Below are 55,223 nucleotides of genomic sequence, written 5' to 3'. Positions count from 1 at the left end.
TTCCCACCCCGCACCGGCGTCGCCTCGACCGACAGCGTGAAACTGCGCTCCTCGCCGTCGAGCATGGCGCCGACGCCGACCAGTTGGCGCTTGATTTCCTCGCCGCGGCCGTTGCGGATGCTCACCAACACGGTGTACTCCCAGGCGCTGCCGTCGGCCGGGTGGCGGATGCTCCCTTCCACCCGCAGTGGCACCAGCGCCGATGGCGCCGACTGCTGCAGCACCGCCGAATCGAAGCGCAGGTGGTGCTTGCACGCCGGGCAGACGCTGGCGCTCTCGAGAATGGTGGCCTTGCAGTGCGGGCAGGTCCGGGTCGCCCCCGGACTGCCGGGACGCGGGCTGCTCATGCGCCGGCGTCGGACTCCGCGGGCTTGCCGCCCTTGCGGGCATGTTTGTCGTCGTCCCAGCCGAAGTCGGCCTGGCCGCGCATGCGCGAGCCGGCGGCCACGGTCAGCGAGCCGGCCTTGACGTCGCCGATCAGCGCGCCGGACGCAAGCAGCTCCACCCGCGAGGCCGATTCGATGTTGCCTTCCAGCTCGCCGGCGATCACCACCTTGTCGGCGCGCACGCCGCCGCTGAGCTTGGCGCCGGTCTCGATGGTGAGGTCGCCCTGCACGTTGACGTCGCCCTTGAACTTGCCGGCGATGCGGATGTGGCCGGTGCCCTCGATCTTGCCCTCGATACTGATGTCGGCGGCGATCAGCGATTCCTTCGCGGCGGGTGCCGGCGCAGGGGCGCGGGCGGCAGGGGCGGCGGCGGCGACCGCGGCGAGCGGTTCGCCCGGGGCGGCATCGCCCGGCGGGCGCGGCTCCGGCGGTAACGCGCCATTGCCGGGAACGGGCGGCAGGCCATCCTTGCGCGCAGGACCCTGGTCTTTCCAGATGGACATGGGCTGTCGTCTCCAGTCGGGGGAAGCGCGACTATCGCCGCTCTATCGCGTCGGTTTTGTGACGCTTTCTTCAAAACGGCGGCCCGACTGCGACCGCCGCCGGTTCAGCCCATGCCGTCCAGCGTCGGGTCGTAGGCCTGCACCTGGTTGCGGCCGCAGCGCTTGGCCCGGTACAGCGCCGCATCGGCCTTGCGCAGCAGGGTGGTGGCGACCACGCCGTCGCGCGCATAGCTGGCCACGCCGATCGACATGGTCACCGCCGGCAGCGCCTTGCCTCCCACGGTCGCGCTCAATTGCTGGGCAGCGCTGCGGATCTGCTCGGCGATGGCCTGCGCCTGTTCCGGCCCTGTCTCCGGCAGGATCACCGTGAACTCCTCGCCGCCGTAGCGGCAGGCGATGTCCTCGCCGCGCAGCCGCGTCGACAGCATCTGCCCGACCGCGGCCAGCAGGGCGTCGCCGCCGCCATGGCCGTGCAGGTCGTTGAACTGCTTGAAGTGGTCCACGTCCAGCATCAGCAGCGACAGCGGCATCTGCCGGCGTCCGCAGCGGGCCAGTTCGTGGTTGAGCGATTCTTCCAGGTAGCGCCGGTTGAACAGGCCGGTGAGCGGGTCGCGGATCGACTGCAGACGCAGCGACTCGCGCAGGCGCAGGTTGCTCAACGCCAGCGACAGCTGCTCGGCGGCGGCCTCGGCGATGGCGATGCGCGGCAGCGGACCGGTGCCGCGCCCGGCCAGGAACACGAAGCCCAATTGCGTGCCCTGCGCGGACAGCGGGATGCAGGCGGTGCTGGCACCGGCGGCGTAGGGATCCTCGCGCAGATGCGCGCAGGCCGAGTCGTGGCCCTGCGCATGCACGAAATGGCTCTTGTCGCGGCGCAAGGCCCAGCAGTCCTGCGGCGCCACCGCCGGCTCGCTGCCGACCGGCGGCTGGCCCCAACTGACGATTTCCTCGGCGCGGTCGCGCGAGGCGCGCAGCAGGTAGACGCTGCCGCCGGTGTCGGGCATCAGCGCGGCGAGCAGGCGTGCGGTCACGGTCAGTGCCTCGGCCGGCTCCACGCAACTCTGCAGCAGTCCGGTATAGCGGCTGAGCGCGTTGAGGTCGGCACTGGTGCGCTCCAGCTCGGTGATGCTGGCTTCCATCTTCTCGTTGGCGACCGAGGCGGCCTGCTCGGCGTTGCTGCGGTTGCGCAGTTCGCGCAGCAGCAGCGCGTACACCACGCCGACGCTGCCCAGGCCGAACGGAATGCCGGCCAGGGCCAGCGCCAGCAACATGTCGGCGCTGCGCTGGTTGGAGGTGTCGCGGCTCTGCAGCAGCTGCAGTTCCACGTCGGTCATCTGCTGTACCTGATCGCGGACCGCGCTGGAACTCTGGTACACGCTGGGCGCCATCGCCCGCTGCAGCGCTTCCAGACCGTCGCGCTGGTACACCGCCAGCATCTGCCGCATCTGCACCAGTCGCGTGTTCACCAGTTGCTGCAGCATCTGCACATTGGCGATCTGCACGGGATTGTCGGCGACCAGCTTGCGCAGCTGCGCCAGTTGCCGCGGCACGCGTTCGGCGCTGTCGTAGTAGAGGCTCAGATAGGCCTGGTTGTCGGTCAACTCGTAGCCGCGCAACGAGGATTCGGTCATCAGCAAGGTGGATTGCACCTCGTCGATGTTGCGCAGCACTTCGTGGGTATGCGCGACGCGTGCGGCGTCGGAGATCGCGCGTTGCGCGCCGTAGAACACGCCGGCGCCGATCAGCACGAAGACCGCGGCGGAGAACAGCAGGGCTAGACGGGTCCTGGCCCGCACACGTTGGAGAATCGGCATCGCAAAAGTCTACTGTGACGCCGCGAACGCCTTGGACCGGCGTCACAAAAGACGCCTTGCCGGCACAGCGCGCGGCACGCGCTGCGCGGCAGAGGCCGCCCCCGCATGCACGGGGACGGCCAATGACTCAATGCTGCTCGCGGTCGCCGTTGTGCGGATCTTCGTTGGCGTTCTCGCGTGCCTTGTCGGCGACTTTCTGCGCCGCATTCGCCGTGGCCTCGCTGGCATCGGCCGCCATCTCCTTGGCTGCGGCCGAGGCATCCTTGACGGCATCGGAGTTGGCCGCACGGTGCGCGGCATCGCGCGCGTCGGCGGCGACCTCGCGCCCGGCCTGCGCGACCTGGCCGGCGGCTTCCTTGGCCGCTTCGCCGGTCTGTTCGGCAGCGACCTTGGCGTCGCGTTGTGCCTGCTGCGATTCGGGACCCTGGCAGCCGGCCAGTGCGAGGGCGCCCAGCAGCGCCACGATCGGGGTCTTGTTCATGCGGCTTCTCCGTCCACGGGTGGGTGACGCGGCGCAGCCTAGGCGGACGCGCATGCAGCCTGCGTCAAGGCGAAGCGGTGGCGCGGGGCAGTGTTCAGGAAGGCGCTGTCGCTGGTGGGGGAGGCGCCGTGGGGTGGGAGCCAGGCACTGCGATGCGCGCGGCTGCCGTCGCATGCGGGCCATGCGGATGTGCGGCGTCGGCGCGTACGCGACGCACGTGCATGGCGCGTGGCAGCGGTGCGCATCGACCGCATTGCTCGCCGCGGTCGGCGGTGCGGCGTGTCGTGCGGGTCATGCGTCGCGCTTGCAGGTGCGCAATGCGGTGACGATGCGATGGCGCGGAAAAATCCTGCGTGCGGGGACGCACGCTTGCGAGGTGATGTCAGCGGCAAACGACGATGCGGCAGTCGCGCGAGGCGAACATGCATGCGTTGCCACGCCGCCCTCCGGGAACACGCTGTGCCGGCACGCTGGTGGCGCCGTTGCCGTGCTGCCCGGCAAACGCCAGGCAAAGAAAAAGCCGCTGGCGGACCAGCGGCTCTTTCAGGACTGCAAAAAGCAAGAAGTGATTACTTCTTGGCTTCCTGAGCAGCGTCCTTCGCCTTGTCGGCGGTGTCTTCCGCAGCCTTGGCGGTGTCGGCAGCCTTGTCGGCAGCGGCATCGGTCGGGGCAGCGGCGGCAGCGGCCGAAGCGTCGGCAGCGGTGTTAGCGGCGGTCGCGGCGGTGTCGGCAGCGGCCTGAGCGGCGTCGGCGGTCGGGGCGCCGGCGGCAGCCGACTGGTCGGCAGCAGCCTGCGCGTCGGTGGCGGCTTCGTTAGCCGAAGCGGCGGCGTCCTGGGCCTGCTCCTGCTTCGAGCACGCGGCCAGGGCCAGGCCCAGGGCCATTGCGATCAGCAGCTTGTTGATGCTCATTGTGTCTATCCTCGTCGTTTAGTTAGGCAACGCGCGAATGCGCGCCCTCAACATGATGACAAGCCAAAGTCGGCTGTCAAGCGCACGCGCATTCATTTTTGTGTTTCAGGGGTTAATCCCAATCAAATCAATTCGATGGCGACCGCTGTCGCTTCGCCACCGCCGATGCACAGCGTCGCGATTCCGCGGCGGCCGCCACGGCTGCGCAACGCATTTAGCAATGTCACCAGCAGCCGCGCACCGGAGGCGCCGATCGGATGGCCGAGCGCGCAGGCGCCGCCATGGACGTTGACCTTGGCGTGTTCCAGGCCCAGTTCCTTGATCGGCACCATCGCCACCACGGCGAAGGCTTCGTTGATCTCGAACAGGTCGACGTCGTCCAGGCTCCAGCCGACCTGGTCAAGCAGCTTGCGGATCGCGCCCACCGGCGCGGTGGTGAACCATTCCGGCGCCTGCGAGAAGGTCGCATGGCCGACGATTCGCGCCAGCGGCGCGACGCCGCGGCGGGCGGCCTCGTCGGCGCCCAGCAGCACCAGCGCGGCGGCGCCGTCGGAGATGCTCGAGGAGCTGGCCGCGGTGACCGTGCCGTCCTTCTTGAACGCCGGCTTCAGCGCCGGGATCTTGGTCACGTCGGACTTGCCCGGCTGCTCGTCGCTGTCGACCCGTACCTCGCCCTTGCGGGTGGCCACGGCGACCGGGACGATCTCGTCGGAGAAGGCGCCATCGCGCTGCGCGGCCTGCGCGCGGTTCACCGATTCGATCGCGAACGCGTCCTGGTCCTGGCGGCTGAAGCCGAACTTCTCCGCGGTGGCCTCGCCGAACACGCCCATCGCCTGACCGTCGTCGGGATTGGTCAGGCCGTCCCAGGCCATGTGGTCGACCGCCTGGAAGTTGCCGTAGCGGTTGCCGGTACGCGAGTTCGGCAGCAGGTGCGGCGCGTTGCTCATCGACTCCATGCCGCCGGCGACGACGATGCTGGCCGAACCGGCCTTGATCAGGTCGTGTCCGAGCATCACCGCCTTCATGCCCGAGCCGCAGACCTTGTTGATGGTGGTGGCGCCGGTGGCGTCGGGCACGCCGGCCGCGCGCGCGGCCTGGCGCGCCGGGGCCTGGCCGAGGTTGGCCGGCAGCACGCAGCCCATGATGACTTCGGAAACGTCGGCGGCGGGGATGCCGGACTGCTCCAGCGCGGCGCGGATGGCCGCGGCGCCCAGCGTCGGCGTGGGCACGCCGTTGAACTGGCCCAGGAACGCGCCGATGGCGGTGCGCTTGGCCGCGGCGATGACGATCTCGGTCATGGCAAACCCTTACGAAAGTGGTGTGCCGATTATCGGCCGCGGCGCGGGTTCTGCCAATTGCGTCCACTGCCGGGCCAGTCCTATGGTTTGCATTCCCGTGTAGATTTGACGTAGTTCAGCGCCGTCGTAGGCGGCCGCTAACGTGGGCAACACCGGCCGTATGGCCGGCAGACGACATTTGAGGGGAAGAACATGCGGGCATTGATGGCACGGTCGCTGCTGGCGGCCGCGGTAGCGGTTGCGCTCACCTCGTGCGGTGGCGGCGGTGGCGGTGGCGGCAATCTGACCCATGGCAGCCCGCCACCGACCTCGCCGCCTCCGCCCCCACCACCGCCGCCTCCGCCGCCGCCGCCGACGTCGCCACCTCCGACCTCGCCGCCGCCGCCCCAGCCGGCGTTCGACGCGCACCTGACCCTGACCAATACGCTGGCCGCGCACAACGCCGGCTACGACGGCAGCGGTTACCGCATCGGCGTGGTCGACACCGGCGTCAACCGCAACCATCCGGCCCTGGCCGGGCGGGTGGTGTCGAACCTGATCTACGTCGATCCGAGCCAGAACAACACCAAGGTCGACGACGTCGACGGCCACGGCACCACCGTGGCGCAGCTGGCGGCAGGCAAGTCGGTCGGGCAGTGGCCGGGCGGCATCGCGCCGGGCGCGCAGATCGTGTCCGCGCGCATCATTTCCGATACGCCGCCCAAGGACGACGGCAGCGGCAGCGGCAACCAGGTCAGCGGCGGACTGGGCCTGACCCAGGTGCACCAGGACCTGATCAATGCCGGCGTCAAGGTGATGAACAACTCGTGGGGCGGCATCTACTGGACCGACCTGAACTCGACCAATGCCATCGCCGCCGAGTACCGCCCGTTCGTGCTCGGCAACGGTGGCCTGGTGGTGTTCGCCGCCGGCAACGAATCCAAGTCCACGCCCTCGGACATCGCTTCGCTGCCCAGCAAGGCCGGCCCCAACGGCACCCTGCCGGCGGCGGACCTGGAGCGCGGCTGGCTGGTGGTGGCGGCAACCGATTCGAGCACCGGCACGCAACTGGCCTCGTACTCCAACGCCTGCGGCGCGGCGATGCGCTACTGCCTGGTCGCGCCCGGCACCGAGGTGTTCGTCGATCCCAAGGCGACCACCTCCACCAGCAACCCCGACTACTACTACGGCAGCGGCACCTCGTTCGCGGCGCCGCTGGTGTCCGGTGCGGCGGCGCTGGTCTGGCAGGCCTTCCCGTACTTCACCAACGACCTGGTCCGGCAGACCCTGCTCGGCACCGCCACCGACCTGGGCACGCCCGGCGTGGACGCGACCTTCGGCTACGGCCTGCTCAACGTCGGCAAGGCGGTGCAGGGACCGGGCCGCTTCGACTGGGGTGACGTGACGGTGGGATTCACCGGCAATTCGACCTGGGCCAACAACATCGCCGGCAGCGGCGGGCTGATCAAGCAGGGCAGCGGCACGCTGAATCTCAGCGGCACCCAGAACACCTACAGCGGCGACACCCAGGTGCAGGGCGGCACGCTCAGCGCGGCCAGCCTGGGCAGCTCGAACGTGGCGATCAGCAATGGCGCCACCTTCGTCGGCGCCGGCGCGCTCGGCGGCAGCGTCGCCAATGCCGGCACCTTTCAGGTCGGTGCGGCCACGCTGAGCCTGAGCGGCAACTACGTGCAGAGCAGCAACGGCCGCCTGGCGCTGCTGGTCGGCGACAAGCTCTCGGTCGGCGGCAGCGCCACCCTGCAGGGCGGTTCGCTGTACGTGCTCGGCAAGCGCGACTACGTGGTCAACAACACCGCGTACACGGTGCTGCAGGCCAACGGCGGGCTCACCGGCACCTTCGCCTCGGTGACCACGCCGTCGAACGTGTTCCTGACCTCGTCGCTGTCCTACGACGCCACCAGCGCCTCGATCACCGTGCAGTCGCTGAGCGTCACCGCGGCCGCGGCCAGCTTCGGCAACATCACCGCCGCTACGCTGGCCTCGGCGACGCGCGTGGACGCGGCGTTCGCGCAGCTCAACACGCAGCTGAGCCACGACCCGGCCACGGTCGATGGCGCCCTGCTCAAGGCGGCCGGCGCGGTGCAGCAGTCGCCGAGCGTGGCGGCGGCGTCGGCAACGCTGCGCAGCCTGTCCGGCGAGGCGCATGCCGCGGCCACCGCGATGACCTTCGACACGATGGATCTGCAGCGGCGCGCGCTGTCCAGCCGCTTCGATACGCTGCTCGACCAGCCGCGCGCGGTCGGCGCCTGGAGTCAGCGCCTGGGCGAGACCGGGCAGGGCAGCTTCGCCGGCAGCCAGTTCCAGCTCGATGGCTGGCTGATGGGCCAGGACCTGCGTCTGGGCGAGCACGCGGTGGCCGGCTTCGCCTTCGGCGAGAGCCGCGCCAGCGACGCCGGCAGCCTGGACCGCAGCCGCAACCGCCAGGTGCAGGGCCAGGCCTATCTCGGCGCGATGGCGGGCAATGCGTACGCGCTGGCGCAACTGGGCAGCGGCCAGTACCAGCGCCAGCTCGACCGCAGCCTGCTGCTCGGCGACACCGTCGCCGACGCCTCCAGCCGTTATGCCGGTCGCTTCCTGTCCTCCAGCGTGGAGGTCGGCTATCGGCTCGGGCGCGGCCCGGCGTGGCTGACCCCGTATGCCGGCGCCGACTACAGCCGCATCGACAGCGATGGCTTCCGCGAACAGGGCGGCGATGGCTTCGGGCTGATGGCCGGTGCCGCCAGTTCCTCGCGCAGCCAGGCGTTGGCCGGCCTGCGCGGCGGATTCGGCGGGCGCGGCTGGTCGCTGCAGGGCTATGCCGAGTGGCAGCAGACGCTGGCCGCGCAGGGGCTGGACCGGCAGGCCAGCTTCGTCGGCGTGAACGCGTGGGCGCCGCTGGTGGACCTGCAGCCGGCGCGCTCCGGCGGCCTGTTCGGCGCCAGCCTGCAGACGCGCTGGAATGGGGCGTTGCTGGGGCTGGGTTACGACCAGCGCTTCGGCCCGCGCGGCGACGACCGCGCGGTGTCGCTGCGCTATCGCCTGGGCTTCTGAGTTCCGGTGCCCGAACCGGCGCGTGCTGCGCCGGTGCGGGGTCGATCAGTCAGTCAAGCAGGGCCGGGACGTCCCGGCCCTGCGATCTGCGGCCTCCCGCCTGCGGCGCAGGCGGCGGCGCGAGGCATCACTCGCCGCGCAGGTGGCCCATCGAGCGCGGTGCGGTACGGCCCAGCGGCAGCTTGAGCTTGCCGATCGCCTGCATGCGCGCCTCGGCGATGCGGTCGGCGGCCTGTTGCGGCGGAATGTTCTCGCGCTCGGAGAGGTCGAAGATCTTGCCGAGGTTGTGGTACATGCTGCGGATCAGCCGCATCGCGCGTTCGCGGTTGTAGCCGTCGATCTCCAGCGACACGTTCATGACGCCGCCGGCGTTGACCGCGTAGTCGGGCGCGTAGAGGATGCCGCGGCGGTGCAGTTCCTCGCCGACCGCGGCATTGGCCAACTGGTTGTTGGCGGTGCCGCAGACGATCTTGACCTTGAGCCGCGGCAGCTTGGCCTCGTCGAGCGCGCTCTCCATGGCGCACGGCGCCAGCACGTCGGCGGCGACGTCGTAGATGTCGTCCGGGTCCACCGCTTCGGCGCCGTATTCGGCCACCGCGCGCGCGACCAGCGCCGGGTCCAGGTCGGTCACGTACAGCTTGGCGCCGCGTTCCTTGAGCAGCTTCACCAGCTCCATGCCGATGTGGCCCAGGCCCTGCACGGCGATGCTGGTCTTGCCGATCTCCTCGTGGCCGAACTTGCGCTGCAGCGACGCCATCAGCGCCTGCAGCGCGCCGTAGGCGGTGAACGGGGCCGGGTCGCCGGAGCCGCCGTGCACCTGGTGCACGCCGGTGACGTACTCGGTCTCCAGGTAGATCTGCTCCATGTCGTTGACGTCGGTGCCGACGTCCTCGGCGGTGATGTAGCGGCCGCCCAGCGAATCGACGTAGCGGCCGAAGGCACGAAACAGCGCTTCGGACTTGTCGCTCTTCGGGTCGCCGATGATCACCGCCTTGCCGCCGCCGATGTTGAGCCCGGCCAGCGCGTTCTTGTAGGTCATGGTGCGGCTGAGCCGCAGCGCGTCCTGCAGGGCGGACTCGGTGTTGGCGTAGGGGCGCATGCGCACGCCGCCCAGCGCCGGGCCGAGCACGGTGTTGTGGATGGCGATGATCGCCTGCAGTCCCACGTCGCGGTTGTGGCAGAAGACGACCTGTTCGTGGCCGGTATTGGCTAGCGTTTCGAAAAGCATGGGGGCTCCGCTGGCGTTGCAGGTGTCGGACACCATGGTCCAGGAACGTGCCTGGTGGGTGGCGCAAAACAAAAACGCGACGGTTCCGGAACAGGCCCTGAGCGTCGCGATGCCGACATTTTAAAGCAATTGCCGGCCGCCGGTGCGACGGCGCCGCGGCCACGCGCGGGAATCTCGCGGCTCTGTGCGACGCCAGTCGGGCAGGTGGCGCGCCGGTTCGCCGGGCGGCTTGCGTGGTGGCGGGACGCGAGCTTCTGCGGCAATGGCGCTGGGCACCCGGGTGCGGGCGGTGCGATGGCGGATCTGGTCGGTCGAGTGCTGACGGTGGCCGAGCCGGTGCAGTGGCACGGGACGAGCGCCGGCGCCGTGGGGCGGCAGCGGTCGGTAGCCGTGATTGGCAGCGGTGGGCCCGTACCGCCGCGGCCCCGCATGCCGCCGCGGTGTGGGCCGCGATCGCCGCCGGCACGGCGATCGCGGGCCCGGTTCGGTGAGCTGGGATTAGTGACGTACCCAATAGCCGGCGTGGAAGCGATAGGCGGGGCCGTAGTGCTCCCAGCGCGGACCGACATAGACGTAGCCCGGCCGTTCCACCACGTAGCGGCCGGCGACCCAGACGTGGTGGCGTCCGTTCCATTGCCAGTAGCCGGGCATCCAGACATAGCCGGGCCGCACCACCACCCGTTCCACCCGAGGCGGCGGCGGAGCGGTGCGGACCGACAGTTCCACCACTTCGCGCGCCTGCGCGGGCGCGGCGGCCATGGCGCCGGCGAGCGCGCCGCCGAGCAGGGTGGCCAGCAACAAGGGACGAGCGAACATGCGATGTCTCCGAAGGCATCGGCGGGCTGCCGACGCGGGAGGAAACGCCGCGACCGGCACGGTTGTTGACGCGTTTCCGAGGGCGTATTCATGCAGCGGATAGCCAGGTGCAGCGGCGTGCTAGCCGCCAGTGGACGCAGGTCTGCATGCTGCAGCGCAACCTGCCCGTGTCGCGCTGCGCGCCTAGAATCGCGGCATTCTCTTTTCGATGTCCGCACGATGAGCCTTCCCGCGTCCCGCGTTCCGTTGCTGCAGACCGACGCCAGTCCCCTGCGTTTCGTCACCGCCGCCAGCCTGTTCGACGGCCACGATGCGGCGATCAACATCATGCGCCGCCTGATCCAGGCGCAGGGCGCCGAGGTGATCCATCTCGGCCACAACCGCAGCGTCGAGGATGTGGTGCGCGCGGCGCTGCACGAGGATGCCGACGCGATCGCGCTGTCGTCCTACCAGGGCGGGCACGTGGAGTACTTCAAGTACATGGTCGACATGCTGCGCGAGCGCGGCGCCGGCCATGTACGCGTGTTCGGTGGCGGTGGCGGCACCATCACGCCCGAGGAGATCGCCGAACTGCAGGCCTATGGCGTGGAGCGCATCTACCACCCCAACGACGGCATGAAGATGGGCCTGGTGGAGATGATCGAGGACGTGGTGGCGCGTGCCGGGCAAGGGCGCGAGACCGCGGCGGAGGCGCGTGGCGCGACGCCGGCCGGCTCCCCGCTGCCGGACATCGACGACGAGATCGGCATCGGCCGGATGCTGTCGGCGATCGAGGACGGCGCGTTCTCGGAGGCGGAACTGGCGCTGTTGCGCAAGCAGTGGCAGTCCGGCACGGCGTCCGCGGCGGAGTCGCGCAGTCGGCGCGCCGCGCCCGTGCTCGGCCTCACCGGCACCGGCGGTGCCGGCAAGTCCTCGGTCACCGACGAACTGCTCAACCGCTTCCTGGCCAGCTTCCCGCAGATGCGCATCGCGGTGGTCTCGGTCGACCCGAGCCGGCGCCGCACCGGCGGCGCGCTGCTCGGCGACCGCATCCGCATGAACGCGCTGCGCAGCCCGCGCGTGTACATGCGTTCGATGGCCACGCGGCGCCAGCACGCCGCCACCAACCGGGTGCTGAAGGACTGCATCGCGTTGTTGAAGGCGGTCGGCTACGACCTAGTGATCGTGGAGACCGCCGGCATCGGCCAGAGCGATTCGGAGATCGTCGACCTGGTGGATTTCCCGGTGTACGTGATGACCAGCGACTACGGTGCGCCGAGCCAGCTGGAGAAGATCGACATGCTCGACTTCGCCGAACTGGTGGTGCTGAACAAGTACGACCGGCGCGGCGCCGAGGACGCGCTGCGCGACGTGCGCAAGCAGTGGCGGCGCAACCGCGCGGCGTTCCAGTTGGAGGACGAGGCGGTGCCGGTGTATCCGACCATCGCCAGCCAGTTCAACGACCCGGGCGTGAGCTGGATGTTCGTCAATCTGTGCCGCCTGCTGCGCGACAAGCTGACGGCGCAGGCCGATGCCGCCGCTGGCCCGCCGGCGCACTGCGATTTCCGCCCGCAGCTCGACACCACGCTGAAGGAGCCGCGCGCCACCGTGCTGATCCCCGGCGCGCGCGTGCGCTACCTGGCCGAGATCGCCGAGCAGGGGCGCGCCCTCAATGCCGGCGTGCTGCGCCAGGCCGAGGCCGCCGACCGTGCCCAGGCGTTCTGGCAATCGCTGCACGAACTGCAGGATCCGCAGTTGCCGGCGCAACTGGAACTGTATGCGGCGCAGGATCTGCTGCCGGCGTCGCGTGCATCCGCCGATGCGTCCGCTGATGCCGTCGACGCCAGCCTGCTGCTCCTGCGCCAGCGCTACAACGATGCGCTGCAGTCGCTGTCCAGCGAGTCGCTGAAGCTGCTGCGCGAGTGGCCGCAGCGGCTGAAGTCGATCACCGACCCGGTCACCGAGTATGCAGTGCGCGGCAAGCCGATCCGGGTGGAGAACTACCGGGAGTCGCTGAGCCACCAGTCCATTCCGAAGATCGCCGCGCCGCGCTACAAGAGCTGGGGCGAACTGCTGACCTTCCTCGGCAAGGAGAACCTGCCCGGCAGCTATCCGTACACCGGCGGCGTGTATCCGTACCGGCGCACCGGCGAGGATCCGATCCGCATGTTCGCCGGCGAGGGCACGCCCGAGCGCACCAACCGGCGCTTCCACTACCTGAGCGTCGGCCAGCCGGCCGCACGCCTGTCCACGGCCTTCGACAGCGTCACCCTGTACGGCGAGGACCCGGCGCCGCGCCCGGACATCTACGGCAAGATCGGCAACTCCGGAGTCAACATCCCGACCCTGGACGACATGAAGAAGCTGTACTCCGGCTTCGACCTGTGCGCACCGACCACCAGCGTGTCGATGACCATCAACGGTCCGGCGCCGATGATCCTGGCGATGTTCATGAACACCGCCATCGACCAGCAGGTGGAGAAACATCTCAAGGCCGATGCGCAGCGCTGGACCCAGGCCGAGCAGACGCTGGCCCGCTTGTTCGAAGGCCGCGAACGCCCGCGCTATCACGGCGCGTTGCCGCCGGGCAACGACGGCCTCGGCCTGGCCCTGCTCGGGGTCAGCGGCGACCAGTTGCTGGACGCGGAGACCTACGCGCAGATCAAGGCGCAGACCCTGTCCAGCGTGCGCGGCACGGTGCAGGCCGACATTCTTAAGGAAGACCAGGCGCAGAACACCTGCATCTTCAGCACCGAGTTCGCGCTGCGCATGATGGGCGACATCCAGCAGTATTTCGTCGAGCAGAAGGTGCGCAACTTCTACTCGGTGTCGATCTCCGGCTATCACATCGCCGAGGCCGGCGCGAACCCGATCAGCCAGCTCGCCTTCACCCTCAGCAACGGTTTCACCATCGTCGAGTACTACCTGGCGCGCGGCATGCACATCGACGATTTCGCGCCGAACCTGAGCTTCTTCTTCAGCAACGGCATGGACCCGGAGTACACGGTGATCGGCCGCGTGGCGCGGCGGATCTGGGCGCGGGCGATGCGCGAGCGCTACGGCGGCAACGAGCGCAGCCAGATGATGAAGTACCACATCCAGACCTCGGGCCGTTCGCTGCACGCGCAGGAGATCCAGTTCAACGACATCCGCACCACGCTGCAGGCGCTGTACGCGCTGTTCGACAACTGCAACAGCCTGCACACCAACGCCTACGACGAGGCGATCACCACGCCGACCGAGGAAAGCGTGCGCCGCGCGGTGGCGATCCAGATGATCATCAACAAGGAGCTGGGGCTGAACTTCTGCGAGAACCCCTGGCAGGGCAGTTTCATCGTAGAGCAGCTCACCGATCTGGTCGAGGAAGCGGTGTACAAGGAGTTCGAGGCGATCAGCGAGCGCGGTGGTGTGCTCGGCGCGATGGACACCATGTACCAGCGCGGCAAGATCCAGGAAGAGAGCCTGTACTACGAACACAAGAAGCACGACGGCAGTCTGCCGCTGGTCGGGGTCAACACCTTCCTGCCCAAGGAGCATGCCGGCGAGACCGCGACCGAGATCGAGCTGATCCGCTCCACCGAGCAGGAAAAGGATCAGCAGATCGGCAACGTGCGCGACTGGCAGCAGCGCCGCAACGCGCTGGCGCTGGCCGCCGACGGCGCCGGTCTGGGCGCGCTGCAGCGCACCGCGCGCGAGCGCCGCAACGTGTTCGCGGCGCTGATGGAGGCGGTCAAGACCCACAGCCTGGGCCAGATCAGCCATGCGCTGTACGAGGTGGGCGGCGAGTATCGGCGCAACATGTAGGCGCCGACGGTCGTGGCTGCCGACGCCGGCGCGCCGGCGTCGGCGAGGGGGCTTGCCGCATGCGCTTCTGCGGCGCCGCGCCAGCGCATGCGGCAATCTTGCGGCCGCGGCCCGGGCGGTTTCATAGTGTCCCATCGATTCACGCAGAGGGTGCCGATGAAAGTCTGGGGAGCGTTGGCAGTGTTGGTGGCGTGCGCGGCGGCGACCCGCGCGGCGGAACCGGCCGGAGATGGGGTGGCGGGACCGCTGTTCGACACCGTCGCGGCGCTGGATGAGCGCCTGTTCGAGGCCTACAACCGCTGCGACTTGGCCGTGTTCGAGTCGATGTTCGTGCCGGACGTGGAGTTCTACCACGACACCGGCGGCGTCACCCGGGACCGCGCGAGCGTCGTCGACAACACGCGCAAATGGATCTGCGGCAAGGTCCGCCGCGAGTTGCTGCCCGGTACGTTGCGGGTCTATCCGATCAAGGACTTCGGGGCGATCGAGGAAGGCGAGCACCGCTTCTGCGAGCTGGCCAGCGGCCGCTGCGAGGGCATCGCCAAGTTCGTGATGGTGTGGCGCCAGGATCCGGACGGTTGGAAGTTGACGCGGGTACTCAGCTACGGGCATCGCACCGCGCCCGCACCGGCGCCGCACTGAGCGTGCGGGTGGCCGTCGCCCCCCATAGGGCGGCGTTCAAGCCCCATCGCCCCGACCAGATCCGCCACGTGCCGTCCGCAGGCGGCAGCGAGGAGCGGCGCCACAGGCTGATGGAGTGGTGCAGCGCGGTGTCGGCACGCCGCTTGCTTGCTGCTGAGTGGCGCGATCGCGCGTTGTCCATGACCGCCTCACGGCGGTCGGCCACCGCATCACGTCGGCGTTGCGCAGAAACCCGCGCGGCGTGCTTGAATGACATGGCGTGCCGCGTGGGCGCGCACCGGTGGCCGGGCGCGGGGACTTGGCGATGTTTTGCGGATGACGACGATCGTGCCGATCATGTGGATTGCCATCAGTGCGGGTGCGCTGATGCTGGGGGGCGGACTGTGGTGGTGGCTGCGGCGTGGCCTCGGCGATGCGACCGAGGCGCCGCAGGCGCGCGCCCATGCCGAGGATGCCGACGTATCCGCGGCACCGGCAGTGTCTGCACCCACCGCGCCAGCCGCGCCTGTTGCCCCGGTGGACCCGGGCCTCGACCCTTTCGCCGACCCGGCCCTGCTCGATCTGGATCCGGTGCCGGATGCCGCGATCCTGGCGCGTCTGTGCGAGCTGGCATTCGCCGGCCGGCCGGTGAGCACGTCGGCCACGCCTGCGCCGGCGGTCATGGCCGAGGCCGCCGCGGTGCTGGCGCGCATCGACGCGCATCCGCGCTACACGCCGCGACGCCCGCACCTGCTGCCGCAGCTCACCCGCGCGATCAACGACCCGACCGCCGGCGCCCATTCCATCGCCACGATCCTGGGCCAGGACCCGGCGCTGGCCGGCAACCTGCTGCGCATCGCCAACAGCGTCGTCTACCGCCGCCATCCCGAGCCGATCGAGAACCTGGAGCGGGCGGTGGCCCTGCTCGGCACCGAGGGCCTGCGCCAGATCGTGCTGGCGGCGCTGCTGCAACCGGTGATCGTCGACGACGGCAGCGTCTTCGGCCGCTGTGCGGCGGTGCTGTGGGAACACACCCTGCTGTCGGCGCACGCCGCCTCCCAAGTGCCCGACCGCGAGGATGCGAACGCCGCGCAGTTGCTGGCGCTGTTGTGCGGGTTGGGTGCGGTCTCGGTGGTGCAGGTGCTGCGCGATGTCCACGCACGCCACGCCGAGGCAGCGCCCACGCCGGCGGCGATGACCGAGATGCTGGAGGCCTGGTCGGCGCACTGCGCCAAGGCCATTTCCGCGGACTGGGGGCTGTCGCCGCGCGTGCAACGCGCCCTGGAGGAGCAGTCGGGCGACGCCGATGCGGCGACCATGAGTGCGCTCGGCCTGGCCCTGCGCCGGCATCGCGCTGCGGCGGCCGCGCAGCTGGCGGTGCGCTATCGCCGTTAGGTGGCGCCGTTGCGTGGTCCAGCCAGTGATTGGTCGAAACGTGCGGCAGAGCGGGCGGGTGCCGAAGTGATGCGCGGCTACCGGGCGATGCGACGGGAGGTCGGCGCAGCCGACAGCGCGAGACAGCATGCGCCGACGCAGGCGCGGATCCCTGTCGTGTCCACGCTGGCGCCGAGGCTGATCTGCTTGCTGGCGCCGTTGGCGACGATCGCCGTCCATGAAGGTGGCGCCCTGCTGGCGGCGCCTGCGCATGCATGCGCTGCGCAGTTCCGGCTTGGCAGGTGGCCGCTCGGTGCCGCGCGGAGCCGGTCATGAGTTCGGCCGGGACAACACGCGGCGCGTGGATGCCATCGCCCTGGCTCAATCGGCTCCTGACAGGCGTGCAGGGCGTGCTGTTGCTGATCGGCATCTCGGCGATGGCGGTCGGCGCTATCGCCCTGGTCCAGGGCGTCTGGGCACCGGGCATGGTCGAGTTGCCGGTGATCCTGCTCAGTCTTCCGCTGGCGGGCATGGCGACGGTGGCGCTGCACGAGTGCGGCCACGTGCTGGCGGCGCGTGCCGCGGGCATGACCGTCTACCTGATCCATATCGGCCCGCTGCAACTGCATGCGCGCCGCCGTGGCTGGAGGATGCGTTGGCGGCGCGTGCGTCCGGGCCATCCGATCGGTTTCGTGCTGCCCGTGCCGGATCCCTCCCTGTCGCTGCGCCGGCAGTATCGATTGACGATCGTCGGCGGGCCGGCGGCCAATCTGCTGGTGGCGTCGATCGCATGGCTTGCCGCGCGATGCGCCGGGGTCGACAGCAATCTGGGCGCATTCTGCGTTGGCATCGGCGTCCTCAACTTCGCGGTCGCGCTGATCAATCTGTTGCCGGTGCAGGGACGGTCGGGAGCAACCGACGGCTTGCAATGGGCGAATGTGGCGCAGTGGCACGAAGCGGATGCCCCGGCGTACGTGCTTGCAGAACTCAATGGGTGGACATGCCAGGGCGTCACCGCGACAGGCTGTCGCCGTCCCGCCTGGACGTGCTCGCACGCAGCGACCTGGCCTTGTGCCACAGCTGGTTTGCGTTGAAGGCGGCGCAACAGCGTGGTCAGTGGCGGCAAGCGGCGGAACTGCAACCGCAGATGGAACAGCGCCTCGCCGAGGCGGGGCACGCTGCCGCGCAATGGGAGACGCTGGTCATGCTGCTGCGGTGCGAATTCGCATTTTCGCGTGCAATGGCAGGAAGCGCCGAGATGGAGATGCTGGATGCGGGACTGACGGCGGAGGCGGACTGGATCGCTCCTGCGTTGCGCCCGCGCTGCCGGGCATTGATGGCCGTGTGGCACGCCGACCCGGCGGGGGCGCAGGCGTGGTTGCGGCTGGCGGAGGCGGTGGCCGAAGACCAGGTCGATCGTGCCCTGCGAGCCACCGAAGCCGTGCTGCGCGATGCGATTCGTGGACTGCTGAAGGCCGAATGACCCGTTGCTTCGGCGCGGTCGACGCCATGCGCCGCTTGCATGAAGCGCGGCGCGTTTTCTCGACCTCATGCAGACGCGATGCGCCCGGCGGGCAGGAGGCGGCCGGCCGAGCGGATGCACCGGCTGCACGCATGCAGCCGGCGCTACGGCGGCGTGGCGAGCGCGTCTACCTCAGCGCAGCGGCACGTCGGCGACCTTGTCCTGGTAGTCGCGCTTGGGGTCGATGCCGAACAGCACCTTGATGCCGGCCATCAGGCTGGAACCGTTGAGCCAGATCTGCGCGTGATCCGGGTCCAGGCGCAGCAGCGCCAGCTTCGGATCGTCCTTGCCCTGTTCGTACCAGGCGTCGATGAAGCCGTTCCACAGGCGCTCGATCACCGCCTGGTCGTTATCGACGCTGAGCGTGCCGCTGATGCTGGCGAACAGGTCGTGGTTCTTGGCGCTGAACGCCGCGATCACCCGCTGGCTCTGCGTCAGCTTCTGCACCAGCGCGTTGTCCTTGGAGGTGAAGAACCAGATCGGGCCGCCGCGATCGCCCTCGAACTGCGCGGTCATCGGCCGGGCGTGGCCGTCCTCGACGCCGTCCAGGCCCAGCATCACGGTGCGGTCGGACTTCAATGCCTTCCAGAATTTCTCTTCCAGTTCCTGCGGGCTGGCCATGCGGATCTCCGAACGGGCGACAGTGCCCGCCCGCACTGTGCCTGCGGGCGCGCGCGCAGGCCGTGACGGGAGGGTGCAGGCCACGTGCAGAGCCGGTGCGCGCGTACCTCTGTAGACAAGTGCGGCGACGCGCAGCGCGCTGCGATGCGTATCGAAGCATCGCGCCGATCCCCAGTGCTACTAAGCGACCACGCCACGCATGCAGCGTGGCGGACGGACCACGGTTCCGCAGGGAAGGCGTGTGCCGACTGCCCGCGGCACGCGCCGCTTTCCGACAGGACGTTTGCCGATGAGTGCGATTCCCGCGACGCAACCGCTGTTGCCGCCGCAACTGACCCTGGCGATGGCCGCCGCCAGCATCGCCGCCTACGCGGCCTACGAAGGCAAGCCGGTCTCGGCGCCGTCCGACTACCGTCTGGTCGCCCGCTGGTCCGGCTGGGATGGCGACCCGCTGGGGGGCAGCGAGGAGCTGTTCGGTCTGCTGTTCCGTTCCACCGCCACCGCCGGGACCTATCTGTTCGCGTTCCGCGGCACCGATTCGGACCTGGACATCTACGAGGACCTGGACTTCTCCACCACCGCCTTCGTGCCCAGCGCCGGTACCGTCACGCCGGTGCCGCAGGTGTCGGCCGGGTTCTACGGCATCTACAACGGCAGGGGCGGCGCCATGCGCGCCTCGATGCGCGCGCAGTTGTTCGCGCTGCTGGAGCACTTCGCGCCGACCCGGGTCTACGTCACCGGGCACAGCCTGGGCGGCGCGCTGAGCCAGTTGTTCTCGCTGGACCTGGCGCTGAGCCGGCCGGGGCTGCCCAGCCGCAACATCAACTTCTGCAGCCCGATGGTCGGCGACGCGAGCTGGGAACAGGCCTATGCCGCGCATATCGCCGCGGCCGACAGCACGCGCTGCTACAACTACTGGGACTACGCGCCGTCGCTGCCGCCGTCCATGTTCGGCTATGCGTCGGTGGGGCAGGCGTTCCGCACTGCCTACGACGTCAACGGCGCCTGGTTCCCGCATCTGCTGCCGCGCCACTCCATCGCCAACATGCAGGTCGTGCTGCAGCACGCCCTATGGCAGACGCCGCAGGCCTGGAGCGGGACCTTCGCCGACCAGACCGATCCGCAGCGGCTGATGCGCAGCCAGATCCCGCCCACCACGCCGCATCCGGCCTGGGCGGACATGGCGCTGACCGCGCGAGCGGCCGAGCAGGCGCTCGGCTTTCCGGAGGGGGCAGCGGCGTCGCCGGCGGCGGCCACGCCATGAGTGCGTGCGCGGCCTGGCGGCGCGCCCGTTGTGCCCGCGGTCACTGCATGGTGCCGCCACGGGTGCCACGCTGACCGCCCATCGATCGCGAGGACGTCGCCATGGCATCGTTCGACCTGTATCTCCCACAGCTGCTGCGGTTCGAGGGCGGCTTCGTCGATGATCCGAACGATCCGGGCGGCGCCACCAACCACGGCATCACCCTGGCCACCTTCCAGCGCTGCGCGCAAGCGCTGCTGGGCCAAGCGCCGACGCTGCAGAACCTGCGCGCATTGACTGTGCAGCAGGCCGCGACGATCTACCAGCACGACTACTGGGACAGGATCGGCGCCGATCAGATCGCCTCGCAGACGTTGGCCGAGCTCGTGTTCGATTTCTACGTCAATGCCGGCGATGTCGCGATCTCGCTGCTGCAGCGCGTCCTGCAGCAACTGGGCGCGACCGGCTTGGCGGTCGATGGCGAGATGGGGCCGGCGACCCTGGCGGCGCTTGCCAGTGCGGACACGGCACAGGTGTACGCGCAGTATCGGCAGCAGCGCATCGCCTACTACCAGCGCCTGGTGGCGGAGCGTCCGGCCGACGCCGAGTTCCTGGCCGGCTGGCTGCGCCGCGCGGAATGGTTCCCGGCGAGCCTGCCGGCCGATGCGTCGGCGCCTGCGCAGACCGGCACCGCCTGATGCGAGGCCGCGCCGTGCACGGCGCGTGCATCTGCGTTTCACCGCATGCGCATGCCGCGCTGTCTAGTCTCCCGAACCAGCGTCGGCCATCTGCAGACGCCAGCGCACGCGATGACGGCGTGCGCCTGTCCTCGTTTTCGGGAAGACCGCATCATGATCAAGTGGGCCATCATCATCGCCATCATCGGACTCATCGCCGGCGCGCTCGGCTTCAGCGGCGTGGCGGGCGCGGCGATCGGCGTCGCCAAGTTCCTGTTCTGGGCAGGCATCGCCATCGCCCTGGTGCTGTTCGTGCTGGGCACCATGCTGGCCAAGAAGGTCAGTTAAGCACCAGGCCGGGTGTCGCGTCGATGCAGGTGCGTCGCGCGACAAGTCCGTAGAGCGAGGCCCTGTGGTGGTTGGCAGGCGCCTGCCGTGCCATTGAAGGCCTAGGCGTCGCTGGCGGTATCGGCTTCGTGCGTTGCAGCGTCGTCGTCGGAGGCGGGCTTGGCCGCTGCGGCACGCGCTTCGCGCTTGCGCGCTTCTTTTTCTTCCTGCTGTTTCTTCTTGGCCAGCTCGCGCTGCCGCTTTTCGAAGGAGTAGTTGGGCTTGGCCAATGCATGTCTGCCGTCAGGGGAATGCCCTGAGTGTAGCCGCTGCGCGGCTTCGGCGTGCGAAACGGACAGGCCGTCATCGGGACGGCCTGTCCTAGGCGCAGGTGCGGGAGTACGGCCCTCCCGGACCTTGGCTTACGGGCTCAGATACTGCTGGATCGACGAATACACGTCGGCGAAGCGCGAGTAGTAGTCGGGATCACTCGGTGCGCTGCAGTATGAGGTGCCGCCATACAGGCCGCCGCGCAATTGGTAGGCGCCGCTGCTGTTGACGGTGAACAGGCCGGAGCCGGACGAGCCGCCTTCGGTGACGCCGGTGCTCCACTGCACGCGGTACAGCGGCGATTTGCCGTCGATGGAGCTGGACAGCGCGGTGACCTTGCCCAGCGAGTACTTCTTGACGTCGCCGGCCGGGTGGTGGATGCCCTCGATCGCGGTGCCGGTCGAGCCGATCGCCGAACTGCTCCAGCCCGCGTAGAACGCGCCGCTCGGCGGAGCGCTCTTGAGCTCGAGCAGCGTGGTGTCGCGGGTGGTGTTGGTATAGCGCAGGTAGGCGCCGCCGCCGAGCGTGGTGTAGTTGGAATTGACCGTGGAGCCGCCGCAGGTGGTGGCGTCGTAGAACCAGTAGGTCTGCAGCGTATTGGCCACGGTCTGGGTGCTGATGCAGTGCGCCGCGCTCCAGAACATCGCTTTCTTCGGCGAATTGCTGTTGTTGAGCAGGGTGCCGGTGCACAGGTAGGTGCTGCCGCCGCTGGTGAAGGTCATGCGCGCCACCGACTTGGCCGCCGAGGTGAAGCCGGAGGTCGGATTGGCGCGGCAGACGATGTCGCGCTCGCACGAATCGCTCTCGCCGATCATCGGCCGCATCATCGTGTCGCTGGCCACCGGGCTGATGTCCAGGTGCGAGAGCTGCGGGATCTTCAGCGCGAAGCCTTGCGGGTACTGGCCGGCCGGCAGTTCGATTTCCACCACCATGCGAGCGCCGGCGATCACCGCCGACCAGCCGGGCTGGCTGCCGGCGAACTCGGCGCCGCTCTGCTGGAACACACGGCCATCCTCGCCGGCGAAGCGCAGCGTCGCCTTGCGCGGATCGCCGGGCTGGGCGCCGCTGCCGCTGAGCTGCAGCGCTGCGCGCAGCGCCTGCGCATTGGTCGAGGCGATTTCGAAACTGGTGACCTGGGCGCCGTTGGGCAGCGTCTGCCAGCGCAGGCGACGCAGGTTGATGTCGGGCTTGGCGACGTCGCGGGAAAAGCCGATCTGCAGCGGCTGGCCGTGCTTGACCTGTTGCCCGCGTGCCTGCTTCATCGCCGCGGCCTTGCTGCTGTCGGGCGCGGCCAGTTCGATCAGGCGGGGGGCGTGCGCGCTGCCCGGGGGAAGGCTGCGCAGTTCCGCGCCACCGAGCGCGGCGGCATCCGGGCGGGCTTCGACCGGGGCGGAATCCATTTCGGCTGCTGGGGGAGTGGCAGCCATGGCGGCGGGGGACATGCCGGCAATGCCGGCGAGCAACGCCAGGTACAACGCATGCTTGCGATTCATCGATCTTCCTTCTGCGAAGAGGGACGAGACCATCCGGCAGGGGACCGGATGCCATTGCACCCGAGTTCGAGGTGCCTGCCGAGGCTACGGACGACGCCAGGGCGGTTGCGTGTCAGGCGTCACGCTCGGAGGGCCGGTTTCGTAGACAGCTGCTCACATTGCGTGTGATGGCGCGAAAGAAGCGCACGGCGCTGCCATGCCGCAGCGACATCGTTGCATGGGCGCTGCAATGCGGATCCGTGCCCGATCGAGTGGGAAGGGCAGGATGGGTGGCGCTATCTGGAGCGGCCTGATCGACACGTCGACACGGACGTCGGCCAGTCCCCCCGCACACGTGCACCAGCGGCTCAGGCCGCCCCGCCGAACCGCATGAAGCCAGGCGCGGACGCTCCCGCCGAGCACGGTCCTGACCGGTTGCCACCTTTCTGCAATCTTTCCGACAAATTTCAGTAGATTCAATCACTTGAATCGTCATCTGGCGTGCTGCGACGCAGCTTGCATCGATTCAAATTCGGCCTATAACGCTGGCGTCGCATATATGAACTTTTCGTTCTTTTATGCACCGCCTTGCGGATGGCCCGCGCAAGGCCAGGGGAATCGGGCGGGCTCGGCACATCTCCAACATCGATTGCTCCTGTGGGGGGAGACCAGTGAACAGAACCGCTTTCCGGCGTGGACTCATCGCCAGTTCCATTGCGCTCGCGCTGTGGGCGCCTTCTGTCATGGCGCAATCCGCGCCCGATGACGCGGCCCCGCCCAATGGCGCCGGCAAGGCCGACAAGCCGGTCGAACTCAAGGCGGTGACGGTCACCGGATCGCTGATCCCGCGGGTGGAGGTCGAAGGCCCTGCGCCGGTGGTCACCATCACCGGCGAAGAGATCAAGAAGCAGGGCTACACCACCCTGTGGGAATTCCTCGACTCGCTGCCGCAGGTGGGCCAGCAGGTGTCCGACCCGGCCTCCTGGGGCTCCAGTTCGGTCAACGCGCGCTCGGTGAACCTGCGCGGGCTCGGCCCCGGGTTCAGCCTGCTGATGATCGACGGCCATCGCGTGGTCGACTACCCGCAGCCGCTCAACAAGCAGAGCAACTTCCAGAACTTCAACAACCTCCCCACCGGGATGATCGATCACGTCGAAGTGCTGGCCTCCGGCGCGTCGTCGATCTACGGCTCGGACGCGGTCGCCGGCGTGGTGAACGTGATCCTGAAGAAGAACTACCAGGGCAACCAGTTGCAGGTCACTGCGGGCGGCGCGACGCGTGGCGGCCGCCGATACGGCGACATCAACTACGTCGGTGGCCGCGCGGGCGACAACTGGCACGTGACCTACAACCTGGAGCACTCCAACCGCAGCGCGCTGTGGGGCATGGACCGGCCCTACCAGGATTCCGTGGCCGACGCGGGCTACGGCGCCTGGGGTCCGGCCTCGCGCATGTTCGGCTACCAGTACGATGCCGCCGGCGCGATCGCGCTGTCGGCCACTGACGCCAACGGCCGCTACATCACGCCGCCCGCCGGCACCTGCGACAAGTTCACCAACTCGCGCCTGACCCAGTCGCACTCGGTGACCACCAACGGCACCCAGGTCACCGGCGTCACCGACAACGGCTTCTACTGCGCGCAGCCGGCGCTGTTCCAGAACTGGGTGCTGACCCCGGGCAGCATCAGCAACAGCGGCTATCTGGCGGGCGAGTACGACTTCCAGAACGGTCTGCAGTTCTACGGCTCGGCCGCGCTGTACCAGACCGTGGGCATCTCCAACACGCAGCTCAACGTGTTCAGCGCCGGCCCGTTCTACGACCAGACCACCGGGCAGACGGTCAACCAGGTGATCCGCCAGCTGACTCAGAAAGAGATCGGCGTCAGCGCCAACACCTACGATCGCGAGCGCAACTGGAACCTGCAGGCCGGCCTGCGCGGCACCGTGTTCGACGGCCGTTTCAACTGGGACCTCAACCTCAACACGCAGAAGTACATCGTCCGCGAGGCGTTCACCGGCTACAACGCGCAGGCCACCAACAACTTCTTCCTCGGCCAGCAGCAGGGCACCACCGCCGACGGCCTGCCGATCTACGCCTTCAACTGGCAGCAGTTCTGGAACCCGATCACCCCGCAGCAGTACGACCAGTTCGCGGTGACCGGCGTGAACACCGCGTCGTCCTGGCTCGACCAGGCGCAACTGCGCGTCAACGGCGACCTGTTCAAGCTGCCCTGGGCCGACCGGTCGGTGGGCTGGGCCGCGGTGCTCGAAGCCGCACACAACGGCTTCAAGCTGTCGCCCGACCCGCGTGCGGCCGATCCGTCCACGTTCCAGAACCCGTTCGGCGCCTACCTCACCGGTGCCGGCACCCGGCAGCGTTTCTCGCTGGGCACGGAGTTCCGCGTGCCGGTGCTGGAGTCGGTGACCTGGACGCTGTCCGGCCGCCTGGACAAGTACAACGACGCCAGCCGTGCCGACATCGCCCGAACCTGGGGCTCGGGCCTGGAATGGCGCCCGTACGACGGTCTGCTGCTGCGCGGCAGCTACGGCACCAACTTCAAGGCGCCGGACATGCAGGCCATCTACCTGACCGGTTCGACCTCGCCGGTGGGCTTCTACGCCGACCCGCTGCAGTGCGTGAACGCGATCAAGGCCGGGCAGAACAACAACACCTGGTGCAACAGCGTGCAGCGTCCCGGGTCGCAGTACTACACGCTCTACACCAACGGCAGCCGCCTGCTGCTGCCGCAGACCGGCCACTCCTGGACCTACGGCTTCGTCTGGCAGGTGCCGGGCGTGCAGGGGCTGTCGGTGTCGGCCGACTACTGGAACATGGGCGTGGACAACGCCATCCAGTACCTCGGCCAGGACACCGTGCTGGCCGACGAAGCCGGCTGCCTGACCGGGCTGAAGCCGAACGGGACGTCGGGCCTGTCGCCGTACACGGCGCACGTGGCCGGATCGGAGTATTGCCAGATGGTCACCCAGATGGTGAAGCGCGACGCCAACGGCCAGATCGTCTCGGTGCAATCGGGCCCGATCAACGAAGCCTCGCTGTACGTGGCCGGCGTCGATGCGACGCTGGACTACAAGTTCCACACCGACGGCTACGGCGACTTCCGCGCCGGCATCAACTACACCAACAACCTGTCGTACAAGCAGCGCGTGCTGGCGTCGGATCCGTTGCAGAACACCCGCTATCAGAACGTGGCCAGCCGCATGACCTGGATCGCCGACTGGACCAAGGGCCGCTGGAATGTGTCGATCTCCGGCGTGCGCAACGGCCGCATGCGCGCCCCCAACTACGCCGGCTGCGACGTGCTGCCCAACGGCATCCAGCCCGGCATGGTCACGGTGTCCAATGGCGGCAACACGATCTCCACCGGCGTCTGCCAGGTCACCCAGGACGGCAACCAGGTCACCGTGCCGGATACGACCTACCGGGGCCACGCGCCGGCCTGGATCACCTGGAACGGCTCGGTCGGCCTGCAGGTCACGCCGGACCTGCATGCGAAGCTCACCGTGTCGAACATCTTCGACAAGGTCGGTGCGATTCCGTATTACGCCGGCGGCTTCGAGTTCGTCACCACCGGGCAGACCGCGAGCGAGTACAACGGCCGGGAAATGTTCCTGACCCTGGACTACACGTTCAACTGAGCGGGCAGCTGATCGTCGGCGGGCTTCGCGGGAAGCGGAGCCCCCGGATCTTCATGGGCCTGGCGTTGCCTCGTGTCAGCTCTCGTCGCAGCGCGCGCTGTCCAAGCGTACGTGCGCCACGTGATCTCACCTGGCGCCTTGCGCTTCGCGATGCGATGCGCTCGATCGTCGTGCAACAGCCTCTCCCGCTTGCGCAGGAGAGGCATTCGCAGGAGAGGCACTACAACCGAAGAGGCGGTCCCGAGCTGCGCTCAGCGGCGCCGGTTCGACGGCACGAACTTGTACAGCTTGTTGACCCCGGTGCCGAAGTTGAAGCGGCTGTAGCCCGCACCCCAGTACACCGCACCATCGACGATCGCCGGTGCGCTGGACACCGAGCCGCCGGCATCGAAGCTCCACAGCGTGGCGCCGGTCTTGGCATCGAGCACGGTCATCGCGCCGGACATCGAGCCGGCATAGACCAGGCCCGGCGACGACGCCAGCGGGCCGCGGCCGCCGGCGCCGAACGCGGTCTGCACCGGATCGGTACCCGGCACCTTGACCTGCCAGAGGATCTTGCCGCTGGCCGCATCCAGCGCGGCCCAGGAGCCTGCGTTCCAGGTCTCGGTGTTGCCCGGCGCCAGCGTGTACGCGGTGTGCTCGTTGTTGTTGATGGCCACGTACACGCGACCGGAGAACGGATCCACCGACGAGCCCCACTCGATGCCGCCGGCGGTGCCGCCCGGGCCGACCTGGGTCGACCACACGGTCTGCCCGGTGTCGGCGTCGAAGGCCCAGTACACGCCGCTCTTCTGGCCGGCACCGACCAGCGCCTGCGGCTTGCCGTTGCGGAACGCCGTGAACAGGTTGGCGCCGCCGCCGCTGAAGTCGTAGTCCGGCCCCTGCGGGTCCTGGCACAGGCCATTTGTGGGCGCGACCAGGCACGACAGCGACCAGGCGTCGGCGCCCTGCAGGCGGCGCGTCCACACCGGCTTGCCGCTGCGCATGTCCAGCGCCAGCACCGAGTCGACGTAGTTGTCCGGCGCCATGCACGCCAGTTGCGCGGTCTTGTCGCCGTTGGCGTTCTTGACGCAGCTGGCCACCTCGGTCGGCACCGAGTAGTTGTTGCCGGTGGTGGCGTAGACGCGCTGGCGCAGCGGATCGATCGCCAGCGTGCCCCACACCGAGGCACCGGTGTAGCCCTCCGGCGTGGTGCGGAAGCTCCACAGCAACTTGCCGGTCTTCAGGTCCAGCGCGGCGACGCTGCCGCGGAAGGAATACTTGTAGCCGGCGCTCAGGCCGCCCCAGTCGCCGGAGGACACGCCGACGTAGACGCGGTCGCCGTAGATCACCGGCGAGGCGGTGATGCGCGCCTGCGGGTTGGATTCGACCAGGGTCTTCCACAGCAGCTTGCCGGTGGCCTTGTCGATCGCCAGCACCGTGCCGCTGGCCTGGTCGCCGACCAGCACGCTGTCGCGCGCGATCGCCGGGCTGTTGCGCGACAGCGAACCGGCGATGCCGGTGTAGTCGGCCAGCTTCACCTGCCACACCGCCTTGCCCAGGTCGGTGTCGATGCGATACAGCTGGCCGCCCCAGTCCGGCACGTACAGCGCCGTGCCCTGCACGGTCGGCGTGGCCGAGACGTCGCCCTGGGTGGTGAAGGTCCACGCGGTCTTCAGGCGCGCGGCGTTGAACGGAGTGATCTGCCATTCGCCGGGCGCGAAGCGGGTGTTGAGGAAGCCGCCGCCGGCGCTGTCCCAGAGGCTGTGCGTGGCGAACGGCGTGCCGCCGGAGAACGTGCTGCGCCATTGTGCGCTGGCGGCGCTGGTGTTGGTCGTCGCCGCTGCGGTGCCTGCGGACTGCGCCATCGCCATTGCGCTGAACATCAAGCCGGGAATCAACGCCAGCCGCAGGCGGGAGTGGTTCTGGTGTGCATCACGCGTTTTCATGGATGTCCTTCGGGCTTGGGAGTGAGGATCCCCCCGTCACGTCCGCGGCCATCCTAGAAGTGAAAATCCTTGCGTGTCATGTACTTACGAAAAAGTTAGGGCTTTTGCAAAAGGTTGCTGCGATAGCGAAAAACGATGGTGGCGGCATCGCGTTGTCATCGTGCCGGCACGCGCGTGACGCATGTCGTCGCAGGCTGCGATGGCCGTCGCGGCCGCGTGTTGTCGCGCATCGACACGGCGCGGCAGATTGCGTCCGCGTGGCGCGTGGCGATATGCGCCATCGATCCCGTGTGCCGGATTCGCCGCGTGAGCGCGGGCTGAATTGCGGTGCAGTCCGGCGTGTCCGCAGTGCGCTGCGGCGACGCCGCATGGGCGGTGCGAGCGGTTGGTTACACTGTGCGATCACCGTTGTCCGCACAAGGAATGCCTCGATGAAATGCCCCTCGCTGTTGTCCCTCGCCATCGCGCTGTGCGCCACGGCCGCAGGCGCCGTGCAGGCGGCAACGCCCACGTCCACCGCGGCGCTGGAGGGCAAGGTCGATGCGCTGTACACGCGTGCGCCGGACACGCTCAAGCCCGACGAAGTGAAGGCGATGCAGCAGCGCCTGCTGGACTGGGCGCAACTGCAGCGCTATCGCGCCGACAATGCCGCGCTGCAGGCGCCGGCCGCGGACGCGCCGCGCGTGGTGTTCTACGGCGACTCCATCACCGACGCCTGGGGCCGTCGCGAAGGCACCACGTTCTTCCCCGGCAAGTCCGCTTACGTCAATCGCGGCATTTCCGGGCAGACCACCGCGCAGATGCTGGTGCGCTTCCGCCAGGACGTGATCGACCTGAAGCCGGCGGTGGTGGTGATCCTGGCCGGCACCAACGATCTGGCCGGCAACACCGGGCTGTCCACGCTGGAGATGATCGAGGACAACCTCAGCGCGATGACCGAGCTTGCGCAGGCGCATCACATCAAGGTGGTGCTGGCTTCGGTGTTGCCGGTGACCGACTATCCGTGGCGGCCGGGCCTGCAGCCGGCGCAGAAGGTGCGTGCGCTCAACGCGTGGATGCAGCAGTACGCGCAGCAGCACGACGCGGTGTACCTGGACTACTACAGCAAGCTGAGCAACCGCGACGGCGGCATGGACAAGACCGTGGCCATCGACGGCGTGCACCCCAACAACGCCGGCTATGCGGTGATGGCGCCGCTGGCCGAGCGGGCCATCCAGCGCGCGCTGGCAAAGCCCTGAGCCACGCGCGCTCCTAGCCCCTCTCCCCCCGGGAGAGGGGTTGGGGTGAGGGTACGACCGCCGGAAACAATGATCATCGCCACAGCGCCCACCGCCCCTCAGAACCGCTCACCCTCCGGCAGATAGCGCCACTCGCCCGGTGCCAGCTTGCCCAGCGGAATGCGGCCGATGCGCAGGCGGCGCAGGCCGGTCACTTCCAGCCCGACCTGCGCGCACATGTCGTGCAACTGGCCCGGCTGCACGTGCTTGATCGCGAAGCGCAGGCGCTGTTCGCTCTGCCAGCTGACCTTGCACGGCGGCAGCGTGCGCTGGCCATGGCGCAGGCCGTGCGCGAGCCGATGCAGGCCGTAGGGCTGCAACGTGCCGCTCACCTCCACCACGAACTCCTGCTCCAGCGTGGCCGCATCCTCGCTCAGCCGCCGCAGTACGCGGCGGTCCTGGCTCAGCACCAGCAATCCGCTGGCCTCGGTCTCCAATGGCAGCGGCAGACTCAGGCGCAGGAAATGGCGCTTGAGCACACGCATGTCGCTGGCATCCAGCGCGCTGCGGTTGCCGGGCGTCGCCAATGCCATCGCATCCTCGGCGCGCATCCCGGCCGGTTTGTGCAGCAGCAGCGTGACCGCCTGCGCCGGGCCGAGTTGCGCGTCGGGCGCCAGCGTCACCTGCTGGGTGGTGATCGGCGTCTGCGGTTCCTCGACCACCACCCCGTCCACGCTGACCCAGCCGCCCTCGATGTACTGCTGCGCCTCGCCGCGCGAACACGGCAGCAGGGCGGCGAGATGCTTGTCGAGACGGACGGGGCTGGGCATCGGCAGTACGCGATCGGTCGGGGGCGCAGTGTACGGGCGTCGCGGGGACGCTGCCACGCAGCTGCGCCTCAGTGCTCGGCCAGTTCCAACTGGGTCAGGTACAGGCGCAGGTCGAATTCCAACTGGTGGTAGTCCGGCGTCATGTGCGCGCACAGCTGGTAGAAGGCCTTGTTGTGCGCGCTTTCCTTCAGGTGCGCCAGTTCGTGGGCGACGATCATCGGCAGGAACGCCGCCGGCGCATCGCGGAACACGCCGGCGATGCGGATCTCGCGGCTGGCCTTGAGCTTGCCGCCCTGCACCCGCGACACCGTGGTGTGGGTGCCGAGTGCGTGCTTCACCGCCTGCAGGCGGTTGTCGTAGATCACCTTGTGCAGCGGCTCGGCGCTGCGCATGCAACGGTCCTTCAGCGCCTGCGTGTAGTCGTACAACTGGCGATCGGTGCGCACCGCGTTGGCCTCGGGGTAGCGGCGGCGCAGCCAGTCGCCCAGGCGCTGGCGCGCGATCAGTTCGCGCACCTGGTCCAGGACCTGGGGTGGGTAGCCGACGAGGTAGCGCAGGGTGTCCATCCCGCCACCTTAGCCTGGCGCGCGCGGCGGGGCATCCGCCGTGTGCGGCCTTCGCGGGCGGGCACCGGCGCTGCGGGTATCATGCGCCTCCCGAATCCGAGTCCGTGGACGCTTCCGATGCGCAATCCCCTGCAGGAGCAACTGCTCAAGGCCGGCCTGGTGAAGAAGAGCCAGGTGGCGCAGGTCGCGCGCGAGCAGGCCAAGGCGCGCCAGGGCAAGACCCCGCCGCCGCCCAGTGCCGAGCAGCTGGAGAGCGAGCGGTTGCGGCAGGAGCGGGTGGAGCGCGATCGTGCGCTGTCTGCCGAGCGCAATGCGCAGGCGCGTGCGCAGGAGCAGCGCGTGCAGGCACGGCAACTGGTCGAAAGCCACAAGCTCAAGGCCGACGGCGAGATCGACTACCACTTCACCGATGCCGGCAAGATCCAGCGGCTGCGGGTGGATGCGGCCTTGCGCGCGCAGCTGATCGCCGGCAGCGTGGCGATCGCGCGGCTGGATGCCGGCTACGTGCCGGTGCCGCGCGCCGTCGTGGAGAAGATCGTCGCCCGCGATCCGGCGACCATCGTGTTCGATGCGCTGGCGGCAACGCCGGCCAGCGGCGAGGACGATCCGTACTACAGCCAGTTCAAGGTGCCGGACGATCTGATCTGGTGAGGCGGGACGCCGGGCGGCGCTGCATGAACGTCTCGGCGAGGTGAAGCCGGCGTGCATTGCATTCGCCGGTGCCGGCCGCATCATCCAGGCAAGGCAACAGTGTGGAGACGACCATGGCCACTGGGTGGGCAGGCGACGGCGCGGTGCAGGACCAGATCGATGCGACCGTCGAGGATGCGATCAAGCGGGCGCGCAGCCAACTTCCGCAGGGGCCGGGGCTGAGCCACTGCGAGGACTGCGACGCGCCGATTCCCGAGGCGCGGCGCAAGGCCGTGCCGGGTGTGCGCCTGTGCGTGGCCTGCCAGGACGCGCAGGACCGCGCGCAGCACGAGCACAGCGGCTACAACCGCCGCGGCAGCAAGGACAGCCAGCTGCGCTGAGGCTCAGCCGGCGCGATCGGTCTCCAGCGCAGGCTTTGCGTGCAGCGCGATGTTGAGCTGATCGACCACGATCGCCCAGTCGGCGTCTTCCAGGCGCTCCTCGCGCAGCAGTTGTGCCTGCGCGGGTGTCCAGAACGGGGCTTCTTCCAGGCGCATGTCATCGGGCAGCGGCGCATGCTGGGCGATGAACTGGCGAATCTCGCCTTCGCTGTTGGGCAGGCCAAGTTGGGCGAAGAGGTCGGCGAACGGATGAATGACGGGTTCCATGCAGTACCTGGTCGGGAAAGGGGAGATCGCCGCGCTAGGCGGCTGGCATCGACCATAGCGGCTTCGTCATGTGCGTGGCGTCAGCGTCGGCCTCGGTGGCGTGCGGCGCTCAGCCCAGCCCGGATGGAACCGGATGGCTGCGCCAGCGGCGCGTGCTGCGCTGGAAGAACAGGCTGTTGGGGATCTGCAGCACGCTCTCGCCGTCGCCGTCGCGTTCCTCGCGCAGCGTGGTGTAGATCAGATTGATGTCGATCACCTGGCCCTTCAGTCCCGGCTTTTCGCCGTTCTCCAGCAATTCGATGTGGTCGTGCAGGCGGAACGGGCGCGTGGTGAAGATCAACAGCGTACAGAAGATGTTGGACAGCACGCTCCAGGCGGCGAAGAACGCCACCGCCGCGACCGCGGCGAAGCCGGTGAAGGCGGTCCACAGCACGGTGCCGGAGACGCCGAAGCGGTCCAGGATCAGCAGCAGCGCCGCCGCGTAGATCACGAAGCCGCTGCCGCGGCGCGCCATCATCACCAGTTCCGGCGGCAGCGCGTAGTGCTCGCCCAGGCGCCGGATCAACCGTCGCAGCAAGGTCCGCAACAACCAGGCGCCGAGCACGATCAGCACGATCTGCGCGCCGGGCACGATCACGTCGAGCCAGCGGTGCGTCCACGGCGGCAGCAGGGTATGGAGCGAGGGCATTGCACTTCGGAACACGCAGGGGAGGCGCGATGGTCGCAAGCGTGGCCGCCGCGGGCAAGTCGTGCTGGCGTGCGCTGCGGCGGTGGGCGGCTCAGCCGGCGCGTTCCAGCGCCTCCCACTGCGCCTCGGTGACGTCCGGCAAGGCTTCCAGCGCCGGCTTGGCGAACAGATAGCCCTGGTAGAGGTCGATGCCCAGCGCGCGCAGTGCACGGTACTCGGCAGGCGTCTCCACGCCCTCGGCGAGGATGCGGCAGCCCAGCGGCGCGGCCATCGCGACGATGCCGCCGACGATGTGGCGGCGCGCGGCGCTGCCGTCGATGCCGCGGATCAGCGCCATGTCCAGCTTGATCAGGTGCGGCTGGAAATCGGCGAGCAGGTTGAGGCCGGAGTGGCCGGCGCCGAAGTCGTCGATCGCGGTCAGGAAGCCGCGCTGCGCGTAGTCGCGCAGGATGCGCACGACCTTGGGCAGGTCGGCGATGCGTTCGGACTCGCTCAACTCGAAGATCAGGTCGCCGGTGGGCACGCCGAAGTGCTCGGCCGCCCTCAGGGTCAGGCGGATGCAGGTCGCCGGCTCGTACACCGCATTGGGAATGAAGTTGATCGACAGGCGCGTGCGCAGGCCCAGCTGCGCGGCGGTGGCGATCGCCTGCACCCGGCAGGTCTGGTCGAAGCGGTACATCTGCTGCGGGCGCACCCGCGCCAGCACCGCCGCCGCGCCGCTGCCGTCCTCGCCGCGCACCAGCGCCTCGTAGGCGTAGATGGAGCGGGTGGCTGCATCGACGATCGGCTGGAACGCCATGCGCACGGCGAAATCCAGCGGCTCGCCATCGCGACAGTTGCCGCAGGCGGGCTGGCCGAGTTCGGCGGACAGGGAGCGCAGGAGCATGCCGAAACGAGACCGTGGAAGAGATCGCAGTATGCGCTTCTGGCGTGAAGACGGTGCCGTGCTTGCGCACCGGCGCCGGCACTCCGAGGGCGCCGTGTTCGCCTGGCCGTGTGGTCGTCGGCGCCAGCCGGAGGCGCCGTCGTCGCGTGCCAGGCGCCGCGTCCTCGCGCGGCGTGGACCGGCGTCCATGTCCGGCCGTGTCCCGCCGCAGGTGCGCGCGATGACGGCGGGATGCGCGGGCGTTAGCCCGCGTCGGCGACGTCGACCTTCTTCAGCACGCGGGTGGTGCCGAGCACCTCGACGCGGCCGCCGGCCTGGTGGAACGCGGCCAGGTCGGCCTCGATGCGCTCGCGGCTGAGGCCCTTTTGCGCCTTGTCCGCGGCGCTGGCGCCGCGTGTGTTCCTGGCGCTGGGCGAAGCGGTGGTGCTGGTCGGTCGTGCCATGCTGGAACTCCTGCAGTCAGTACATCGTCAGGGGAATGCCACGGGTCAGTTGCTCGTGGTGGGTACGGCGGATCTCGCGGCAGTACGGGCCGGCCATCGCGAACTTGCGGCAGACCGCCGGGCGCTGCGCGTAGATGGAGCAACACATGCGCGCGCCGTCCACCGCCACGCACCAGCCGTCCTCGTCGCGCGCCATCACGTGCAGACCCTCGCGGGTGTACTCGGTGAGATGCTCGGGGACGTGGTCGTCCGGCATCACCAGGACGGTCAGGCGGCAGCAGATCGCGTCGCAGCGGTCGCAGGCGATGTCAGCGTCGGTCGCGTCGCGCGCGTTCTCGCTCATGCGTCGCCGCCCCGATCCGGACCTGTCGGCCAGGAAGGTGGCTGAAGCGGCGACGCCAGACGCTCGATCTGGAGCGTGGCAAGGGCGGGGGACATGGCGCTCCGAAGGATCCGGCCCGTAAAGGGACGGAGGTTGGCGCGAGAAGGAAGCGAGTCGGGCGACAGGAACGGCCGGACGAGACGCGCGTAGCGACGTGACGCTGAAGCGTGCCGCCATGCTACGCCAGTCGTGCGCCCGCTGCATGAACAATGCGGGCCGCAGGCGGCGCGCCGGCCGCGAGCGGCCGGTCGGGGAGGGGCCGCCGGCGCCTGTGCCGCGTCAGTCCTGCGCGGCGGCCAGCGCCAGGCCCTGCACCACGCCGAACGAGGGGTCGCCGTGGACCAGGCGCGCTTGCGGGAACGCGGCAGCGACCAGGCGCTGCAGGTAGCCGGCGCGCGACATGCCGCCGGTCAGGAACACCGCGGCCGGGTCGCCGCCGATGTCCTGGCGCACCTGCGCCAGCAACTCCTGCAGGGCCTCCAGATAGCTGCGTGCGGCCTGCACCAGTTCCTCGGCCTGCACCTGCACCTGCAAGCCGGCTTCGATGTAGTCCAGGATCTCGGCGTGGTGCTCGGCGTCGCTGAGGCGGATCTTGCTGCGCTCCACCGCACGATACAGGCGCGCGGTGTTGCCCGGTTCCTGCAGCGCCTGCAGGCGCGCCTCGTACGGCGCTGGGACGGCGTCGTAGCGGTGCTGGCGGAAATCGCGCTGGCGGGTGGTGTCCTGCACCATCGCCGCTTCGACGTAGTGGTGCGAGGGCACGCGGGTGATGCCGCGGCCGAACTGCGGCATGAACCCGGCCAGGCTCAGCGCCAGGTCGATGTCGGTGCCGCCGCGCGGGATGCCCCAGGCGCGGTGCACCTGCGGCGCGGCGTCGCCGCCGACGCTGGCGTGGGCGATGTCGGTGGTGCCGCCGCCGATGTCCACCACCACCGCGGTGTGGCGCTCGCGGCTGACCGCGTGGTAATGCATCGCCGCGGCGGCCGGTTCCTCCAGGAAGGCGACGTCGTCGAAGCCGGCGGTGATCGCGGCGCTGTGCAGGATCTCCAGCGCCTGCGCGTTGCCGGCCTCGCCGATCGAACTGCGGAACTGCACCGGGCGCCCGAGCAGGGCGCGGCGCACCTGCACGCCCAGTTGCTGCGAGGCGGTCAGGCGGATGTGTTCGAGAATGTGCGCGGCGATGCCGGTGATGGTCTGGCGCGCGCGCGGATGCAGGTTGTAGCCCAGCATCGACTTGGGACTCTGCACCAGGTTGCCTTCGCCTTCGACGAAATACGCGTCCAGTGCATCATCGCCGTATACCGCGTTCTGCAGCAGCGCCGCGGAACTGCGCGGCTCGCGCATCTGCGTTTCCATCCATTGCCGGCGCACCACCCGGATCGCATCGCGGCGCAACGCGTCGGGGCTGCGTTCGCGGCCGGCGGCGAGCGCGTCGCGGCGGCCGGACTCGATCAGCTCGTCCACCTGCCGTTCCAGCGCCGGGGTCAGGTCGAACTCGGCCGGGTCGCGCATCACCTCGGGGAAGTACACCGTGGTGCGGAACTGCTGCTGCGTGCCGAACTCGATCGGCACCACGCGGCCGTCGATCACCGCGGCGGCGGCGGAATTGCTGGTGCCGAAGTCGATACCGAGGCGCATGACGGTGCCGGGGGCGGGAGGGGCCGCGCACTGTGGGGCAAGCCGCCGCGCGACGCAAGCGCGGCCGCAAACGCACGAGGCCCGCATCGGCGGGCCTCGTCGGGGACGCGAAACCGGGTCGCTTACAGCGCGGCGCCGGCGTGGCCCTGGTTCTTTTCCTGCTCGGTGGCCTCGCGCACGCCGGCCACTTCCACGGCGAAGTGCAGCACCTGCCCGGCTAGCGGGTGGTTGCCGTCGATGGTCACCAGTTCTTCGCCGACCTCGGTGACCGTGACCAGCAGCGGGCCCTGGTCGGTCTGCGCCTGGAACTGCATGCCCGGCGCCAGCGACCCGGCATCCGGGAACGAACCGCGCGGCACCTGCTGCACCAGTTGCTCGTGGCGCGGGCCGTAGCCCTCGGCCGGGATCACGTCGGCGGTGACCGACTCGCCGGTGCGCTTGCCGGTCAGCGCCTTTTCCAGGCCCGGCACGATGTTGCCGGCGCCGTGCAGGTAGCTCAGCGGATTGTCCGGCGAGGACTGGTCGATCACTTCACCGGCGTCGTCGGTGAGGGTGTAGTGGATGGTGGCGACAAGCCCGTTGGCGATCTCCATGGGAAACCTCATTCAGTGAGTAAGGGGGATACGCCGGCACAGTCACAGCGCGATGAGAGGGGTGCTACCCGGCTACCCTAACGAAAAGCGGCGCAGGGCCGCAAGTCGCGTCGGGGCGCCGCCATTCAGGCCGGCGGCGGCCGGCGCAGCGCGGTGCGCCGGGCCAGCCAGGTCTCCGGGGTCTGCGGCTTGACGAACAGCGCCTGCAGTTCCGGATGCTCGGCGCGCGCGGCGGCCTCGATGCGCTCGATGCACGCTTCGATCTGCGCGGTGCTGCGCTGGTCCTCGAACTCGGCGCTGAGCGCGGCCACCACCTGGTCCGGCCCCATCTGCACGCTGAGTACGCCGTTGACCGCGCGCACGTCCGGATCGGCCGCGGCAATGCGCCGCAGCGCGTCGCCGAGCGAACGCGCCGCCGGCTCGCCGATCAGCAGGCCCTTGGTCTCGCGTGCCAGCACGAATGCCGAGCAGGCCAGCACCGCGGCGATGCCGATGGAGGCGACGCCATCCAGTTCCGGCATGTCCAGCCATTGCGCGGCGAGCAGCCCGGCCAGCGCGATCAACAGGCCGATCAACGCCGCGCTGTCTTCCACCAGCACGGTGAACAGGCTCGGGTCCTTGCTCTCGCGGAACGCCTGGATGTAGCTCAGGCGGCCCTTGCGCGCGCGGAACTCGCGCAGCGAGACCCACCACGAGCCGCCCTCGAACAACAGCGACAGCCCCAGCACGATGTAGTTGAGGGTGTGGTCGCTGGCCGGCTGCGGATCGCGGATATGGGCGATGCCCTCGTACAGCGACACCCCCGCGCCGAGCGCGAACACCAGCAGGGCGACGATGAAGCTCCAGAAGTACAGTTCGCGTCCATGGCCGAACGGATGGGTCTCATCGGCCGGGCGCGCGGCGCGGCGCAGGCCGTACAGCAGCAACAGCTCGTTGACCGTGTCCACCAGCGAATGCACGCCTTCGCTGAGCATCGCCGAACTGCCGGAGAGCCCGGCGGCGACGAACTTGGCGATGGCGATGGCCAGATTGCCGGCGAGCGCGGCGTAGATCGCGAGACGGGACCCGGACGAGGCGGACATGGCATTCCTGCGGCTGGCGCGGCCGCACGGCGGCACGGGGCGGGCGGCTACAATAGGCGGCTCGCCGTCGTCGCCGTATCAAGGATTCCCATGCCCGCCGCACCCGCCTGCCCGCAATGCACCCTGGAAAACACCTATGTCGACGGCGCCAACTGGGTGTGCGCGGACTGCGGCCACGAGTGGCCGGTCGCGGCCGACGCCGCCAACGACGCGGCGACGGTGGTGCGCGACAGCAACGGCAACGTGCTGCAGGCCGGCGACACGGTGGTGGTGATCAAGGACCTGAAGGTCAAGGGCTCGTCGATCCCGCTCAAGCAGGGCACGGTGATCCGCGGCATCCGCCTGGTCGAGGACGATGCCGAACACATCGAAGGCAACTCGGACAAAATCAAGGGCCTGGTGCTGAAGACCTGCTTCCTGCGCAAGGCCTGAGCCGCTGGCCCGATGCGCCGCCGCGCCGCAGAGAATGTCGGGCGCAGCGGCAGCGATCCGGCTCAGCCGCTGCGCGCCCAGGCGCGTGCCGGCTGCGCGAGGATCCAGGCCGCGCACAACAGCGCCAACGCGCTCCATGGCAGCGCAGCGACACCCGAGCGCTGCAACAGCACGCCGCCGAGTCCGCCGCCGACGGCGATCGCCAGGTTCCAGGCGGTGACGATCAGCGATTGCGCCAGATCGGCGGCAGCGCCGGCGCGACACGCCATCGCGGTCTGGAACAGCGTGGCGCAGCCGCCGAAGGCCAGTCCCCACACCGCCAGCGCCGCCGTCGCCAGGGGCGGCGCATGTGGCCACAGCGCCAGCGCCAGCGTTGCCAGTGCGAACAGCGCAATGCTCGCCAGCAGCAGCGGCCGTAGCCAGCGATCGATCCATACCCCGACCCCGGCGATGCCGAGCAGCGCGGCCAGCCCGAACAGCAGCAGGTAACGGTCCACTGCGGGATCGGCTTCGATCCGCGCCAGCAATGGCGCCACATAGGTCTAGAGCAGGTTGTGCGCCAGGACGAACGGCAGCAGCGTTGCCAGCACCTGGCCGACTCCGGGCAGCGCCAGCACCCGGCGCAGCGGCAGTTGCGCCTGCGTCGCCTGGCCAGCGAAGTCAGGGACCGTGGCGCGCACCCAGACGAGCAGTACCAGACTCAGCAGCGACATCGCGCCGAACGCCCAGCGCCAGCCAAGATGCTGGCCGAGCAGGGTTCCGGCTGGAATGCCCAAAGTCAGCGCCAGCGGCGTGCCGATCATCGCCACCGCGATCGCGCGGCCCTGCTGTGCCGGCGCCGCCATGCGGCTGGCGTGGCCGGCGAGCAAGGCCCACAGCAGGCCGGCGCTGACACCGGCGAGCAGGCGTGCGGCCAGGATCAACGCGTAGTCGTCGGAGATCGCGGTGACCATGTTGGCGACAGCGAAGCCGGCGATGGCCAGCAGCAAGGGGCGCCGGCGCAGGCGGCGGGTCGCGGTGGTCAGCGGGATCGCGGCCAGCAGCGAGCCCAGCGCGTAGACGCTGACCAGTTGCCCGATCCATGCCGCCTCGACCTGCAACCCGGCCGCCATCGCCCGCATCAGCCCCGCCGGCAACGTCTCGGTGAGGATGGTGACGAACCCGGCGCAGGCCAGCGCGAGCAGGCCACTCCAGGGCAGGCGCGGCGCGGCCGGCGGCACCGCTGCGTCCCGGCGCGGTGCGGGCATCGCCCCGTTCATGCGCGCGCGCCACCCAGCGCGGCATACACCGCATCGCGCAGATCGGTGACGAACACGCCTGACATGCCCTCGTAGAGCGTGTTGGTCAGCGCCACCACGCTCAGTTGCCGCGCCGGGTCGACGAACCAGCTATGCCCGTAGGCGCCGCCCCAGCGCCAGGTGCCGGGCGCTTCCGGGGTCGCGGTCGGCAGCGGGTCGCGCAGGACCGAGAAGCCCAGGCCGTAGACCCAGCCCGGTGCGTCCGGCGGCCCGAGTTCGCCGACCTGGGCGCGGCCCATTTCCGCGACCAGCGCAGCCGGCAGCAGCGCCGCGCCACCGCTGCGCAGCGTCTCCAGCAGCCGCAGCACGTCGCCGGCATTGCCGACCATCCCGGCGCCAGCCGACGCGAACGCGTTGCGGTCCAGTGCGCGCGAGGGATGGAAGACGATCCAGGCGCCGTCGGGAAAAGGCGCGACCACTTCGCCTTCGCCCAGCCGATGCGGCGAAGGCTGGTCGTTGACGTACGGCACCGCCAGGGTGGAAACGTCCTCGGCATGGAAGGACGTGGCCTGCATCCCCAACGGGCCAGTGACCAGATCACGGACCAGTTGCGCCAGCGGCTGCCCACTGGCGGCCTGCAGCACCGCACCGGCGACGTCGATCGACAGGGAATAGCCCCAGCCGCTGCCCGGCGCGTACCGCAGCGGTACCTGAGCGAGACGGCGCAGGTTTTCCTCCAGGCTCAGGCCACTGGCGTCCATGCCATCGGAAACGCCGGCGCGCGCGAGCGGGCCACCGGCGGGTTCAAGAAAGCGGTAACCCAGCCCGGCGCTGTGGCTGAGCAACTGGCGCAGGCTGATGTCCGGCACCCGGCCGTCGGCCAGGGCGGGGCGGAACCACGGCAGCCAGCGTGCGACCGGCGCATCCAGGCTCAGGCGGCCCTGCGCCACCAGTGCCAACGCCGCGGTGGCGACGATCGGCTTGCTGACCGAGGCCAGGCGAAAACGCGTCTCCTCATGCATCGGCCGCTGCGCCTCGCGGTCGGCCCAGCCGGCGGCGCGGCGGTAGACGCAGGCGCCCTGATGGGCGACAAGCACCACCGCACCGACCAGCCGCTGCTGCTGCAGGGCGGCGTCGATCGCGGCATCCAGCGGCGCGGCCTGTTGGGGCGACAGGGGCGGCAGCGCAGGGGACGGAAAAGCGGAGGCGGTGGCAGAGGATGCGGGCATGGGGGCAGCGCTCGGTGAAGGGAACGACAGCGTGGACGCCTGCCAATTGCGGAAAAAGACGGGTAGATTTCCTGGCTACAAGGACAAAAATGTCCGCAATGGAGCGCTGCAATGGACAGTCTGGGGAGCCTGCGTGGCTTCGTGCAGGTGATGGAGAGCGGCGGCTTCGCCGAGGCCGGGCGGGCGCTGGGCCTGTCCGCATCGGCGATGGCCAAGAGCGTGTCGCGGCTGGAACAGTCGCTGGGGGTGCGCCTGTTCCATCGCAGCACCCGCAGCCTGACCCTGACCGCCGAAGGCCAACTGTTCCTGCCGCGCTGCCGGCGCATCCTGGCCGAGGTCGAGGCGGCGCGCGGCGAGCTGGGAAGCCTGGCGGCGACGCCGAAGGGGCGGCTGCGGATCAGCCTGCCGATGAACAACAACGTGCTGCTGCCGGTGCTGGGCGACTTCATGCGCGCCTATCCGCAGGTGCAGTTGGACCTGGATTTCGACGATCGCCTGGTGGACGTGATCGAAGAGGGGTTCGATGCGGTGTTGCGCGTGGCCGAGCCGGACGATTCGCGGCTGGCCTCACGCCGCCTGGGCAGTTTCCGCCGCTGCCTGGTGGCCTCGCCCGATTACCTGCAGCGCTGCGGCACGCCGTTGCGGCCGGCCGACCTGCTGACGCACCAGTGCCTGCACTACCGCTTTCGCAGCAGCGGGCGCCTGGAAGCCTGGCCGCTGGGTGCGGCGGCGGCTGACCTGTCGTTGCCGGTGTCGATGGTGTGCAACAACATCGAGACGCGGCTCAGCTTCGCTGTGCGCGGCTGTGGCATCGCGTTCCTGCCGGAGCACTCGGTGCGCGCGGAACTCGCGGCCGGCACGTTGCGCACGCTGCTCGACGACTATGTCGACTCCACCGGCACCTTCCATTTGCTGTGGCCGTCGAGCCGACACATGCTGCCGAAGCTGCGCGTGTTGGTCGATTTCCTCGGCGAGCGATTGATGTTCTAGGCGTGCAGGAATCGCACAATGGCGTTGTGCAGCGGTATGGCCGGGTGCTACACGCAGATCCGATGTTCGCGGCCTTGCGACTGCAGGCTGCGGCACATGTGCCGCAGCCTGCGCAGCGGGTTCAAACCAGCGTCGGGTAGTCGGTGTAGCCCTTGGCGCCGCCGCCGTACAGCGTGTCGGCGTCCACCTGGTTCAAGGGCGCGTCGCGGCGCAGTCGTTCCACCAGGTCCGGGTTGGCGATGAACGGGCGGCCGAACGCCACTGCGTCGGCGCGGCCGGAGGCCACGGTCTGTTCGGCCAGTGCCTTGTCGTAGCCGTTGTTGACCAGCCACGGACCGTGGAACTTGGCGCGCAGCGCGGCATAGTCGAAGGCGATGTTGTCGCGCGGGCCGCCGGTGGCGCCTTCGATCACGTGCACGAAGGCCAGGCCCAGCGGATCCAGGCGTTCCACCGCGCGCTCGAACAGCGGCTGCGGGTCGCTGTCGCGCGCATCGTTGGCCGGGGTCACCGGCGACAGGCGCACGCCGGTACGGTCGGCGCCGATTTCCTGTGCCACCGCTTCAACCACTTCGAACAGCAGGCGGGTGCGGTTCTCGATGCTGCCGCCGTAGGCATCGTCGCGGTGGTTGCTGCCGTCGCGCAGGAACTGGTCGATCAGGTAGCCGTTGGCGGCATGCACTTCCACGCCGTCGAAGCCGGCGGCGATGGCGTTGCGGGCGGCGCGGCGGAAGTCCTCGATCAGCGCGGGGATTTCGTCCAGGCGCAGTGCGCGCGGGGCGGAGACGTCGGTGAAGCCCTCGGCGGTGAAGGTCTTGGCATCGGCGCGCTGCGCGCTGGGCGCCACCGGCGCGGCGCCGCCCGGCAGCAGGCTGACGTGCGAGATGCGGCCGACGTGCCACAGCTGCAGCACGATCTTGCCGCCACGGCGATGCACCTCGTCGGTGACTTTCTTCCAGGCCGCGACCTGCGCGTCGCTGTAGATCCCCGGGGTGTCCTTGTAGCCCTGGCCCATCGGGCTGATCTGGGTCGCCTCGGCGATGAGCAGGCCGGCGCTGGCGCGCTGGCCGTAGTACTCGGCGGCCAGTGGCGAGGGGATGCGGCCTTCGCCTTCGGCACGGTTGCGGGTCAGGGGCGCCATCACGATGCGGTTGGCCAGTGCGATCGCGCCCAAGCGCAGCGGCGTGAACAGCGGGGAAGCGGTGTCGGTCATCGGTGGGTCTCTCGGTGGTGGGTGGGGCGGCCGACCCTACAGCGGGGCGCTGCAAGGCGGCGTGCGTGCAGGACATGGGGGCGCGTGCGGCGGTTTCGCGGCGGCGCGGTGGGACAGTGCGTTGCTGCGGCGGCACCTTCGCGAGGGCATCGCCACCCCGGGCGCCACCAGCGGCACCACGCAACGCGGCGTTGCGCAGGCGGGGCTGCAGGATTTGCTGCAATGCACAATAATGGGCGGCCCTTTCCTTCGGGACGTGCGCATGACCTCATCCGCCACGGCGCCGCTGTCGCGGCGCGGCTACGTGCTGATCCTGTTCGCGCTGGCGATGGGCGGTTTCGCGATCGGCACCAGCGAGTTCTCCACCATGGGGCTGATGCCGTACATCGGCCGTGGTCTGGTCATCGATGCGCCGCAGGTCGGGCATCTGATCAGTGCCTATGCGCTGGGCGTGGTGGTCGGTGCGCCGCTGCTGGCGATCCTCGGCGCGCGCTGGTCGCGCCGCGATCTGCTGCTGGCGCTGATGGGCTTCTATGCGTTCGGCAATCTCGCCAGCGCGGTGGCGCCGGACTATCACAGCATGCTGCTGGCGCGCTTCGTCGCCGGCCTGCCGCATGGCGCCTACTTCGGTGTGGCGACCCTGGTGGCCGCGTCGATCGGTCCGCCCGACCAGCGTGGCGCGGCGGTCAGCCGGGTGCTGCTCGGCCTCAACCTGGCGGTGCTGGTCGGCAACCCGCTGGCGACCTGGCTCGGCCAGGTGGCGGAATGGCGCTATGCCTACGCCCTGGTCGCGGCGATCGCGGTGCTGACGGTGGTGCTGGTGTGGCGCCTGCTGCCGGCCGATCCGCAGGAGGCGCGGCCCTCGCCGTTGCGCGAACTGCGCGCCTTCAACCGCACGCAGGTGTGGCTGGCGCTGGGCATCGGCGCGATCGGCTTCGCCGGCATGTTCTGCGTCTTCAGCTATCTGGCGCCGACCCTGATGGAGGTCACCGGGGTCTCCGAGCATTGGATCCCGGTGGCGATGGGCGCGTTCGGGCTGGGCGGCCTGCTCGGCAATCTGGCCGGCGGCTGGCTGTTCGACCGGATGCAGTTCCGCGCGGTGCCGCTGGTGTTGCTGTGGTCGCTGGCGGTGTTGCTGGTGTTCCCGCTGGCGGCCACCTCGCCGTGGGCGGTGCTGCCGGCGGTGGTCGCGGTCGGCAGCATGGGCGCTTTGGCGCCGGTGCTGCAGACCCGCCTGATGGACGTGGCCAGCGACGCGCAGACCCTGGCCGCGGCCTCCAACCATGCCGCGTTCAACCTGGCCAACGCGCTGGGGCCGTGGCTGGGCGGCATCGCGATCGGCGCCGGCCTGGGCTGGACCTCCACCGGCTATGTCGGCGCGGCGATGGCCGTGGGCGGCCTGCTGATCTACCTGTGGGCGCGCCAGGCGGCACGGCGTGGCGCCTGCGCGCACGCGGCCGGCTAGGGGGCGCTAGCGCAGCGGCCGCGCGGTGGAAGACAGCCGCCGTAGCGCGTCCAGCTTGCCTTGGTAGCGCGGTTGCGTGGCCGGATCGGCGTGCGCCATGGCCTCGCGCAGCGCCGCGGTGGCGCGGCGGGTGTCGCCGCTGTGCAGGTAGGCGCGGGCCAGGGCGAAGTACAGCAGGTGGGCGCCGTCGTACAGGTGCAGCGCGTGACGGTAATAGGCAATGGCCGCGGCGTAGTCCTGGCGCCGTTCCGCCTCGTTGCCGAGCAGGTATTGCTGGAATGGGTCGCGTTGGCGCACCTGTTCCATCTGCCGCTGCAGGGCGGCCTCCCGCGTGCCGTCGCCCAGGCGTCGGGCGAGGCCCACGGCGTTGGACAGCGCCGGCAGGTGTTCCGGATCGATCTCCAGCGCCTTGGCGTAGTCGCGTGCGGCGGCGGTGCTGTCGCCATCGCGCATCGCCAGCACGCCCTGGTTGTTCCAGGCCCCGGCGAAGCGTGGGTCCATCTGCAGGGCCATCGCCAGATGCGCGCGGGCGCCGTCGACATCGCCGTCGACCATCAGCTCGGCGCCGCGGTTGTTGTAGTAGTGGGCGAGGGCGCGGCGGTCGGAGATGGGCTGCGGCCCGCGCCGGTCCATCAGCACGCTGCGGTCCAGGTCGATGCTGCCGCGGCCGCTGTCCACGCGCACGCCGGCGTTGACGTGGCCGACGTTGTACAGCGCATTGCCGTCCTCGTACCAGCTCAGCACGCGACGCACCTCCTGGACCTGTGCCTGCAGTCCGATGTCGCGCGCCATCGCCACGAACAGCAGGGTGAAGGACAGGCAGTTGACGTGGCGCGTGGCGTAGCTCTCGGCGACGCTGTGGGTGGCCTTGGGGTCGTATTGCAGGTCCAGGCCGTTGGCATCGAAGGCCAGCGCCACCAGTTGCTGCAGACGGTGTTCGGCATCGGCGCCGCGGTCGATGCGCTGCTGCAGCAGCGCATGCAGCGCCGGTGGAAGTTGCATGATCTGCTCAGGGATCGGAACGGCGGTTGCCGCGGTAGTCATCGCCGGAACCGGCGGTGTCGCCTCTCTCTGGACGGCCGCTGCCGTGTGCGATGAAGGTCGCGACGGTGTGGGCGGCGACGGGGCGGCCGTGGCGGCGGCGAGCAGGGCGAACGCGGTCCAGGCGAACATGACGCACCTCGCGGTGCCCTGCAGTGGCGAGGGCTCGCCTGCACTATAGGCCCTCGCTGGCGAGACAGGACGGTCATCGTGGCGGTGCCGACGAGCGGTCTCCGGCCGACGCGATCGACGGCGGCGGTCATCCACAACCGCTGTGGACGAACGTGGGGCAACCGTGTGGATAAGTCGCTGCCACCCAGGCGCCACAATGCACGCAGACAGGATGGTGAAAACTTCGCCACATGTCTGACTGCGCAGTGCGGCCATGAACGCGTGTTCACCACGGGCAATGCCGCGTGACGAGCGAGCGCCGATGGCTCACGTGCGCTTTATGCCGCTCTGCCCAGCATCGCCAACACCACGCAACGCGGCAATCCTCTCGACCGCGCCGTGCGATATCCAGGTTCACCCCCGTGTGCCCGTTGCGCGATATCGCCGGCTTCGCCACAGGAGTTTCCCATGAGCATCCAGAGCAAGACCACGCACAGCCTCAACGACCTCATCGCCATTTCCCGCGACGGCAAGGACTTCTACGAAGAAGCCGCCAAGAAGGTGGGCGACGCCGAGTTGTCCGCGCTGTTCCTGCGCATCGCCGGCGTCAAGTCGGACATCGTGAGCAGCCTGAGCGCAGTGGTGCAGTCGGTCGGCGGCAAGCCGGAAGAGCACGGCACGATGGTCGGCAGCATGCAGCAGATGTACGGCAAGGTCCGTGCCGCGCTGGGCGACACCAAGTACGGCTACGTCGCCGAGCTGGAAGAGTCAGAAGATCGTCTGCTGAAGGCCTTCAACGAGACCATCGCCGACGCCGACACCCCGGTCGCCGCGCGCGACGCCGCCACCCGCCTGCTGCCGGAAGTGCGCGCCTGCCACGACGTGATGCGCACCCGCAAGCAAGCGATGAAGAACGCGGCGTAAGCGCCGCCCGCCGCCGGCCCGGCGCGCCGCATCGCGGCGTTGTCCGGGTCGGCGTGCCGATGGTCTGCAGCGGGACGGTGCGCTTGCTACCATGCGTGCTCGACCGCTGCCCGACCTGATTGCGGCGTTTGCCGCTTCTGCCCATGTCTCCCGATGCTGCGCCTGCCGGCGCCCAGTTCTCGCTCGGTTTCGATGCGCCTGCCGCACGCGAAAGCCTGTTCTTTGCGCTGCTACCCGACACGCGAACCGCGCAAGCGGTGCACAGCCTTGGCCAGCAACTGTGCCAGGCGCATGGTCTGCACGGGCGTGCGCTGCCGCCGGAGCGGCTGCATGTCACCTTGCACTATCTCGGCGAATACGCCGGGATTCCGCCACGCTTGCTGCAGCAGGCATGCGCCGCCGGGCAGGCGCTTGCGGCCTCGCCATTTGAACTTGCATTCGACCAGGCGGTGACCTTCGACAGCCGCGCGCGCAGCCGACCACTGGTGCTGCGCGGTGATGCCGAGCCTGCGCCGTTGCTGGCGTTGCGTCAGGCGCTGCAGCAGCAGTTGGCCCGGCACGGCGTGGCGCCGCGCGCCGACGGCGCGTATCTGCCGCACATGACCCTGGCCTATGTCGATCAGGCGTTGGCGCCGCAGCAGGTGCCGGCGCTGCATTGGCAGGCGACGTCGCTGAGCCTGATCCGCAGCGTACAGGGCCAGGGCCGTTACCTGCACGAAGCCAGCTGGCCGTTGCGCGCCGCCCCTGCGCAGCACGACGCATGAACGCGGCGCCGCTGACCCTGCCCGAGGCGCAATGGGCGCAACTGCGGGCGGCCTACGCCGAACCGCCGCGGGCGTATCACCATTTCGGCCACGTCGAGGCGGTGCTGGCGCACTACGCCGAGGTCGCCGCCGACACCGGCTGGCGGCAGCCACGCGAGGTCTACCTGGCCGTGCTCTATCACGATGCGGTCTATCGTGCCGGCCGCGGCGACAACGAAGCGCAGTCGGCGCGCCTGGCCGAGGCGGCGATCGCGCAATGGCTGCCGGACGCCGGGGTGGAGGCGACGCGGGTGGCTGCGCTGATCGAACTCACCGCGCGTCACGGGCAACTGACCGTCGACTCGGTGGATGCGGACGCCGCGCTGTTCCTGGATTGCGACATGGCCATCCTCGGCGCCGCGCCGGAGGCCTTCGCCGCCTACGACCGCGCCATCGCCAAGGAGTACCGCGGCGTGGTGCCGGGCTGGTTGTACCGACGCAAGCGCCGCGCGTTCCTGCGCACCGTGCTGGCGCAGCCGCGCATCTTCCTCAGCGAGCGCTTCCATGCGCGCTACGACGCGGCCGCGCGCGCCAACCTGCGTCACGCCATCGGCTGAGGGGACGCTGACCGCTGCCTGCGCCGCCTTCTTCTACACTGCCGCGCCGGTCTGCCCCGGCCGCCGCCACGGAGCCCCATGTCCGACCCTGCCGCCAATGCCGATCCCCGCCCGCAGGCGCCGCTGCCGCCGGGCCCCAGCGACTGCTGCGACAGCGGCTGTCCGCTGTGCGTCTACGACCTCTACCACGAGGAGCTGGAGCGCTACCGGCAGGCGCTGGCCGCCTGGCGGCTGCGCCATCCCGGCGCCGACGCGGACGCCTGAAAGGCCTGCCGGTGCAGGCGCTGGCGCAGGTCCGGCGTACCTGGCATGAACCAGGGAGCGCGCCGCGCTTCGCGCCGTCGCCGTTCGGGATTATCTTTACACGCCTTTTCAGGATTGCCGGATGATGCAGAAGCGTGGCGGTTGGATGTGGGGATGTGCATTGGGCGGACTGCTCGCGGCCGGCGTCGCCGGCGCAGCACCGGGCGCTGCGGCCACCGCCGCGCCGCGTGCCGGCGCACCGGCCGCGGCGCCGGAAAAGCTCAGCCACGGCCGCTTCGAGCAGGTGCCGGTGCTGTTGCCCAAGGGCAACGCGCAGCGCGTGGTGCTGTGGTTCGCCGGCGGCAAGCATGCCGACGCCGAGCGCATGCGCCAGATCGAGGCGCTGCGCGACGACGGCGCGATGGTCGCGGTGATCGACAGTGCGCACCTGCAGGCGGTGCTGGCCAAGATCGACGGCACCTGCGGCTTCTCCGCCGGCGACGTGGAGAATTTCTCGCGCTACGTGCAGGCCTATTTCCACGTGCCGACCTACCACCTGCCGTTGCTGGTGGGCGATGGCGACGGCGCCGCGCTGGCCTATGCGGTCGCGGCGCAGGCGCCCAAGCATCTGCTGGCGGGCCTGCTGACCGAGGATTTCTGCCCGGTGCAGGTGCTCGACGACCAGATCTGCGGCGCCGGCATCACCGCGCCGGCGCGTGCGTTGCAGGCGACTGCGCTGCCGGTGCCGTGGCTGGCCGCGCTCGATGCCAAGACCCGCCGCGACCGTTGCACCCAGCAGAGCGATGCGTTCCTGCAGAAGGTGGCGCAGGCGCGGCAGTTCCGCCGCAGCGCCAGCGGCGATGCGCTGCCGGGGCTGCGTGCGGCGGTGCGTTCGCTGGGCGACCGGCCCGGCGTCAGCCTGCCGCCGACCCCGGCCGACCTGGCCGGGCTGCCGGTGGTCGAAGTGCCTGCCGCCGTGGGCGCGGGCGATGCCGACAACGGCAACGTGTTCGCGATCTTCGTCTCCGGCGACGGCGGCTGGGCCGGACTCGACCAGCAGGTCGCCGGCGCCCTGGCCAAGGCCGGCATCCCGGTGGTGGGCGTGGATTCGCTGCGCTACTTCTGGAGCGAGCGCACGCCGCAGGGCTTCGCCACCGACCTGGACCGCATCTACCGCCACTACAGCCACCTGTGGCAACGCGGGCGGGTGGTGCTGATCGGCTTCTCGCAGGGCGCCGACGTGCTGCCGGCGGCCTACAACCAGTTGCCGGAAGCGATGCGCGACCAGGTGCAGCTCACCGCCTTGCTGTCGGTGGGCAAGACCGCCGACTACGAGTTCCACGTGTCCAACTGGATCAGCTCCGGCGACGACGGCCTGCCGATCGCCCCGGAAGTGGCGAAGATGCCGCCGGCGCAGACCCTGTGCATCTACGGGCAGGACGACGACGACGCGCTGTGCCCGGACCTGCCCAAGGGCGCGGTGCAACTGGTCAAGCTGCCCGGCGACCATCATTTCCAGGGCGACTACGCCACGCTGGCCAAGCAGATTCTGCAGCGGATTCAGTAGACGCCGGGATTGGGGAGGCGGGATTGGGGATTGGGGGTTGGTCGCGGGTGCGGGCTTGTCCGTTCGCGCCGTCTTAGGAGCGGCTTCAGCCGCGACACTGATCGCTGAAACGCCAGTTCTGCGCGGGACAAGCGCCCGTTCGGTGTCGCCGGACTCCATGGCGGTCGTACCCTCACCCCAACCCCTCTCCCGGGGGGAGAGGGGCTTTGCTGTTCCTTCTCCCTGCGGGAGAAGGTGCCCCGAAGGGGCGGATGAGGGTACGGTGCGAAGCCTCGTAAAGCTCCGGCAAACGGGGTAGCCAGGCCAATCCCCAATCCCGACTCCCCAATCCCCGCCTCACTCCGGCTTGCGTGGATCCAGCGAGATCAGCCGGGTCACGTCCAGCAGGGCGGCGGGCAGGTGCATGCCGCCGGGCGCGGCGAGGTAGCGGGTGCGCCAGGCAGGGGCGAACTTGGACTTGAAGCGGCGCAGGCCGGTGAAGCCGTAGAAGCGTTCGCCGTGGCGCACGATCAGGTTGCCGAAGCGGTTCCAGCGGCCGGCCAGGCGGTGCTGGGCCAGGCCCGACAGCGGCGCCATGCCCAGCGAGAAGCGCTTGTAGCCCTGGTCGCGGCCCCACAGGAACAGCTCGATGAACAGGAAGTCCATCGTGCCCTTCGGCGCATCGGCGATGTGCCGCATCAGGTCCACCGACAGCTCGTGACCGGCCGGGGCCTGCCACAGGTTGGCGAAGGCCACGACCTTGCCCTCGAACTCCACCACCGCGATCGGGAAGCGGCGCAGGTAGGCCGGGTCGAAGCTGCCCAGCGAGAAGCCCTTCTCGGCGCCGGCCTTGTCTTCCAGCCACTGCTGCGAGACCTCGGCCAGCACCGGCATCAGCGCGTCCACCGCGTCGGTCTCGACGATGCGGAAGCTCAGCCCGCTGCGCTTGCCGCGGTTCCAGGCCTGGCGCAGGTCGGCGCGGTCGCGGCCTTCCAGGTGGAAGCCCTCCAGCGACACCATCGCTTCCTCGCCGAGCTTGACCAGGGTCAGGCCCAGGTCCAGGTAGGTCTGCCAGTGCTGCTCGCCGACCTGGTAGAACACCGGGCGCAGGCCCATGCGGTCGGCTTCCTCGCGGAAGCGCCAGATCAGCGCGCGGGCCACTTCCGGCGCGCCGACCGGGTCGCCCATCGCCACCAGCGAGCCGCCGTAGCGCTGCATCATCACGAAGCCGGGGCCGTCCTCGGCCTGCAGCAGCGCCTTGTCGCCGGTCAGCACCAGGCAGGCCTGGGTGTCGGTGGCCTCGGCCAGCACCGGCGCCAGCGCGTCCAGCTGCGCGCCATCGGCCGGCGGCAACGGCGAGCGCGTGCTGTGCAGCAGCCGCGCCAGCCCGAATACCACCACCGCCACGCTGACCAGCAGCACCGCGCGCAGCGCACGCGGCGCGTTGGCCGAGGTTGCGAACTCCCACCACAGCTCGTTCTGGTATTCGACGTGGCTGTAGACGAAGAACAGCAGCCAGATCGTGGCGATCAGCACCAGGCCGAGGTTGCGCAGCCACGGCCACGACCAGGCCTCGTCGAGCAGGGCGCCCTCGCGATAGAACTCGCGGCGCGCGCCCCACAGGCCGACCGCCACCACCAGCGAGGACAGCGCCACCGAGACGTGGCCGCCGCGCAGCCAGGCCGGCAGCGGCAGCAGCACGCAGATGCCGATCGCCAGCACCCAGGCGGCATGGCTGCGCCGCTGCAGGCCCTGGCCGATCAGCAGCAGCACCACGCCGCCGAGGCTGGCCAGCAGGTGCGAGGTTTCCATGATCGACAGCGGCGCCATGTCCTGGCGGCGCTTGGGCGTGGGCAGGGTGCCGTCGATGACCAGCGCCGCGCCGACCGCGAACACCGCCAGGGCGATGATCTGCGGCAGCCACGGGCGCAGCGTGCGCCAGGCCACGCGGACCCCGCCGGCACTGGCGGCCAGCGGCCGACGCAGGCCGGACAGCGACGCCATCAGCACCGACAGCAGCAGCGGCACCACGTAGTAGGTGATGCGGTAGATCAGCGCCGCCGCCAGCACCGCCGCCGGCGCCACGCCGGGCAGCAGCTTGAGCAGGCTCCACTCGAACACGCCCAGGCCGGCCGGCACGGTCGAGACCAGGCCCGCCACCACCGCGACCAGGTACAGGCCGACGAAGCCGATGTATTCGATGCCCGATTCGTTGGGCAGCAGCACGTAGAACGCGGCACTGGCCAGGCCCAGTTCGACCACGCTCAGCGCGGTCACGCCCAGGGTGGTGCGCCGGTCCGGCAGCCACAGTTCGTGGCTGCGCCAGCGCAGGGTGCGGCCGTCGCGGCCGGCCAGCAGCAGCATCGTGGCGAAGCCGACCAGCAACGCGATGCCGATCGCGCGCACCGCAGTCGCGCCGACCGGCAGCGCCAGCGCCGCCGCGGCCGGTTCCAGGGTCAGGGCCAGCGCCAGCAGCAGCCACGCGCCGAACACGAAGCCGAGCGTGCTCATCAGCACCACCTGGCCGATCTCGGCCAGGCTCAGCCCGACCCGGCCGTAACCGCGCAGGCGCACCGCGCCGCCGGTCAATGCGGCGAAGCCCAGGGTCTGCCCGACCGCATGCGCCAGGAACGCGGTGATGCTGATCCGCATCGGGTGCAGCTTGCGCCCGCTGCGGCGCAGGCCGACGGCATCGAAGCCGATCAGGCAGGCATAGCTGCTCAGGCCCAGCAGCAGGGTCAGCACGATCTGGCTGAGGCTCAGCTGGTTGAAGGCGTGACGGATCGCACTGTAGCCGTGGGTGCTGAACTCCGTGGCCAGCGCGTGCAGCGCCAGGGCCAGGATCGCCAGGCTGGCCAGCACCGGCAGCGCACGGCGCCAGCCGGGCGTGGGTGCGGGAGTGGAGGGCGCGGCGTCGGTCATTGCGGACGGACGGCGGCGAGGCGCGACGGCGCACGTTGCGCGGTGCGCGACGCGGCCGGAGCGGAAGTGCGGGTGAAACGAAGACGGGCCATCGCGATACCGGTTGGATGAAAGCGTGTGACGAACATTGAGAGGGCTGCGACCAAGTGGCTGCGTCGCGGTGGGTGGGGTGTCAGGGCAAGCCGGGTTGCACCGGCCTGCCGCGCATCACCCCGGTGGGATGCCACGCGTCAGGTCCCGACAGCGGTCGCGGTCAGCGGCGCGCAGGCGAGTCCGGTACCGGTGAGCTTGGCGGCCTCCCGGGCCGCACCCCGCAGCGCACACATCGCCCCCCTGTCAGCCGTACCGCTCCTCTTGCCGTGCATCCCACGCTCCAGGCTATACCGGCCGTGCCGGCGACGCGCATGATAGTGGAATCGCACGTCGCTACGGCGTCGGGACCGCGGCAGGGGCCGTGGCCGGCGCATGTGGCGACGGTCTGTGTCGGTTCCGGAGCCTGTCGATGCCCTTGTCCGCATCTCCCTTTCCCACGCCGCCGCGCTGGACGCGCCTGGCCGGCGCCGCAGCGCTGCTGCTGGCGCTGCTGTTCCTCGGCGTGGCCATGGCGTTGCAGGTCGTGCGCGCCGATCTGCACTGGCAGCAGGCCACGCTCAGCCAGTACCTGCATGGGCCCGGCGGCCTGCTGCTGCGCACCGTCTACGTCCTGCTGGCCGTCGGCGTGGTGGCGCTGGCGGTCGGGCTGTATGCGCAGGCGCCGCCACGCGCGCGCAGCGGTGCGCCTGTATTGCTGTTCGGCTGCGCCGCGCTCGGCCTGTGCGGCGTGGCGATCGGCGACAGCTATCTGCCGCAGCGCGCACCGCTGCTGGCGCCGCTGGTGCACGGGCTCTCCGCGCAGACCGCGTTCCTGTGCGTGACCACGGCGATGCTGCTGCAGAGCGCGTGGCTGCGCGGGCAGGCGGCGTGGAAGGGCCGCGCCGGGCCGCTGTTGCTGCTGGCGGTGCTGGCGTTCGTGGCCCTGTGGGTGCATGTGCTGTGGCGCGCGCCGCCGCGCGGGCTGACCCAGAAACTGCCGATCGTGTTGATCCTGGCCTGGCTGCTGCCGGTGGCGTATCGCGTGTGGCGGCTGGTGCCTGCAGCCGCGGCGCAATCGCGCGACAATGGCGCGGTCTTCCCACTACAGGACAGCGCATCATGATCCAGCGTTTCGATACCGGCCCGCGGATGTCGGAGATGACCGTGTACAACGGCGTGGCCTATCTGGCCGGGCAGATCGCGGACGATACCAGCGAAGACATCGCCGGCCAGACCCGCCAGGTGCTGGCCGCGATCGACCGGTTGCTGGCGCTCGCCGCCACCGACAAGAGCCGGATCCTGCGCGCGGAGATCTTCATGACCGACCTGGCCGAGTTCGCCGAAATGAACAAGGTCTGGGAAGAATGGGTCAGCCCGGGCAACACCCCGGCCCGCGCCACCGTGCAGGCCAAGCTAGCCGACCCGGCCTGGAAGATCGAGATCGTGATTACCGCGGCGGCGTGAAAGCCGGGAATGGGGAGTTGGGAATGGGGAATGGGAAAGCCGGCAGTGCGTCGCCTGAGCGACCGCGTGAAGCAGTGGCTTCAGCCGCGACAGGCGTCTCCGGTAAGGCCCGTCCCGGCTGACCGCACGTTTCTTGGGTGCGCAGGTAATGCCGGCACTCGCGGGACGCCCATTCCCGTTTCCCCATTCTCCATTCCCGGCACCCCAGCGCCTCAGCGCCTGACGAACCGGTAATGCGCCACGCCCCACTGCTGGCCCTGTTCGTAGCCGAACAGTTCCGCGCAGGCCATCCAGAACATGCGCCAGCGTTGCCACCAAATCTTGGCGTCGGCGCCGTAGGTGGCCTGCAGCACCGGCATCAGCGTGTCGCGGTGGCGGTCCTGGTTGTGCAGCCAGGCGTTGGCGGTCTTCTCGTAATGCTGGCCGGACAGAAGCCAGCGGCGTTCGATCGCCAGGTCGTCCTGGAACTGCAGCAGGGTGTCGGCCGCCGGCATTAGGCCGCCGGTGAAGAAGTGCCGGCCCATCCAGTTGTCCTCGCCCTGCACCTCGAACGGGTAGGCCAGGTCGCGATGGCAGAAAATGTGCACGAATAGCCGGCCGCCCGGCACCAGCCAGTGGCTGACCCGCTTGAGCAGTTCGCGGTAGTTGCGCATGTGCTCGAACATCTCGATCGAGACCACACGGTCGTAGCTCTCGGTCGGCAGGGTCAGGGTGTTGGCGTCGTGGGTGATCACCTTGACGTTGTTCAGCCCGCGCGCACGGCATTGCGCTTCGATGTGCTCGCGCTGCGGCCGCGAGTTGGAGACCGCGGTGATGCGTGCGCCGGGGAACTGCTCGGCCATCCACAAGGTCAGCGAGCCCCAGCCGCAGCCCAGTTCGAGGATGCGCTGGCGGTCGCGCAACTGTGCGCGTTCGGCGTACAGCTGCAGCATGCGTTCTTCGGCCGCGTCCAGGTCGGGCGTGGTCGCATCCCAGTAGCAGCTGCTGTACTTCAGGCGCTTGCCCAGGCACAGCTCGAAGAAGCGCGGCGGCACTTCGTAATGCTGGCGGTTGGCTGCGTCGGTCTCGATCGCGATGGCGCTCTCGCGCAACGATTCGATCAGCAGGCGCTGGCGTTCCCAGGCCGCGTCGGCGCCGCCGGCGCGCTCGTCGCGCAAGCGTTGCGCGCACAACCGGCGCATCGCCGCGCGCAGCATGGCGTCGGGCAGCAGGCCGGATTCGGCCAGGCGCGTGGCCAGCGGCTCGGCCGGCGCGGCAGGCGGGGAAGAGGTGGCAAAGGTACTGGACATGGCGGATCTCCTCGCGCGGCTCAGTGCCGCGGCGGCATGGGGA

At 69.7% G+C, this 55,223-nt stretch carries 53 protein-coding genes (2 of these 53 only partly in view); 23 read left to right on the top strand and 30 right to left on the bottom strand.

Annotation, left to right across the window (positions count from 1 at the left end; genetic code table 11):
- The 6 genes from SLW56_RS02115 to SLW56_RS02090 form a co-directional block, all read right to left on the bottom strand.
- A protein-coding gene (locus SLW56_RS02115) for a hypothetical protein (RefSeq protein ID WP_017916930.1) crosses the window boundary here: on the bottom strand, positions 1-347 show its 5' portion. Its footprint begins 16 nt before the window's first position; the window shows 347 of its 363 coding nt (coding positions 1-347); it begins with the start codon at positions 345-347; its stop codon lies beyond the left edge, outside the window.
- Positions 344-889, bottom strand: coding sequence for a polymer-forming cytoskeletal protein (locus SLW56_RS02110; protein WP_152246412.1), 546 nt, complete (start codon positions 887-889; stop codon positions 344-346). Before SLW56_RS02110 ends, SLW56_RS02115 begins: the two co-directional genes overlap by 4 nt.
- A gap of 104 nt (positions 890-993) precedes the next feature.
- Positions 994-2,703: a diguanylate cyclase gene (locus tag SLW56_RS02105; RefSeq protein WP_295908476.1), complete on the bottom strand. Its 1,710-nt coding sequence runs from the start codon at positions 2,701-2,703 to the stop codon at positions 994-996.
- Positions 2,704-2,830: 127 nt separating this feature from the next.
- Positions 2,831-3,184: a hypothetical protein gene (locus SLW56_RS02100; RefSeq protein ID WP_017908416.1), complete on the bottom strand. Its 354-nt coding sequence runs from the start codon at positions 3,182-3,184 to the stop codon at positions 2,831-2,833.
- 569 nt (positions 3,185-3,753) lie between these two features.
- Positions 3,754-4,095, bottom strand: coding sequence for a hypothetical protein (locus tag SLW56_RS02095; protein ID WP_048490955.1), 342 nt, complete (start codon positions 4,093-4,095; stop codon positions 3,754-3,756).
- 122 nt (positions 4,096-4,217) lie between these two features.
- Positions 4,218-5,393 carry a thiolase family protein gene (locus SLW56_RS02090; protein WP_320694285.1) on the bottom strand — a complete coding sequence of 392 codons (1,176 nt, stop codon included), beginning with the start codon at positions 5,391-5,393 and terminating at the stop codon, positions 4,218-4,220.
- Between the two features lie 204 nt (positions 5,394-5,597).
- Between SLW56_RS02090 and SLW56_RS02085 the strand changes: the two genes are divergently transcribed.
- On the top strand, positions 5,598-8,423 hold the full coding sequence (locus SLW56_RS02085; RefSeq protein ID WP_295968394.1) for an autotransporter serine protease: 2,826 nt from the start codon (positions 5,598-5,600) through the stop codon (positions 8,421-8,423).
- 127 nt (positions 8,424-8,550) lie between these two features.
- Here the strand turns inward: SLW56_RS02085 and SLW56_RS02080 are convergent, their stop codons facing one another.
- Both SLW56_RS02080 and SLW56_RS02075 read right to left on the bottom strand, forming a co-directional pair.
- Complete coding sequence (locus SLW56_RS02080; RefSeq protein WP_148828776.1) at positions 8,551-9,651, bottom strand: Glu/Leu/Phe/Val dehydrogenase dimerization domain-containing protein; 1,101 nt, start codon at positions 9,649-9,651, stop codon at positions 8,551-8,553.
- A gap of 498 nt (positions 9,652-10,149) precedes the next feature.
- Positions 10,150-10,467 (bottom strand): hypothetical protein, encoded by a 318-nt coding sequence (locus tag SLW56_RS02075; RefSeq protein ID WP_267121180.1) that lies wholly within the window; start codon positions 10,465-10,467, stop codon positions 10,150-10,152.
- 219 nt (positions 10,468-10,686) lie between these two features.
- Here SLW56_RS02075 and SLW56_RS02070 point away from each other — a divergent pair, with 219 nt between their 5' ends.
- The 5 genes from SLW56_RS02070 to SLW56_RS02050 all read left to right on the top strand — a co-directional run bounded on the left by SLW56_RS02070 (position 10,687) and on the right by SLW56_RS02050 (position 17,728).
- On the top strand, positions 10,687-14,250 hold the full coding sequence (locus tag SLW56_RS02070; RefSeq protein ID WP_320694284.1) for a methylmalonyl-CoA mutase family protein: 3,564 nt from the start codon (positions 10,687-10,689) through the stop codon (positions 14,248-14,250).
- Positions 14,251-14,406: 156 nt separating this feature from the next.
- The gene (locus tag SLW56_RS02065) at positions 14,407-14,892 is read left to right on the top strand and encodes a nuclear transport factor 2 family protein (RefSeq protein ID WP_267085120.1); all 486 of its coding nucleotides are present in this window, start codon (positions 14,407-14,409) and stop codon (positions 14,890-14,892) included.
- A gap of 336 nt (positions 14,893-15,228) precedes the next feature.
- Entirely contained in the window at positions 15,229-16,266 is a 1,038-nt protein-coding gene (locus SLW56_RS02060) for an HDOD domain-containing protein (protein ID WP_267099097.1), read from the top strand.
- A 311-nt stretch (positions 16,267-16,577) separates the two neighbouring features.
- The gene (locus SLW56_RS02055; protein ID WP_320694283.1) at positions 16,578-17,339 is read left to right on the top strand and encodes a M50 family metallopeptidase; all 762 of its coding nucleotides are present in this window, start codon (positions 16,578-16,580) and stop codon (positions 17,337-17,339) included.
- On the top strand, positions 17,291-17,728 hold the full coding sequence (locus tag SLW56_RS02050; RefSeq protein WP_267116740.1) for a hypothetical protein: 438 nt from the start codon (positions 17,291-17,293) through the stop codon (positions 17,726-17,728). The genes SLW56_RS02055 and SLW56_RS02050 overlap by 49 nt, the downstream gene beginning before the upstream one ends.
- Positions 17,729-17,899: 171 nt before the next feature.
- Here SLW56_RS02050 and SLW56_RS02045 read toward each other — a convergent pair whose 3' ends face one another.
- Positions 17,900-18,388, bottom strand: a complete 489-nt coding sequence (locus SLW56_RS02045) for a pyridoxamine 5'-phosphate oxidase family protein (RefSeq protein WP_010342308.1) — start codon at positions 18,386-18,388, stop codon at positions 17,900-17,902.
- 289 nt (positions 18,389-18,677) lie between these two features.
- Here SLW56_RS02045 and SLW56_RS02040 point away from each other — a divergent pair, with 289 nt between their 5' ends.
- From SLW56_RS02040 to SLW56_RS02030, 3 genes are all read left to right on the top strand, one after another.
- Positions 18,678-19,652: a lipase family protein gene (locus SLW56_RS02040; protein ID WP_152238439.1), complete on the top strand. Its 975-nt coding sequence runs from the start codon at positions 18,678-18,680 to the stop codon at positions 19,650-19,652.
- Positions 19,653-19,753: 101 nt separating this feature from the next.
- The gene (locus SLW56_RS02035) at positions 19,754-20,329 is read left to right on the top strand and encodes an N-acetylmuramidase (protein ID WP_152237957.1); all 576 of its coding nucleotides are present in this window, start codon (positions 19,754-19,756) and stop codon (positions 20,327-20,329) included.
- Positions 20,330-20,482: 153 nt separating this feature from the next.
- On the top strand, positions 20,483-20,656 hold the full coding sequence (locus SLW56_RS02030; RefSeq protein WP_017908222.1) for a DUF1328 family protein: 174 nt from the start codon (positions 20,483-20,485) through the stop codon (positions 20,654-20,656).
- Positions 20,657-20,757: 101 nt separating this feature from the next.
- Here the strand turns inward: SLW56_RS02030 and SLW56_RS02025 are convergent, their stop codons facing one another.
- Entirely contained in the window at positions 20,758-20,925 is a 168-nt protein-coding gene (locus SLW56_RS02025) for a hypothetical protein (RefSeq protein WP_017908223.1), read from the bottom strand.
- A gap of 132 nt (positions 20,926-21,057) precedes the next feature.
- The gene (locus tag SLW56_RS02020; RefSeq protein ID WP_152238440.1) at positions 21,058-22,458 is read right to left on the bottom strand and encodes a serine protease; all 1,401 of its coding nucleotides are present in this window, start codon (positions 22,456-22,458) and stop codon (positions 21,058-21,060) included.
- Positions 22,459-23,180: 722 nt separating this feature from the next.
- Between SLW56_RS02020 and SLW56_RS02015 the strand changes: the two genes are divergently transcribed.
- A complete protein-coding gene (locus tag SLW56_RS02015; protein ID WP_320694282.1) occupies positions 23,181-26,093 on the top strand; it encodes a TonB-dependent receptor in 2,913 nt (970 codons plus the stop codon).
- A 251-nt stretch (positions 26,094-26,344) separates the two neighbouring features.
- On the opposite strand, the gene SLW56_RS02010 is transcribed toward SLW56_RS02015, so the two are convergent.
- Positions 26,345-27,946 (bottom strand): PQQ-binding-like beta-propeller repeat protein, encoded by a 1,602-nt coding sequence (locus tag SLW56_RS02010; RefSeq protein WP_267101220.1) that lies wholly within the window; start codon positions 27,944-27,946, stop codon positions 26,345-26,347.
- Positions 27,947-28,452: 506 nt separating this feature from the next.
- Between SLW56_RS02010 and SLW56_RS02005 the strand changes: the two genes are divergently transcribed.
- Entirely contained in the window at positions 28,453-29,259 is an 807-nt protein-coding gene (locus SLW56_RS02005) for an SGNH/GDSL hydrolase family protein (protein WP_320694281.1), read from the top strand.
- A gap of 98 nt (positions 29,260-29,357) precedes the next feature.
- Here SLW56_RS02005 and SLW56_RS02000 read toward each other — a convergent pair whose 3' ends face one another.
- Both SLW56_RS02000 and SLW56_RS01995 read right to left on the bottom strand, forming a co-directional pair.
- Positions 29,358-30,068 (bottom strand): rRNA pseudouridine synthase, encoded by a 711-nt coding sequence (locus SLW56_RS02000; protein WP_267085115.1) that lies wholly within the window; start codon positions 30,066-30,068, stop codon positions 29,358-29,360.
- A 68-nt stretch (positions 30,069-30,136) separates the two neighbouring features.
- Positions 30,137-30,634, bottom strand: coding sequence for a YgjP-like metallopeptidase domain-containing protein (locus SLW56_RS01995; protein ID WP_043092704.1), 498 nt, complete (start codon positions 30,632-30,634; stop codon positions 30,137-30,139).
- A 117-nt stretch (positions 30,635-30,751) separates the two neighbouring features.
- On the opposite strand from SLW56_RS01995, the gene SLW56_RS01990 reads away from it, so the two are divergent.
- Positions 30,752-31,285: a DUF2058 domain-containing protein gene (locus SLW56_RS01990; protein WP_017908230.1), complete on the top strand. Its 534-nt coding sequence runs from the start codon at positions 30,752-30,754 to the stop codon at positions 31,283-31,285.
- A 113-nt stretch (positions 31,286-31,398) separates the two neighbouring features.
- Positions 31,399-31,665 (top strand): DksA/TraR family C4-type zinc finger protein, encoded by a 267-nt coding sequence (locus SLW56_RS01985; protein WP_010342319.1) that lies wholly within the window; start codon positions 31,399-31,401, stop codon positions 31,663-31,665.
- A gap of 3 nt (positions 31,666-31,668) precedes the next feature.
- On the opposite strand, the gene SLW56_RS01980 is transcribed toward SLW56_RS01985, so the two are convergent.
- The 8 genes from SLW56_RS01980 to SLW56_RS01945 form a co-directional block, all read right to left on the bottom strand.
- Positions 31,669-31,932 (bottom strand): DUF2789 domain-containing protein, encoded by a 264-nt coding sequence (locus SLW56_RS01980; RefSeq protein ID WP_017914688.1) that lies wholly within the window; start codon positions 31,930-31,932, stop codon positions 31,669-31,671.
- Between the two features lie 109 nt (positions 31,933-32,041).
- Positions 32,042-32,620, bottom strand: coding sequence for a mechanosensitive ion channel domain-containing protein (locus SLW56_RS01975; RefSeq protein ID WP_153751310.1), 579 nt, complete (start codon positions 32,618-32,620; stop codon positions 32,042-32,044).
- Between the two features lie 91 nt (positions 32,621-32,711).
- On the bottom strand, positions 32,712-33,506 hold the full coding sequence (locus tag SLW56_RS01970) for an EAL domain-containing protein (protein ID WP_152180853.1): 795 nt from the start codon (positions 33,504-33,506) through the stop codon (positions 32,712-32,714).
- Between the two features lie 242 nt (positions 33,507-33,748).
- Complete coding sequence (locus SLW56_RS01965) at positions 33,749-33,949, bottom strand: hypothetical protein (protein ID WP_017908234.1); 201 nt, start codon at positions 33,947-33,949, stop codon at positions 33,749-33,751.
- A 16-nt stretch (positions 33,950-33,965) separates the two neighbouring features.
- Entirely contained in the window at positions 33,966-34,292 is a 327-nt protein-coding gene (locus tag SLW56_RS01960) for a YkgJ family cysteine cluster protein (protein ID WP_267102533.1), read from the bottom strand.
- Between the two features lie 318 nt (positions 34,293-34,610).
- Complete coding sequence (locus tag SLW56_RS01955; RefSeq protein WP_320694280.1) at positions 34,611-35,969, bottom strand: Hsp70 family protein; 1,359 nt, start codon at positions 35,967-35,969, stop codon at positions 34,611-34,613.
- Between the two features lie 122 nt (positions 35,970-36,091).
- Positions 36,092-36,562 carry a peptidylprolyl isomerase gene (locus SLW56_RS01950; protein WP_017908237.1) on the bottom strand — a complete coding sequence of 157 codons (471 nt, stop codon included), beginning with the start codon at positions 36,560-36,562 and terminating at the stop codon, positions 36,092-36,094.
- Between the two features lie 125 nt (positions 36,563-36,687).
- Positions 36,688-37,644 carry a cation diffusion facilitator family transporter gene (locus SLW56_RS01945; RefSeq protein ID WP_320694279.1) on the bottom strand — a complete coding sequence of 319 codons (957 nt, stop codon included), beginning with the start codon at positions 37,642-37,644 and terminating at the stop codon, positions 36,688-36,690.
- Positions 37,645-37,734: 90 nt separating this feature from the next.
- On the opposite strand from SLW56_RS01945, the gene SLW56_RS01940 reads away from it, so the two are divergent.
- The gene (locus tag SLW56_RS01940; protein ID WP_017908239.1) at positions 37,735-38,076 is read left to right on the top strand and encodes a zinc ribbon domain-containing protein YjdM; all 342 of its coding nucleotides are present in this window, start codon (positions 37,735-37,737) and stop codon (positions 38,074-38,076) included.
- 62 nt (positions 38,077-38,138) lie between these two features.
- Here the strand turns inward: SLW56_RS01940 and SLW56_RS01935 are convergent, their stop codons facing one another.
- From SLW56_RS01935 to SLW56_RS01925, 3 genes are read right to left on the bottom strand one after another with little or no spacing between them, the layout of a single operon-like run.
- Complete coding sequence (locus SLW56_RS01935) at positions 38,139-38,612, bottom strand: hypothetical protein (protein WP_320694278.1); 474 nt, start codon at positions 38,610-38,612, stop codon at positions 38,139-38,141.
- Between the two features lie 6 nt (positions 38,613-38,618).
- Positions 38,619-39,323: an MFS transporter gene (locus tag SLW56_RS01930; protein ID WP_320694277.1), complete on the bottom strand. Its 705-nt coding sequence runs from the start codon at positions 39,321-39,323 to the stop codon at positions 38,619-38,621.
- An 8-nt stretch (positions 39,324-39,331) separates the two neighbouring features.
- Entirely contained in the window at positions 39,332-40,543 is a 1,212-nt protein-coding gene (locus SLW56_RS01925) for a serine hydrolase domain-containing protein (protein ID WP_320694276.1), read from the bottom strand.
- A 111-nt stretch (positions 40,544-40,654) separates the two neighbouring features.
- Between SLW56_RS01925 and SLW56_RS01920 the strand changes: the two genes are divergently transcribed.
- The gene (locus tag SLW56_RS01920) at positions 40,655-41,533 is read left to right on the top strand and encodes a LysR family transcriptional regulator (protein ID WP_267085108.1); all 879 of its coding nucleotides are present in this window, start codon (positions 40,655-40,657) and stop codon (positions 41,531-41,533) included.
- Positions 41,534-41,654: 121 nt separating this feature from the next.
- Here the strand turns inward: SLW56_RS01920 and SLW56_RS01915 are convergent, their stop codons facing one another.
- Complete coding sequence (locus tag SLW56_RS01915; RefSeq protein WP_152237946.1) at positions 41,655-42,743, bottom strand: alkene reductase; 1,089 nt, start codon at positions 42,741-42,743, stop codon at positions 41,655-41,657.
- Between the two features lie 262 nt (positions 42,744-43,005).
- Between SLW56_RS01915 and SLW56_RS01910 the strand changes: the two genes are divergently transcribed.
- Positions 43,006-44,208 carry an MFS transporter gene (locus SLW56_RS01910; protein ID WP_017914391.1) on the top strand — a complete coding sequence of 401 codons (1,203 nt, stop codon included), beginning with the start codon at positions 43,006-43,008 and terminating at the stop codon, positions 44,206-44,208.
- A gap of 6 nt (positions 44,209-44,214) precedes the next feature.
- Here the strand turns inward: SLW56_RS01910 and SLW56_RS01905 are convergent, their stop codons facing one another.
- Complete coding sequence (locus tag SLW56_RS01905) at positions 44,215-45,210, bottom strand: tetratricopeptide repeat protein (RefSeq protein ID WP_320694275.1); 996 nt, start codon at positions 45,208-45,210, stop codon at positions 44,215-44,217.
- A gap of 618 nt (positions 45,211-45,828) precedes the next feature.
- On the opposite strand from SLW56_RS01905, the gene SLW56_RS01900 reads away from it, so the two are divergent.
- The 5 genes from SLW56_RS01900 (at position 45,829) to SLW56_RS01880 (ending at position 49,454) form a co-directional block, all read left to right on the top strand.
- The gene (locus SLW56_RS01900; protein ID WP_295960319.1) at positions 45,829-46,284 is read left to right on the top strand and encodes a PA2169 family four-helix-bundle protein; all 456 of its coding nucleotides are present in this window, start codon (positions 45,829-45,831) and stop codon (positions 46,282-46,284) included.
- Between the two features lie 143 nt (positions 46,285-46,427).
- A complete protein-coding gene (gene thpR, locus SLW56_RS01895) occupies positions 46,428-47,048 on the top strand; it encodes an RNA 2',3'-cyclic phosphodiesterase (RefSeq protein WP_267099107.1) in 621 nt (206 codons plus the stop codon).
- Positions 47,045-47,644, top strand: coding sequence for a hypothetical protein (locus SLW56_RS01890; RefSeq protein WP_284467583.1), 600 nt, complete (start codon positions 47,045-47,047; stop codon positions 47,642-47,644). Before thpR ends, SLW56_RS01890 begins: the two co-directional genes overlap by 4 nt.
- Before the next feature lie 78 nt (positions 47,645-47,722).
- Positions 47,723-47,908, top strand: coding sequence for an oxidoreductase-like domain-containing protein (locus SLW56_RS01885; RefSeq protein ID WP_017908246.1), 186 nt, complete (start codon positions 47,723-47,725; stop codon positions 47,906-47,908).
- Positions 47,909-48,029: 121 nt separating this feature from the next.
- Positions 48,030-49,454 carry an AcvB/VirJ family lysyl-phosphatidylglycerol hydrolase gene (locus SLW56_RS01880; RefSeq protein WP_320694274.1) on the top strand — a complete coding sequence of 475 codons (1,425 nt, stop codon included), beginning with the start codon at positions 48,030-48,032 and terminating at the stop codon, positions 49,452-49,454.
- Between the two features lie 336 nt (positions 49,455-49,790).
- On the opposite strand, the gene mprF is transcribed toward SLW56_RS01880, so the two are convergent.
- A complete protein-coding gene (gene mprF, locus SLW56_RS01875) occupies positions 49,791-52,355 on the bottom strand; it encodes a bifunctional lysylphosphatidylglycerol flippase/synthetase MprF (protein ID WP_150410310.1) in 2,565 nt (854 codons plus the stop codon).
- A 502-nt stretch (positions 52,356-52,857) separates the two neighbouring features.
- Here mprF and SLW56_RS01870 point away from each other — a divergent pair.
- Both SLW56_RS01870 and SLW56_RS01865 read left to right on the top strand, forming a co-directional pair.
- Positions 52,858-53,550 carry a DUF998 domain-containing protein gene (locus SLW56_RS01870; protein WP_295965542.1) on the top strand — a complete coding sequence of 231 codons (693 nt, stop codon included), beginning with the start codon at positions 52,858-52,860 and terminating at the stop codon, positions 53,548-53,550.
- Positions 53,547-53,891, top strand: coding sequence for a RidA family protein (locus tag SLW56_RS01865; RefSeq protein ID WP_017910151.1), 345 nt, complete (start codon positions 53,547-53,549; stop codon positions 53,889-53,891). The genes SLW56_RS01870 and SLW56_RS01865 overlap by 4 nt, the downstream gene beginning before the upstream one ends.
- A gap of 212 nt (positions 53,892-54,103) precedes the next feature.
- Here SLW56_RS01865 and SLW56_RS01860 read toward each other — a convergent pair whose 3' ends face one another.
- Both SLW56_RS01860 and SLW56_RS01855 read right to left on the bottom strand, forming a co-directional pair.
- Complete coding sequence (locus tag SLW56_RS01860) at positions 54,104-55,180, bottom strand: cyclopropane-fatty-acyl-phospholipid synthase family protein (protein WP_152246238.1); 1,077 nt, start codon at positions 55,178-55,180, stop codon at positions 54,104-54,106.
- Positions 55,181-55,200: 20 nt separating this feature from the next.
- A protein-coding gene (locus SLW56_RS01855; RefSeq protein ID WP_267085102.1) for a DUF1295 domain-containing protein crosses the window boundary here: on the bottom strand, positions 55,201-55,223 show its end. 760 nt of this gene lie beyond the right edge of the window; 23 of the gene's 783 nt are visible here — the last part of the coding sequence; its start codon lies beyond the right edge, outside the window; the stop codon is at positions 55,201-55,203.

This window comes from Xanthomonas sp. LF07-6, assembly GCF_034105445.1.
Classification (GTDB): domain Bacteria; phylum Pseudomonadota; class Gammaproteobacteria; order Xanthomonadales; family Xanthomonadaceae; genus Xanthomonas_A; species Xanthomonas_A sontii.
Note: the sequence above shows the minus strand (reverse complement) of the source record. Positions and strands in the feature narration are given on the sequence as shown.

Bases quoted from the DNA above. Each gene is read 5' to 3' on its own strand.
- SLW56_RS01985 (WP_010342319.1), top strand. From the start codon at position 31,399: ATGGCCACTGGGTGGGCAGGCGACGGCGCGGTGCAGGACCAGATCGAT.
- SLW56_RS02040 (WP_152238439.1), top strand. From the start codon at position 18,678: ATGAGTGCGATTCCCGCGACGCAACCGCTGTTGCCGCCGCAACTGACC.
- SLW56_RS02015 (WP_320694282.1), top strand. From the start codon at position 23,181: ATGGCGCAATCCGCGCCCGATGACGCGGCCCCGCCCAATGGCGCCGGC.
- SLW56_RS01860 (WP_152246238.1), bottom strand. From the start codon at position 55,180: ATGTCCAGTACCTTTGCCACCTCTTCCCCGCCTGCCGCGCCGGCCGAG.
- SLW56_RS02100 (WP_017908416.1), bottom strand. From the start codon at position 3,184: ATGAACAAGACCCCGATCGTGGCGCTGCTGGGCGCCCTCGCACTGGCC.
- SLW56_RS01950 (WP_017908237.1), bottom strand. From the start codon at position 36,562: ATGGAGATCGCCAACGGGCTTGTCGCCACCATCCACTACACCCTCACC.
- SLW56_RS01900 (WP_295960319.1), top strand. From the start codon at position 45,829: ATGAGCATCCAGAGCAAGACCACGCACAGCCTCAACGACCTCATCGCC.
- SLW56_RS01960 (WP_267102533.1), bottom strand. From the start codon at position 34,292: ATGAGCGAGAACGCGCGCGACGCGACCGACGCTGACATCGCCTGCGAC.
- SLW56_RS01965 (WP_017908234.1), bottom strand. From the start codon at position 33,949: ATGGCACGACCGACCAGCACCACCGCTTCGCCCAGCGCCAGGAACACA.
- SLW56_RS02005 (WP_320694281.1), top strand. From the start codon at position 28,453: ATGAAATGCCCCTCGCTGTTGTCCCTCGCCATCGCGCTGTGCGCCACG.
- SLW56_RS01915 (WP_152237946.1), bottom strand. From the start codon at position 42,743: ATGACCGACACCGCTTCCCCGCTGTTCACGCCGCTGCGCTTGGGCGCG.
- SLW56_RS02110 (WP_152246412.1), bottom strand. From the start codon at position 889: ATGTCCATCTGGAAAGACCAGGGTCCTGCGCGCAAGGATGGCCTGCCG.
- SLW56_RS01940 (WP_017908239.1), top strand. From the start codon at position 37,735: ATGCCCGCCGCACCCGCCTGCCCGCAATGCACCCTGGAAAACACCTAT.
- SLW56_RS01925 (WP_320694276.1), bottom strand. From the start codon at position 40,543: ATGCCCGCATCCTCTGCCACCGCCTCCGCTTTTCCGTCCCCTGCGCTG.
- SLW56_RS02055 (WP_320694283.1), top strand. From the start codon at position 16,578: ATGAGTTCGGCCGGGACAACACGCGGCGCGTGGATGCCATCGCCCTGG.
- SLW56_RS01890 (WP_284467583.1), top strand. From the start codon at position 47,045: ATGAACGCGGCGCCGCTGACCCTGCCCGAGGCGCAATGGGCGCAACTG.
- mprF (WP_150410310.1), bottom strand. From the start codon at position 52,355: ATGACCGACGCCGCGCCCTCCACTCCCGCACCCACGCCCGGCTGGCGC.
- SLW56_RS01970 (WP_152180853.1), bottom strand. From the start codon at position 33,506: ATGCTCCTGCGCTCCCTGTCCGCCGAACTCGGCCAGCCCGCCTGCGGC.
- SLW56_RS01865 (WP_017910151.1), top strand. From the start codon at position 53,547: ATGATCCAGCGTTTCGATACCGGCCCGCGGATGTCGGAGATGACCGTG.
- SLW56_RS02095 (WP_048490955.1), bottom strand. From the start codon at position 4,095: ATGAGCATCAACAAGCTGCTGATCGCAATGGCCCTGGGCCTGGCCCTG.
- SLW56_RS02000 (WP_267085115.1), bottom strand. From the start codon at position 30,068: ATGCCCAGCCCCGTCCGTCTCGACAAGCATCTCGCCGCCCTGCTGCCG.
- SLW56_RS02090 (WP_320694285.1), bottom strand. From the start codon at position 5,393: ATGACCGAGATCGTCATCGCCGCGGCCAAGCGCACCGCCATCGGCGCG.
- SLW56_RS01990 (WP_017908230.1), top strand. From the start codon at position 30,752: ATGCGCAATCCCCTGCAGGAGCAACTGCTCAAGGCCGGCCTGGTGAAG.
- SLW56_RS01870 (WP_295965542.1), top strand. From the start codon at position 52,858: ATGCCCTTGTCCGCATCTCCCTTTCCCACGCCGCCGCGCTGGACGCGC.
- SLW56_RS02020 (WP_152238440.1), bottom strand. From the start codon at position 22,458: ATGAATCGCAAGCATGCGTTGTACCTGGCGTTGCTCGCCGGCATTGCC.
- SLW56_RS02065 (WP_267085120.1), top strand. From the start codon at position 14,407: ATGAAAGTCTGGGGAGCGTTGGCAGTGTTGGTGGCGTGCGCGGCGGCG.
- SLW56_RS01945 (WP_320694279.1), bottom strand. From the start codon at position 37,644: ATGTCCGCCTCGTCCGGGTCCCGTCTCGCGATCTACGCCGCGCTCGCC.
- SLW56_RS02045 (WP_010342308.1), bottom strand. From the start codon at position 18,388: ATGGCCAGCCCGCAGGAACTGGAAGAGAAATTCTGGAAGGCATTGAAG.
- SLW56_RS02085 (WP_295968394.1), top strand. From the start codon at position 5,598: ATGGCACGGTCGCTGCTGGCGGCCGCGGTAGCGGTTGCGCTCACCTCG.
- SLW56_RS01975 (WP_153751310.1), bottom strand. From the start codon at position 32,620: ATGCCCTCGCTCCATACCCTGCTGCCGCCGTGGACGCACCGCTGGCTC.
- SLW56_RS01955 (WP_320694280.1), bottom strand. From the start codon at position 35,969: ATGCGCCTCGGTATCGACTTCGGCACCAGCAATTCCGCCGCCGCCGCG.
- SLW56_RS02030 (WP_017908222.1), top strand. From the start codon at position 20,483: ATGATCAAGTGGGCCATCATCATCGCCATCATCGGACTCATCGCCGGC.
- SLW56_RS02035 (WP_152237957.1), top strand. From the start codon at position 19,754: ATGGCATCGTTCGACCTGTATCTCCCACAGCTGCTGCGGTTCGAGGGC.
- SLW56_RS01885 (WP_017908246.1), top strand. From the start codon at position 47,723: ATGTCCGACCCTGCCGCCAATGCCGATCCCCGCCCGCAGGCGCCGCTG.
- SLW56_RS02080 (WP_148828776.1), bottom strand. From the start codon at position 9,651: ATGCTTTTCGAAACGCTAGCCAATACCGGCCACGAACAGGTCGTCTTC.
- SLW56_RS02070 (WP_320694284.1), top strand. From the start codon at position 10,687: ATGAGCCTTCCCGCGTCCCGCGTTCCGTTGCTGCAGACCGACGCCAGT.
- SLW56_RS01920 (WP_267085108.1), top strand. From the start codon at position 40,655: ATGGACAGTCTGGGGAGCCTGCGTGGCTTCGTGCAGGTGATGGAGAGC.
- SLW56_RS01910 (WP_017914391.1), top strand. From the start codon at position 43,006: ATGACCTCATCCGCCACGGCGCCGCTGTCGCGGCGCGGCTACGTGCTG.
- SLW56_RS02105 (WP_295908476.1), bottom strand. From the start codon at position 2,703: ATGCCGATTCTCCAACGTGTGCGGGCCAGGACCCGTCTAGCCCTGCTG.
- SLW56_RS01930 (WP_320694277.1), bottom strand. From the start codon at position 39,323: ATGCCCGCACCGCGCCGGGACGCAGCGGTGCCGCCGGCCGCGCCGCGC.
- SLW56_RS02010 (WP_267101220.1), bottom strand. From the start codon at position 27,946: ATGGCGATGGCGCAGTCCGCAGGCACCGCAGCGGCGACGACCAACACC.
- thpR (WP_267099107.1), top strand. From the start codon at position 46,428: ATGTCTCCCGATGCTGCGCCTGCCGGCGCCCAGTTCTCGCTCGGTTTC.
- SLW56_RS01995 (WP_043092704.1), bottom strand. From the start codon at position 30,634: ATGGACACCCTGCGCTACCTCGTCGGCTACCCACCCCAGGTCCTGGAC.
- SLW56_RS01980 (WP_017914688.1), bottom strand. From the start codon at position 31,932: ATGGAACCCGTCATTCATCCGTTCGCCGACCTCTTCGCCCAACTTGGC.
- SLW56_RS02060 (WP_267099097.1), top strand. From the start codon at position 15,229: ATGTGGATTGCCATCAGTGCGGGTGCGCTGATGCTGGGGGGCGGACTG.
- SLW56_RS01880 (WP_320694274.1), top strand. From the start codon at position 48,030: ATGATGCAGAAGCGTGGCGGTTGGATGTGGGGATGTGCATTGGGCGGA.
- SLW56_RS02075 (WP_267121180.1), bottom strand. From the start codon at position 10,467: ATGTTCGCTCGTCCCTTGTTGCTGGCCACCCTGCTCGGCGGCGCGCTC.
- SLW56_RS01905 (WP_320694275.1), bottom strand. From the start codon at position 45,210: ATGCAACTTCCACCGGCGCTGCATGCGCTGCTGCAGCAGCGCATCGAC.